Genomic DNA, 53,208 nt, shown 5'->3' on the forward strand with positions numbered 1-53,208 from the left:
CCTGCTGTATTTTTTCCGGCCGTCTCGCATGGGCAGCATCAACAAGGGCCCTGTTCCATTTCTGCTCATGGATTGGGAAATGTTGCGCCAACACAGATTCCAGCGTTGTTCCTGCGACTGTGGCCATATCAATCTCCAATTGATTGCTGTTGTCAAAATAAGTATTGCAAGCACAAGATCGAGACAGCGCGACGCGCTGCCCCCGACTTTGCTGCTATTAGTGACAAACGCCAGAAATCAGTTTCGCAGGTGTTTACCCTAGCACTTGCTGCCGGGCACATGCGAAAGCCGGCCAGCGGGGCTGGCTAGAACTCGATATCGCCGCGCCCCATCTCGCGCCACTCGCCAGGCGCCAGCCCTTCGAGGCGCAGATTCGCCATGCTTTGGCGCACCAGCCGCAGCGTGGGGTGGCCAATGGCCGCGGTCATCTTGCGCACCTGGCGGTTCTTGCCTTCGACGATGCGCACTTGCAGCCACACATCCTGCACCGACTTGCGCAGCCGCACGGGCGGCTCGCGCGGCGGCACTTCGGGCTGGGGATCGAGCAGAACGGCCTCGCAGGGCTTGGTCTGGTAGTCCTCGATGCGCAGTCCCGTGCGCAGGCGTTGCAATGACTCCTCGGTCGGCACCCGCTCGACCAGCACCCAGTAGGTCTTGGGTTTTTCGCTCTTGGGATTGAGCAGGCGCTCGATCAGCGGGCCGTCGTCCGTGAGCAGCAGCAGGCCTTCCGAGTCCTTGTCCAGCCGGCCTGCGGGGTAGACGCCCTTGGGCAGGCCGAACTCGGCCAGCGAGCGCGCGCCGTCCTCGGGCGTGAATTGGGACAGGACGCCATAGGGCTTGTGGAACAGGAAATAACGGGGCATCGCGGGCAACAGGCAAAACGGTGACGGAGCGCTGATTTTCCCGCATGCGCCGGGCAGCGCTGCAGGCTGCCGGCCAAAGCCCCTCGCCCGCTCAGCCTGCGCTCGGTCCGACGGCCAGCGCCTGCGCCACGACATCGCGCGTGAGCGTGGGCACAAAGCTTTCGATGAAATGGTAGGCATAGCCGCGCAGCCAGGCCCCGCGGCGCAGACCCAGGCGCGTGAGGTTGACTTCGAACAAATGGCCGGCGTCGAGCAGACGCAGATGGCGGTCGCGCTCGGCGTCGACCGCGATCGACGCCACGATGCCCACGCCCATGCCCAGTTCCACATAGGTCTTGATCACATCGGCATCCATGGCCGACAGCACCACGTCGGGCGTCAGGCCTTCGCGCGCGAAGGCTTCGTCGATGTGGGCCCGGCCGGTGAAGCCCACTTCGTAGGTGATGATGGGGTACTGCACCAGTTGCTCCAGCGTCAGCGGTCCTGGGACGTCGAGCAGCGGATGGCCTGGCGGCACGACGATGCTGTGTGTCCAGCGGTAGCAAGGCAAGGTGACCAGCGCGTCATGGCCCGACAGGGCTTCGGTGGCCACGCCGATGTCGGCCTCGCCGCTGAGCAGCATCTGCGCCACCTGCTGGGGCGAGCCCTGGTGCAAATGCAGCACGACCTCGGGAAAGCGGTGGCGAAAATCGCGCACCACCTGGGGCAGCGCATAGCGGGCCTGCGAATGCGTGGCGGCGATCGCCAGCCGCCCCTGCTCGCTGGCACTGAAGTCCTGGCCGGCGCGGCGCAGGTTGTCGGCCTCGAACAGCAGTTTTTCCACGATGGGCATCAGGCTCGCACCCGGCGGCGTCAGGCCGGTGAGGCGTTTGCCCAGGCGCACAAAAATCTGCACGCCCAGCTCGTCTTCCAATTCGCGGATCTGGCGGCTCACGCCGGGCTGCGAGGTGTAGAGCACCTGCGCGACCTCGGTGAGGTTGAAACTCCGGCGCACGGTTTCGCGCACCGAGCGCAACTGCTGAAAATTCATGTGACTGACTCTGCTTCCAAAAATTCGAGCTGATTGCCCGCCGGGTCCTTGAGGTAGAACCGCGAAAATCCGGTCAGGCCCTGGTTTTCCACCAGCGGCCACTGCGCGGCCTGCAGGCGCTGGCGCAGCGCGGGCAGGTCCTGCACTTCGAATGCCAGGTGGGACGCGCTGGGCAGGGACTGCCACTGCGCCACCGCCACCAGATCGATGCGCTGACCGCCGGCCGCAAACCGCAGCCTGGCGCCTGGCTGGGCGCGGTCTGGCGGCAACTCGCCCAGGCCCAGCAGATCACCGTAGAAATGCTGCATGGCCTGCGCGCTGCCGGCGCGAAACGCCAGTTGCAAGTGGTGAACGCCGCTGATGCTCATGCGCCGCCCTGTGCAGACGTGTTGCAGCTGTGGGCCCGCGCCGGGGCGATGCCGCGCAGCGCGATGCGGCGCACCCGTTTGCGCGCGCGCACCGGCGCAATCAGGTTCCAGCTGGCCGCCGTCGTGGCGATCAGCTGCAACGCGGGCCAAGCCGGGCCGGGCCGGGCGATGCCACAGGCTGCGGACTGCAGGCAGGTCTTCATGGGGGTTCTCCTTGCGGCGCCGGACCTTGCCGGCCCCTGCTTACTTGCGGGTATAGATCTGGTCAAAGCTGCCGCCGTCGGCAAAGTGCGCCTTGTCCGCCTTGGCCCAGCCGCCAAATGCCTGGTCGATGGTCACCAGCGCCAGCTTGGGGAAGGTGCTGGCGAACTGGGCCTTGGCCTTTTCCGAAGTCGGGCGGTAGAAGTTGCGACCGGCAATCTCCTGGCCTTCGTCCGAATACAGGTACTTGAGGTATTCCTCGGCCACGGCGCGTGTGCCGCGCTTGTCGACCACCTTGTCGACCACGGCCACCGAGGGCTCGGCCAGGATGGAAAGCGAAGGCACGACGATGTCGAACTTGTCGCGGCCGAACTCCTTGAGCGCCAGGAATGCTTCGTTCTCCCAGGCCAGCAGGACATCGCCCACGCCGCGCTGCACGAACGTGATGGTCGAGCCGCGCGCGCCGGTGTCGAGCACGGGCACGTTCTGGTAGAGCTTGCCGACGAATTCCTTGGCTTGGGGCTCGCCGCCGTACTTGCGCTTGGCAAACTCCCAGGCCGCGAGGTAGTTCCAGCGCGCGCCGCCCGAGGTCTTGGGGTTGGGGGTGATCACCTGCACGCCGGGCTTGATCAAGTCATCCCAGTCCTTGATGGCCTTGGGGTTGCCTTTCTTCACCAGGAACACGATGGTCGAGCTGTAGGGCGCGGAGTTGTGCGGCAGGCGTTTTTGCCAATCAGCGTTCACCTGACCGCCGTTCTTGACCACGGCGTCGATGTCGCCGGCCAGCGCCAGCGTGGCCACATCGGCGTCGATGCCGTCGATGATGGAGCGCGCCTGCTTGCCCGAGCCGCCATGCGATTGCTTGACCGACACCACCTGCCCGGTCTTGGCTTTCCAGTGCTTGGCGAAGGCCTGGTTGTACTCGGCGTACAGCTCGCGCGTGGGGTCGTAGGAGACATTCAGCAGCGTCAAGGACTGGGCCATGGCCGGAGCCGCCGTGAGTGCAAGGCTGGAGGTCAGCGCAAGAAGTACTGGAAACTTGATAAAGTGACGGCGAATTGTCATTTGGGCCTTGATGAAGGTTGCAATCAGCGGTTCTTCGCTGCTGTTTGCATTCTGAAACCAGCCCATCAAAACTTAAACCAATAAGATTTCAGTTCGTTATATCCAAAACATCTGAAGTCAGCACAAGGACCTCTCCCCATGGCACGTACCGTTCACTGCATCAAGCTCGACAAAGACGCTGAAGGCCTGGACTTTCCTCCCTATCCCGGCGAGCTGGGCAAGCGCATCTGGGAAAGCGTCAGCAAGGAAGCCTGGGCTGGCTGGCTCAAGCACCAGACCATGCTGGTCAATGAAAACCGCCTGAACCTGGCCGACGCCCGCGCGCGCCAGTACCTGGCACGCCAGATGGAAAACCATTTCTTCGGCGGCGGTGCCGACGCCGCTGCCGGCTACGTGCCTCCTACCGAGTAAGAAGCTCAGCCCCCGCATTGACGGGGGCACCGGGAGGACGGGATAATCCCATCTTTCTGCGGGAGAGCAAGGCGCCAGGCGCTTTCACCGAAGGCGCAAACTCCCATAATCGCTCAGGTACCCGGAACCGCAGAAATCATTCGCCAACTGGAGAGAAGTCGAGGTTTCGCTCGACTCACCGAAGGGGCAAGCGCTGACCCAGCGCCCAAACTCTCAGGTAAAAAGGACAGCGGGAGAGGCGTGCCAGCACCGTCAGGGACGGACTGGCTTCTACACAAAGTTGTCCTCCGTGTCTTCTCCCCTTCCCGCGCTCCAGCCCCTGGCCACTCCCATCGACACCATGTTGGTGATCTACCTCGTGGCGATCACCGCCGAAGCCATGTCCGGCGCCCTGGCCGCCGGCCGGCGCAACATGGACATCTTCGGCGTCGCCGTGATTGCCTTTGTCACTGCCCTGGGCGGCGGCACCATCCGCGACATGGTGCTGGGCCATTTCCCCATAGGCTGGACCCAGCACCCCGAATACGTCTACCTGGTCATTTCCGCCGGCCTGCTGACCACGCTGATCGCGCGCCATCTGCTGCGCCTCAAGCAGCTGTTCCTGCTGCTGGACGCCATGGGCCTGATCGCGTTCTCGCTGATCGGCTGCAACGTCGCGCTGCAGCTGAACTACCCGCTGGTCGTGGTCATCATTTCCGGCATGCTCACCGGCATCAGCGGCGGTATCCTGCGCGACGTACTGTGCAACCAGGTCCCGGTGGTGTTCCGGCGCGAGCTCTATGCCAGCGTGTCGCTGGCGGTGTGCGTGCTGTTCCTGGTGTTGCGGGCCTTCGAAGTCAACACCGGCATCAGCACCGCCATCTGCTTTGCCGGCGGCCTGGCGATGCGCATGATGGCCATCCACTTCAAATGGCGCCTGCCCACGTTCTCCTACCAGCAGCGCTGGGAGTGAGGCCTTTTCCTGATTTCCATGTCCGAAACCATTGACTGGCTGCCCGACGGCACGCCTTACAGCCCCCGCTTCTCGGACCGCTACCACAGCGAAAACGGCGGCCTGGACCAGGCCCGCCAGGTGTTTCTCGCCGGCTGCGGCCTGCCTGCGGCCTGGGCCCACCAGCCCCAGTGGCGCATCCTGGAAACCGGCTTCGGCTTCGGGCTGAATTTTCTCGTCACCTGGGCCGCGTGGAAAGCCGACCCCGCCCGCCCCGAGCGCCTGCATTTCGTCTCCGTCGAAGCCTATCCGGTCAGCAGCGACGACATGCGCCGCGCCGCGCCCCGCGATCCGGCGCTGCGCCCGCTGGCCGAGCATCTGGCCGACCAGTTCTGGGGCCTGCTGCCCGGCGTGCACCGCCTGTCGTTCGAAGGCGGGCGGGTGCTGCTGACGCTGTACATAGGCGACGCCCGCGCCCAGCTGCGCCAGCAGTTGCCGACCGTGGACTCGGTCTACCTCGACGGCTTCAGCCCCAAGTGCAACCCCGAACTGTGGGATGCCTACACCTTGCAGGCCGTGGCGCGCTGTTGCCGCCGCGGCACGCGCCTGGCCAGCTGGACCATTGCCCGGGCCGTGCGCGACGCCCTGAGCCAACACGGCTTCGAGGTGCAAAAAATGCCGGGCGTGCCGCCCAAGCGCGACAACCTCCAGGCCTGCTTCGCGCCGCGCTGGGAGCCGCGCCGCGCCAGCGACGCCTGGGCCCGGCCCATGGCGCTGCCGCCCATCGACCAGCGCCACTGCATCGTGATCGGCGGCGGGCTGGCCGGAGCCTCCGTGGCCTACCAGCTCGCGCAGCGCGGCTGGCAGGTGCGGGTGCTGGACCAGGCCGAAGCGCCCGCCGCCGGCGCCTCGGGCCTGCCGGCAGGCCTGCTCGCCCCCCATGTCTCGCCCGATGACAGCCTGCTGTCGCGCCTGTCGCGCAGCGGCGTGCGCACCGGCTTGCAACATGCCCAGGCCCTGCTGGTGCCGGGCCGCGACTGGCAGCACTGCGGCGTGCTCGAACACCGCGTGGAAAGCAGCGACGGCCAGATCGGCCTGCCGCGCGACTGGCAGCTCGAAGGCAAGCCCGCCACGGAAGACGCGCGCCCCCACCCCGGCCGCGACTGGAGCCGCCCGGCCGACGCCGCGCAGCGCGCCCTCGCGGGCCTGCACGCCGACCAGCCCGCTTGCTGGCATGCCCAGGCCGGCTGGATACGGCCGGCCCAGCTGGTGCGTGCCCTGCTGGCCCAGCCAGGCATCCATTGGCAAGGCCGCAGCACCGTCGCCCAGTTGCGCCAGTGCGCAAGCGACGCAGCGCCCGCCTGGCAAGCCCTCGACGCCCAAGGCCAGGTGCTGGCCCAGGCGCCGCTGGTGGTGGTGGCCACGGGCTATGGCAGCGACCAGTTGCTGCCCGCCAGCTGGCCTTTGCAGCGCATGCGCGGCCAGGTCTCCTGGGGCACCGAGACCGACGACCTCGCCCAGGCCCTGCCGCCCTTTCCTGTCAACGGCAAGGGCAGCCTGGTGCCGCATATTCCCCTCGACAACAGCCGCTCAGGGGGCACTTCTTCCACCGGCTGGTTCATGGGCTCGACTTTCGAGCGCGACATCGACCAACTGCCACCGTCTCCCGCCGACCAGACCGCGGCCCATGCGGCCAACTGGCAACGGCTGCAAGCCCTGCTGCCCGATCATGCGAAGGCGCTCGCGCCGGCGTTCACCGGCCCGCAGACACCCCAACTGTGGGCCGGCGTGCGCCTGGCTTCGTTGGACCGCCTGCCCGTGGTCGGCCCGGTCGACCCCGTAGGCCAGCCCGGTCTCTGGGTCAGCACGGCCATGGGCGCGCGCGGCATCACCCTGGCCCTGCTGTGCGGCGAACTGCTGGCAGCGCAGTTGCACGACGAGCCTCTGCCCCTGGACGCCAAGCTGGCCAAGGCCTTGTCGACCCAGCGCCTGCCATCGCCCTCGCCGGCGTAAGGGCCGAACTGCGCCTCGCGCGCACCTCAATCGGTCGCCAGGCCGCGCCAGCCTTGGTGCATATGCTTATTCGCATAAAGGAAGCACAAAACAATAGTTTGTTTCCCTTGTGCCGCCCCCTACAGTCGGGCCCATGCAAGTTCTGAGCACACGCCCCCACAGCCGTCCCCCGGCTTTGGGCGCGCGCTCGTACTTACCGCATTCGGCCGGCCCGTCAGAGGCTGGGCTCCACCGGTTTTCCCACTGAACCGCCATGTACCAATACACCCCCTTTGACCAGGAATTCGTGAAGCTGCGCGCCGATCAGTTCCGTGACCAACTCGAACGCTGGCAAGCCGGCAAGCTGCCGGAAGACGACTTCCGCCCGCTGCGCCTGCAAAACGGCTGGTATGTACAGCGCTACGCGCCCATGCTGCGCGTGGCCGTGCCCTACGGCGAAATCGCCAGCCGCCAGATCCGTGTGCTGGCGCGCATTGCGCGCGAATACGACGAGCCCGAAGCAGCCGTATTCCAGGCCGCCATGGAAGGCCAGGGCCTGCTGGGCACGACTTTCCTGCCCAAGAACTGCGCCCACTTCACCACGCGCACCAATGTGCAGTTCAACTGGATTCCGCTGTCCAAGGCCGCCGATGTGATGGACCTGCTGGCCAGCGTGGACATGCACGGCATCCAGACCAGCGGCAACTGCATCCGCAACACCACCACCGACGCGCTGGCCGGCGTGGCCATCGATGAAATCATCGACCCTCGCCCCTACGCCGAAATCCTGCGCCAGTGGACCACGCTGCACCCCGAGTTCGCTTTCCTGCCGCGCAAGTTCAAGATCGCCATCAGCGGCGCCGAGGAAGACCGCGCCGCCACGGGCTGGCACGACGTGGGCCTGCACCTGGTGAAGAACGAGGCCGGCGAGATCGGCTTCAAGGTCTTTGTCGGCGGCGGCATGGGCCGCACGCCGGTCATCGCCACGCAGATCCGTGCGTTCCTGCCCTGGAACCAGATCATGAATTACATCGAGGCCATCGTGCGCGTGTACAACGAGCACGGCCGCCGCGACAACAAGTACAAGGCCCGGATCAAGATCCTGGTCAAGTCCGAAGGACAGCAGTACATCGACGACGTGGAAGAAGAGTACCGCCAGATCGTGGAAATCGACGGCGGCCCGCACACCATTCCCCAGGCCGAGCTCGACCGCGTCAAGGCCTGCTTTGCCGACCCGCAGCTGCCCGACCTGCCCCAGCTCACGCCGGCCCAGATCGAACAGACCCTGCTGAGCCATGCCGCCGCCCACCCCGCGTTCTCGCGCTGGCTGTCGCGCAATGTCCATGCCCACCGCAACCCCCAGCTGCGCGCCGTGACGCTGTCGTTCAAGCGCCTGGGCCAGGCCCCTGGCGATGCCACGGCCGACCAGCTCGACGCGCTGGCCGAACTGGTCGACCGCTTCTCCTCGGGCGAAGCCCGCGTGACCCATGAGCAGAACGTGCTGCTGCCCTGGGTGCCGGTGAGCGAACTGTTCGCCCTGTGGGAGCAGGCCAAGGCCCTGGGCCTGACCAGCGCCAACGTGCAACTGCTGACCGACATGATTGCCTGCCCCGGCGGCGACTTCTGCGCCCTGGCCAATGCACGCTCGCTGCCTATCGCCGAAGCCATCACCCAGCGCTACCAGGATCTGGACGAGCTCGACGACATCGGCCCCATCGACCTGCACATCAGCGGCTGCATCAACAGCTGCGGCCACCACCACAGCGGCCACATCGGCATTCTGGGCGTCGACAAGGACGGCAAGGAGTGGTATCAGGTCACGCTGGGCGGCTCCGACGGCGCCCACCTGTCGGGCGCACCTGTCGCCGGCAAGGCCATCGGTCCCTCGTTCTCGGCGGCCGAAGTGCCCGACGTGATCGAGGCCGTGCTGGCCACCTACCGCGACCAGCGCACGCCCGGCGAGCGCTTTCAGGACACCGTGCGCCGCCTGGGCCTGGACCTGTTCAAGGAAGCCGGCAAGGCCGCGCGCCACCCCGCGCCCATCGAAGTCGAAGCCGAAGCCACGGCCTGAGCCCCGCCACCCTATCCGCTTGAGACCATGAAAATCCTAGCCTCCCACGAACACCTCGCCCCGACCGAGGGCGATGCCAGCCAGGTGGCGCTGGCCAACGATGGCGATGCCATGGCGCTGCCGCTTGAGGGCGTGACGCGCATCGACCTGCACTTTCCCCAGTTCACCGATGGCCGCGCTTTCAGCCAGGCCTACCTGCTGCGCCGCCGGCGCGGCTTCACCGGCGAGCTGCGCGCCACGGGCGACGTGCTGATCGACCAACTGGTGCTGATGCAGCGCACCGGCTTCAGCGCCGCCGTGCTGCGCGCCGATGTCGATGCTTCGGCCGCCCAGCGCCAGTTCGAGCGCTTTGCGCGCTACTACCAGGGCGATGCGGTGCAGACCGCGCCCATTTTTGCACCACAGGAGGCGTGATGAGCAGCGCCACCAGCTCCCTGCTGCCTACCGCGGGCCCCGCCCATGGCCGCCAGGCCGTCAGCCTGAATGCGCGGGCCAGCAGCGACTTTGCCGCAAAACAGGCGCACAGCGAGCGGCTGCTGATCCAGGCCGCGGCCCATGCGGGCGCCGTGACCCAGGCGTCCAGCCTGGGCGCCGAGGATGTGGTGATCACCCATTTGATCAACGCCCTGGCGCTGGACATTCCGGTCTTCGTGCTCGAAACCGGCGCCCTGCATACCGAGACCCTGGCCTTGCTGGAACGCACCGAAGCCTCTTCGCGTGCGCCCGTGCAGGTCTACCGTCCGCAGCACGAGCAGGTGATCCAGTTTGTGCGCCGTGAAGGCCAGGACGCGATGTACCGCAGCCTGGCGCTGCGCAAGGAATGCTGCGCCATCCGCAAGATGGAGCCGCTGGCACGGGCCCTGGCCGGCAAGAGCGGCTGGATCACCGGCCTGCGCCGCGAGCAGTCCAACGCCCGCGCCGACGTGCCGGCCATCGACACCAGCGAAGTCGCCACCAAGGGGCTGACCAAGTTCAATCCCCTGGCCGACTGGACCTGGGGTGACGTCTGGCACTACATTGCCAGTAACGACGTGGACTACAACCCCTTGCATGACCAGTTCTACCCCTCGGTGGGCTGTGCGCCCTGCACCCGTGCCATCAGCCTGGGCGAAGACTTTCGCGCCGGCCGCTGGTGGTGGGAAGACGAGACGGCCAAAGAATGCGGCCTGCACGTCAAAGCCGCCTGAACTCCGCATCCGCCCCAAGACATAGCCCCAAGGTTTTGCATGAACGCCCGTACCGAACCCCAAGTGCTGAGCCAGCTCAGCAACCACCATCTGGATGCGCTGGAAGAAGAGACCATCTTCATCCTGCGCGAAGTGGCCGCCACTTTCGAGCGCCCGACCCTGCTGTTTTCCGGCGGCAAGGATTCGCTGGTGATGCTGCGCTGCGCCGAAAAGGCCTTCGGCGCGGGCCGCCTGCCCTTCCCGCTGCTGATGATCGATACCGGCCACAACTTCGTTGAAGTCACCGACTTCCGCGACCTGCGTGCCCGGGAGCTGGGCGCCGAGCTGATCGTGCGCAATGTCGAGGACTCCATGGCCCGCGGTACGGTGCGCCTGGCCCACCCCGGCGAATCGCGCAACGTCCACCAGTCGGTGACGCTGCTCGAGGCCATCGAGGAATTCCGCTTCGACGCGCTGATCGGCGGCGCGCGCCGCGACGAGGAAAAGGCCCGCGCCAAGGAGCGCATCTTCTCGCACCGCGACAACTTCGGCCAATGGCAGCCCAAGGCCCAGCGCCCCGAGCTGTGGACGCTGTTCAACACCCGCATCGCACCGGGCGAGCACTTCCGCGTGTTCCCCATCAGCAACTGGACCGAACTCGACGTCTGGCAATACATAGAACGCGAGCAGATCGCGCTGCCGTCGATCTACTACACCCACGAACGTGAAGTGGTCGAGCGCCGCGGCCTGCTGGTGCCCGTGACCGAGCTGACGCCGGCGCGCGAGGGCGAGGAAATCGTGCTGCGCGACGTGCGTTTTCGCACCGTGGGCGACATCACCTGCACCTGCCCCGTCGAAAGCACGGCCGCCAGCGCCGCCGATATCGTGATCGAAACCCTGGCCGCCGACGTCAGCGAACGCGGCGCCACGCGCATGGACGACAAGACCAGCGACGCCTCCATGGAAAAGCGCAAGAAGGAAGGTTACTTCTAATGAACAGCATTGCATCCCCCTCCCTGGCCACACTGCAGGACACCCAGTCGGCGCTGCGCTTCATCACCTGCGGCAGCGTGGATGACGGCAAGAGCACGCTGATCGGCCGCCTGCTGGTCGACAGCAAATCGGTGCTGCAAGACCAGCTCGCCGGCGTGCAGCGCAGCGGCGAGACCGATCTGGCCCTGCTAACCGACGGCCTGTCGGCCGAGCGCGAACAAGGCATCACCATCGACGTGGCCTACCGCTACTTCGCCACGCCGGCGCGCAAGTTCATCATCGGCGACGCACCCGGCCACGAGCAGTACACGCGCAACATGGTCACCGCGGCCAGCAGCGCCGACGCCGCCGTGGTGCTGGTCGATGCAACCAAGCTCGACTGGCGCTCGCCCGATCTGGCCCTGCTGCCCCAGACCCGCCGCCACAGCCTGCTGGTGCATATGCTGCGCGTGCCTTCGCTGGTGTTCGCCGTCAACAAGCTCGACGCGGTGGAGAATCCCACCCTCGCGTTTGAACACATCCGCGCCGCGCTGGAAACCTTTGCCCAGGCCGCGGGCATCAGCGTCGCGGCCACGGTGCCGGTCTCGGCCCTCAAGGGCTGGAACGTGGTCACGGCCGAAACCGGCTGGTGCGGCTACACCGGCCCCAGCCTGCTGCAATGGCTCGAAGGCCTGCCCGGCACGCCCGCCGACAGCCACCTGTCCATGGCCTTTCCCGTGCAATGGGTGGAAAAATTCTCGTCCTCGGCCGATACCAGCCAGGGCCGGCGCGTGTTCTGGGGCCGACTGGGCGCAGGCCAACTGAGCGTGGGCCAGACCGTGCAGGTCTTCCCCAGCGGCCAGAGCGCCGTCATCGCCCAGGTGCTGGACCATGCACGCCGCCCTGCCGATGTGGCGGCCGGGCACAGCGCCGGCGTGGTGCTGGACCGCGAAGTCGATGTTTCGCGCGGCGACTGGATTTTGGCGGCCGACGTGCCCCAGGCCGTGGCCGACGATGATTTCGACGCCCCGCCAGCGACGCCCGTGGCCCGCCGTGAACTCACCGCCACCGTCGCCTGGATGGACGACGAGCCCCTGGTGCCCGGGCGCCTGTACTGGGCGCTGCACGGCCACCGCTGGGTCAAGGCCAAGGTGCGCCGCGTGGTACACCACCTCGACATCCACACGCTGGCCGAAGAGCCTGCGGCCCAGCTGCAGGCCAATGCCATCGGCGTGGTCGAGCTGGTGCTGCAGGAAGCCCTGCCGCTGCGCGCTTTCAGCGAGGCCCGCATCCAGGGCGCGCTGATCCTGGTCGATACGGCCAGCCACAAGACCGCTGCGGCAGCGCTGGCGCACTGAATTCAAGGCGCAGCGTCGGGTGATACCCCGACGCTGCGCTTTCCTCATTGCACACTGCGCCCACGAATCGCCCCAGTGAAATAAAATCAGTCAGTACAGACCCTATAACTCCAAAGATCCCTCATGACTCACGTCGTTTCCGAAAACTGCATCCAGTGCAAATACACCGACTGCGTGGACGTATGCCCCGTGGACTGCTTCCGCGAAGGCCCGAACATGCTGGTCATCGACCCGGACGAATGCATTGACTGTGCCGTCTGCATTCCCGAGTGCCCGGCCAATGCGATTTTTGCCGAAGAAGACGTGCCGCCCGATCAGCTCGCCTTCATCAAGCTCAATGCCGAACTGGCCCTGGCCCAGGGTTGGAAAAGCATCACCAAGCGCAAGAACCCGTTGCCCGACGCTGATGACTTCAACGGCAAGCCCGGCAAGATCGCTGCCCTGCAGCGCTGAGTCCCTGACTGCCTGACCACCGCCCGATGACCGACAGCGCCGCGACCGCCACCCCATCCATTGACACCGATGCCGTGGTGATAGGCGCCGGTCCTGCCGGCCTGTTCCAGGCGTTTCAGCTGGGCCTGCAAGGCCTGAACGCCCACTTGGTCGACGCCCTGCCCCATGCAGGCGGCCAATGCGCCCAGCTGTACGGCGACAAGCCCATTTACGACGTACCGGGCATTCCGGTCTGCACCGGCCGCGAACTCGTCGACCTGCTGCTGCGCCAGCTCGCGCCCATACCGGTGCAGTGGCACCTGGGCAGCCAGGTCCAGGCGCTTGAATCCCTGGCCGACGGCCGCTTTCTGCTGACCACGTCCGCAGGGGTTCAACTGCGCACGCGCAGCGTGTTCATCGCGGCCGGCGTAGGCGCCTTTGTGCCGCGCACGCTCAAGATCGACGGATTGCAAGCCCATCTGGGCCGCCAGCTGCATTACCACCCGGCCGATGTCGCCGTGGCCCCGAACGAACACATCGTCATCCACGGTGGTGACGAAGATGCGGTCGCCGCCGCCCTGCGCTGCGCCCAGGAACATCCCACGGCCCGCATCACTTTGCTGCATCGCCGTGACGTCTTCCAGGCCGCACCCGAGCTGCTGGCACAACTGCAGGCACTGCGCGCCACCGGCCGCATCGCCGTGGTCGCGGCCCAGATCAACGCCATCGAAGAGCAGGACGGCCAGCTCGCAGCCCTGCTGCTCACGGATCCGCAAGGTGCGCCCCAGCGCCTGGCGCTGGACCAGCTCTGGGTCTACCTGGGCATTTCCCCGCGCCTGGGGCCCATCGCCGACTGGGGCCTGGCCATGGAGCGCAAGCAGTTGCAGGTCGATGCCGCCACCTTTTCGACCAACCTGCCCGGCATCTACGCCGTTGGCGACATCAATACCTATGCCGGCAAGCGCCGCCTGATCCTCTGCGCTTTCCACGAAGCCACGCTGGCCGCCTTTGCCGCGGCCGAGTGGCTCAGCGGCGACAAGGTGGCACTGCAATACACCACCACCAGCGCCCGGCTGCATGCCATCCTCGGCGTGGAGCACCCTGGCGACAGTGACTGAGACCCAACGGGCCTCTCGCCCGGGGTCAGGGCTGAGCGCGCTTGTGCTCCACCCAGATCAATGCGGAAGTGTCAAACCCCAGCGCATGGGCCTGGTTCTTCAATTGCGTCTGAATCTCCGCATCCAGGCGGGGCTCGCGCGCAAGAATCCATAGATAGCTGCGATCCGGTCCGGCCACCATGGCCCAACGGTATGCGGGATCCAGGGCGATGACGTGGTAGCCGCCATAGAACGGCCCGAAGAACGACACCTTGAGCGAGGCCACGTCCGGGTCTCCCAGGAATTTGGCGCGCCCCTGGGCCGTCTGCCAGCGGCCCTTGGCCGCATCGAAACCGCTGTTGATCACCCGCACGCTCGCATCGGGCTGGATCTCGTAGCGTGCCGTGACATCGCTCAGACCACGCTCGAAACGATGATCCAGGCGGGCGATCTCATACCAGCGCCCCTGATAGCGTTGCACATCGAAGCTGCCCACCGCCTGCAGCCCCTCGGGCACGCCGGTGGCGCAGCCCGAAAGACTCCAGCCCAGGCAGGCAATGCCCAGCCAGCGGAGCCACGCTGGCATCGCATTTTCCATTGCCGTATCCATTTTCATATCTATTTCCTTGGTTCAAAGTGCGCGATCGAAGCCTCTTCCCGGCGCGCTGCTGGCGGCAATGCCCATCAGCGCTGGCGATGGTTCCTGGGCTCCGAAGACAGTAATTTGCGCAGACCCCGCATGACGGCGCCCAGCAGCGGCAGCTTCGAATACAGCTCTTCGGCCGGATCCCAGTAGTCGCGATGCAGCTCCACCCCGCCCTGGGCGGAGAAATGCAGGTGGGATGCGCCGCGTATGCGCAGGACTGCGGCGCCGGCGCGGCGCCGAAAGCTGAACTCCCAGGTCAGAAAGGCATCATCGCCTTGGCACACCTGGGTGGCGACGACGAAGCGCGGCGCATCCAGCGTGTCGAACATGTGCCTGAAGATGTGCTCGATCGCAGGCCGGCCGCAGACCTCGTTGAAGGGGTCCTTGAATCGCGCGTGCTCGCTGTACAGCGCCATCAGCGCCGGCAGGGTTTCCACGCGCAGCCCTTCGTAGGCCGCAACCACGGCGGCGACCCGCGCGTCCGTACAGTTGTCTGGATGCGTCATCGTGCCCCCGTGGCGCGGCGCACCGCAGCAAAATACCAGGCATCGGGCAAGCACCGCAGCAGGCGCATCCAGCGGGTGAAGCGGCGCGGAAAGTTCATCTCGAACCGGCCCTGGCGCCACCCCTCGAGCATGCATTGCGCGGCCTGCTCCGCCGAGATCAGTGCGGGCATGGCGAACAGGTTGTCCGCGGTCAGCGGTGTATCCACAAAACCCGGGTTGATCACCGAAACGCCCAATCCGCGGGAGTGCAGGTCCAGATACAGGTTTTCCGCCAGATTGTTCAGCGCGGCCTTGGTCGGTCCATAGGCCAGAGACAACGGCAAGCCGCGGTAGCCAGCCACGCTGCCCACCAGACTGATGTGGCCGCTTCCCGCGAGCAGCAGCATGGGCAGCAAGGCATCGAGCAGATACAGCGCGCCGCAGTAGTTCACGGCAAGGTGGCGCTGCATTTCGGCCAGGTCGAAGACGGTCGCGCTTTGCGCGCGATAGTGGCCCGCGCAGTACAGCGCCAGCGCAAGCTGGTGACCGGCATGGTCTTGTACCTGCAGTGCCGCGTCCCGCACGGCGTTGGCGTCGCTCACATCCAGCGGCAACGCCAGACAGCCCGCGTGGTCTTTCACGAAATCATCCAACGCGCTCGCGTTGCGCGCCGACACGATGACGCGCGCACCCTGGCTGTGCAGTGCCGCGGCAGTGGCGCGGCCAATGCCCGAGGAGGCGCCTATGACCCAGACCCAACGGCCTGACCAGTCCTGCAGCGGTGGATTGAGGGGGCGTCCGAACAGCGGCATGGCATTCACTCCTGGGACGTTTTGCTCATGACCAAGGTCACTTCACCCAGGTGCAGGCCGAATTTGCGCATCGTGCTGCGGTTGAGCAAGGTGCGCGCGTCCATGCGGTACATCCAGTCATCGAGCGCGACGTTCCACACGCTGCCGTCGACCAGCAAGGCCAGCGTGTACTTCCAGTGGAATGCATTCCCCGCCGCCTCGCCCAGGGCCTCGCCGACGACATCGTCCGCCGTGCCCACATATCGCCCGCCCCCCAGATGCCGCAGGCGCCAGACCCGGCGCTGCGTCGTGCCATCGCTGTAGAGAAAATGCTCATCCAGCGTGCCGTTGTCACCCTCCCAGCGGCCCGTCATCTGCACCGTGAAGCGCTTGACCACCCGGCCGGAACGATCGGTGAAGATGCCATGCGCGGTCAGCGGACCGTTGAAGTACTCGCGCAAATCCATGGTCGGTTGCTGTTGTGCGTAATCCTGCACGTTGGGGCCGGCACATCCCGCCAGTAGTCCCGCCAGGGCAAGACCCAGGCTGGAGCGGAGAAGCCATGAGGAGCGTACGGCGAAGAGGTGGGATAGCGTCATGTCTTTTTTCTCCAGGTGGGATTGCGCCGCTCTGCCTGCCACAGCGCCAGGGCGGCGCAGAGCTTCAGAAGACACGGCAGTCCTGCATAGGTCCAGGCCAGCACGCTGAGGGCCGACGCATCGGTGCTTGCGCTGCGGTAGCCGGCCCATGACAGCAAAGGCAAGGCCAGGCCGCCGGCAAGGGCCAGGTTCAGCTTGCTCGCGCAAGTCCACCAGCCCAGATACCGACCTTCGTCCCGGCCGCCCGCGCCCGCCTGGTGGATGACGCCGGTCAAGAGTGCGCCTGGCAGGGCCAGATCGGCGCCCAGTGTCAGTCCGCTGGCAACGCAGATGATGAAAAACGCCGGCCCATCGCCGGCATCCAGCCAGGGCGTGGCAACAAATGCCAGCACGGCAAGCCCCATGCTGGCGCGCCAGCTCGGAGCCAGGCCCCAACGGGAGACGGCATGGACCCACAAGGGCAGACCCAGCGCCGCGGCGCCGAAATAGCCCAGCAGAAACCAGGGCTGCAAATGCACCGCCTGCAGCCGGTCGGCGACAAAGAACGGCAGCAAGGTGGCCGGTATGGCGCTGGCAATGCCGTTGAGCACAAAAACAAGCATCAGCCAGCGAAAGCCGGCATTCGACCAGGGTGCGCCCTGGGACGGCCGTGCGTCCCCCTGCGCGGCCAGGGCCTCGCCCGGCCTGCGCAGCCGGTGCAGGCTCCAGAGCCCGAGCGCGAGACCCAAGGCCAGCAGGGCGCTGGTCGCGTCCTTTCCCAGCCACAGCGCAAGCCCGCTTGCCAGCAAGACGCCGGTCAATGTGGCCGCCTCGCGCCAGGCCGTCACACTGGCCCTCCAGCGCGGCGCACCGCCCCAGCGCGTGCCCCATGTCTGGTGCAATATGCTGACCCAGCTATAGGCCAGCGTGGTCAGCAGCAGCACGCCCGCCAGCCATGCAAGCATCGCTGTCTGGCTGCCGGCCGGGGGATGCCACAGCAAGGCAAAACCGGCCGCCAGCACGGCACAGCCCAGGGCCGCCGCCCGCCATGGCCTGCCCCCGCCCTGCAGGAACAGACGATCCGCCAGGCGGCCCAGCGCAGGATCGATCAATGCGTCCAGCGCGCGCGTCGCCAGCAAGACCCCGCCCAGTGCCGCCAGCGGCGCTTGGGCCGCGCTGGCGTAATAGTGCGGCAAGCTCACATAAAGCGGCAGCGAAACAAAGGCCAGCGGAGCGGCCAATGCGCCATAGGCCAGCCCCGTGCGCCAATGCAGACTGGCTGTCTGTGGAACGCGGGCCGGGGTGCTCATGCTGCGTCCTGTGTACTCAGGCCGCAAGGCCCAGCAGCGATTTGCGCAGCGCTGGCGCGGAGGACTCCGGCGCCAGCCAGATGCCGAAGAAAAGGCGCGCGTACTCAGCGTCCTGGATGGACGCGGTCAGGCGGCCATTGTGGAAAAACCGCACTTCGCCCTGGCCGTCACTCCAGCCCAGCAACCGGTCCTGCGCAACCACATCGGGAAAGGCGCGGGTCATCAGCTCCAGCCATTGCCGCGCTTGCTCCTCGCTGAAAGCGCCTATGCGCCGCATCTCGGCAATGGAACGCTCCGCGATGGCCGAGCCGTCGAGCTTGCGCTCATACCTCAGCTCCAGCGCGATCGGCTGCCGGGCATAGCGCTCAGCCCGAAAATCCGCGCCCGTCCACAGGCAGGCCTCGTAGACCTGCAGGCCGAAAAAGCGCAGTACGGCGCAACCTATCCTCTGGGCCTGCGGCAGCAGGGCTTGCAGTTCGGAAGGCAGGGAGGGAGCAGACAGACTGGTGTGGGGCATGGCGAACAAGGGAATGGCAAGAAGGCTGCTGGCGTGCCGCAAGATCTGGCGCCTTGTGGCATGGATCCTCATGGCAGCGGCTTTCTCAGGGTGAATTGGATGACATCGGTATTGCCGGTATCGAACGCTGCCTCGCAGTACGCCAGATAAAAGCCCCAGATGCGCGCAAAACGCTCATCAAAGCCCAGGTGCTCCAGCGCCTCGTGTTGCTGCGCAAAGGCATGGCGCCAACGCCTGAGGGTTTCGGCATAGTCGGGGCCGAACGCCAGACGCTGCTCGATCACGAAGCCCGCGCGCCGGGCTTCGGCCTCGAAGGCCGCGCAGCTGGGCAGCATGCCGCCGGGAAAGATGTATTGCTGGATGAAATCCGTGGACGCCTGGTAACGCTGGAACAGGTCGTCGCGGATGGTGATGGTCTGTATGCAGGCATAGCCTCCGGGTCGCAGACAGGTCTGCAGCATCTGGAAATAACCCGCCCAGTACGCCTGCCCCACGGCTTCGAACATCTCGATGGACACAATGGCATCGAAAGGTGCAGCCGCATGCTGCCGGCTCAGGTCGCGGTAGTCCTGGTAGTTCAGTTGCGCCTGGTCGCTCAGTCCCGCGGCCTGGATTCTTTGCTGCCCCCACTGCAGCTGCTCCCTGGACAGCGTGACCGCGGTGACCTGGGCCTGGAATTCGCTGGCAGCGACTTCGGCCAGCCCACCCCAGCCACAGCCGACTTCCAGCAGGCGCGCGCCCGGAGTGACGCGCGCCTCGCGCAGCGCACGCCGTATCTTGGCCTGCTGGGCCGCCTGCAGGTCCGCGTCCTGGTGATTCCCATCCTCGAACCAGGCGGCGCTGTAGTTCATGCTCGGGTCCAGCCAGAGCTTGTAGAAATCGTTGCCCAGGTCGTAGTGGGCGTGGATGTTCTTGGCGCTGCCGGCGCGCGTATTGCGCCGCATCAGATGGCGCAGGCGGTAGGCCAGCCGTCCCCACCAATGGCCGTAGACCAGGGACTCGATGTGCGTGCGGTTGGCGATGCACAGGCGCAGCAAGGCCGGCAGATCGGGGCTGTCCCAGTCGCCGTCAATATAGCTCTCGGCCAGCCCGATGTCACCGGACTTTTGTACGCGCTCGAACATCCTGGGATGGCGTACGTGCAGCGTGGCCCTGGGCATGTCGCCTTGCGCCGTGGCGTTGGGGTGCGAGGGCAGATGCAGCAATCGGTTGCCAGGCAAATGCAGTTCCAGCTGACCCAATGGCAGCCGTTCCAGCAAACGCAGCACGCGGCTGCTCCCGGACGTTGTCTGCGGCGCGGCAGCCGCAGCCTGTAATGGCACTGTGGTGGTGTTCATCGGGATATGAAGTGCTCAGGGGCAGCTGGTTTGGTGAAGAAAGGCAAGCGCTTGCCCCACAGTCGCAGGGCTTGCCAGTGAATGCGCGCAATGACTCCGAACGTCATCAAGGGCATGCCGAAGAATGCGCGGCGCATGCTGGCATGACTGAGCGCGCACAGCGCCCCGCCGACGCTGGTTTGCAGCAAAGGGCCCTCGGCGTCGTGCAGATCGACCCGGACCAGCGTCCGGGCTGGCGGGCCTGACCGCTCGAAGCGGAAGCGATAGTGGCCTTCGACCCCGCAGAAGGGCGAGACGTGAAAGACTTTGCGCGCCATCTGCTCTTGCCCCCAATCCAGTTGAGGGCCGTCCAGCAGATAGGCATGGCGTTCGCCAAAGGTGTTGTTGACTTCGACCAATACCGCGGCCAGTGAACCATCGGCCCGGTGGGCGTACCAGAAGCTGACCGGCTTGAAGGCATAGCCCAGGACCCGTGGAAAGGTGTGCAGCCAGACTTCGCCATCGGCATCCGCAATGCCTTCGCTTTGCAGCATGGCATCGAACCAGGCCAGAGCATCTTCATGGCCTTCACCGTGGTCTGCGTCGTAAAAACTGATCAGCCCGCGGCGGTTGCGGTGCAGCACCGCGCTGGGCTGGCGGCGCAGACTGCGCAGCGGCAGCAGCAGAAAATAGCTGGGATAGACAAACGCATGCTCGACCGGCCGCAAGCGCCGGTGCCAGACATGGCCCATGCCGATCAGCGGCTGGGAATCAAGGCAGTTCATGCCACGCCCTTTTGCAACAGCACCGGTGCATGGAGCAAGGCCTCATGCACCCCTGCCGCGGCCTCCAGACCCGAACGTAAACCGTCCTCATGGAAACCATAGCCCATCCAGGCGCCGCAGAACCATGTGCGCTGCTGGCCTTGCAGGGTATGCATTGCCGCCTGCGCCTCCATCGCCGCCAGATCAAACACGGGATGGGCGTACTCGATGCGGCGATGGACTTTGCTTTCATCGATGGCACGCACGGGATTGAGCGAAACGATCACCGGCTGCTGCCATGGCAAGGGCTGCAGGCGATTGATCCAGTAGTGCAGGCAGACCCGGTCGCTTGGCGCATGTGCCTCGGCGCCTGCGGCCCGCTCATGGTTCCACGCCGCCCACGCCGAAGTCCGTTGCGGCAGGACATGGGTATCGGTGTGCAGGACCGCGAGATTGGGTTGGTAACGGATGGCACCGAGCAGCGCGGTTTCTTGCGGCGTGGCGTCCGCGCCCAGCAATGCCAGCGCCTGGTCGCTGTGGCAGGCCATCACGACCGCATCGAAGACCTCGCTGCCATGGGCCGTCTGCAGCAGCACGCCATGCTCCAGGCGGCGCACGCCCAGCACCGGCGCATGCAGGCGGGCTTCATGATCGGGGCTGTCTTGCAGACGCGTGAGCATGCGCCGCACATATTGGCGGGAGCCCCCGCGCACCGTGTACCACTGCGGCCGTTGGGTGATCTGCAGCAGTCCATGGTTATGGCAAAAGCGCAGCAAGGTGGCGAGCGGGAAGCGCAGCATCTGGTCCGTGGGACAGGACCAGATGCTGCCAATCATGGGCAGCAGATAGTCCTCGCGGAAAGCCGTGCCGAAACGGTGGGCATCCAGAAAATCCGCAACGCAGCCCTGCAATTGCTCTGGCGCCGGACGCTGGGACAGCGCGGTCGCAAGCCGGTTGAAGCGCATGATGTCCGCCAGCATCCGCCAAAAGCGCGGACGCAGCAGATTGCGCCTCTGGGCAAACACCGTGCTCAGGGAGGTGCCGCTCCATTCCAGGCCCTGGCGGCCCTGCGGATCGGTGCATTGCACCGACAGCGACATCTCCGCAGCCGAAGTCTCCACGCCCAGTTGGGCCAGCAACGCCGTGAGCAGGGGGTATGTCTGGTGGTTGAAAACCAGAAAGCCCGTGTCCACCCCATGGCTCACGCCCTCAAGACTGAGGTCTACCGTGTGTGCATGGCCACCAAAGTGCGCCCCCGCCTCGAACAGCGTGACCCGCCGTCCGGCTTGCGGCTCGGCCAGTTGCCAAGCAGCCGACAGGCCTGCGATTCCTGATCCGATAACAGCGACGCTGTGCATGGAGCATTTCCTTGTGGACTTGAGAGATCATTATGTGAACTCGACAGTTCACAATATACCTCACGAGTCCTAAATTTGCACTGCCGCGTATTTAATTTTTGCTTTGGATTTAAAATGGCAGCCTATGGAAACCCGAGCATCGATCAAAGCGCAAATTCAGCGCCTGCGTGAAGAGGCCATCGTGGCCGCCGTCAACCGTTTGTTGGCGAGCAAAGGCTATGACGCCATGACCGTGGATGAGGTCGCGGCGGAAGCAGGCATGGCCAAGGCCAGCCTGTACAAACTGTTCTCCTCCAAGGAAGAACTGGCGGGCGCGGCCATGGTCGGCGTGCTGGACCGTGCGCTGGCATTTGTCGGCGACCTGCGCCAACAGGAAACGGCAGCGGCGCTCAACGGCGCACCGGTGCCCGCCATCGCTCAGCTGCAGGCAGTGATCCGCTGGGCCATGCAGACCCAGCTGGATGGCGAAATGCCCACCCTGCCAGCGCAGAACTCCAGCCTCAGCACCTCGCTGCAATCCAACGACGAATACATGGACAGGCTCATCGCCTTGAGCAACCGTCTGAGCATCTGGATCGCGCAGGCCCAGACAGGCGGCCAGATCCATCCCGGCTTTCCGCCGGAACTGGTGCTCTACACCTTGTTCGCCCGGGCTTGCGACCCGGTCGTGGCCTTGCTCAAGGAATCAGGTGCATACACCCACGAACAGATTCTTGACTGGGTCACACAGACCACGTTCTGCGGACTGGGCACGCTGAGCTCAAATCCATGAGCCCTTCCTCAACCGGCAGCTAGACCCTGGCGACTTCCACCCGGTTGCGCCCCGCATTCTTGGCCGCATACAAAGCCTGGTCCGACTGGCGCAGGGTGTACTCGTAGTCGGGGTGGCCGCTGTGCATGGCCAGCCCCATGCTCACCGTGACATGCATGCGGGCATTGTCGGGCAAGCGGAAAGCCTCCTGCTCCACCAGCACCCGCAAGCGCTCGGCGAATGCCAGGGCACGGGACTCGTCGATATCGACGAGCAGCAGCAGGAATTCCTCGCCCCCGAGACGGAACGTATAGTCTCCGCCGCGGCAGGCATTCGACAGGATGTCGGCCAGTTGCTTGAGCACCATGTCGCCGCCTTCGTGCCCATGGCGGTCATTGATCCGCTTGAAGTGGTCGACGTCCAGCGACAGCACGGCGAAATCCGCCTTGCGCTCGCGGCTGTAATGGATTTCCTTGCGCAGCACCACGGGCAGGAACTTGCGATTGAGCAGCCGCGTCAGCACATCCCGCCCCGCATCGAGTTCACGGTTTTGCTCGAACAAGGCGTCCAGGTGAAACGCAATCGCCTGGCTGTGCTCGCGCATGGCACGCCATTGCTGCAAGCGGCCATGCGCATCGATGACCTGATCGAGCGAAGGCAGCAGGCTGTCGTCGATCAAGTCCATGGTGTCCAGAATCAACGTGGTCTCGATGGCACCGCGAAACGTGTACGCGCCCTTGTGGCGAAACCACAGACCGAACTCCGAAGCGCCGATGCGCGGCAACTGCAGTGCCTCCAGCCCCATGGCGCGGTCGAACATCAGCTGATTCTCCCAGGCCAGTACGGCCGCGCGCTGGCGTTCGCGCTCGGCGCTCATATCCTGCGCCACGGCGTGCAGGCGGTAGGCCTCCTGGGCGCGTGCGCTGCGATCGTGCGAGCTGGAATAGGCCTGGCTCATGATGGCCATGGCGATATCTATCACCGCCATCCCATAGCTGGCGGCCTGCAACTGCAAGGCCAGGTCGGCGCCCAGCAGCTCGGCCAGCAAGGCACACAGGCCGCGCTTGAGACTGCTGGCACCGCGCAGCACCAGATGCACCGGCACATCGATGCGTGCATGCACTTCACCGATCTTGACTTGCCGGGCCACGCGCTGCGCCAGCTGCTCCTGACCGCCATCGCTGAACACTTCGGCCACCCACTGGCACATGGACTGGTGCAACCCCATGCGGACCTGCTCGTGGCTCAGCATCACTGAGGCCGCGGCGTCGCGCAGCATCTCTTCATAAAAATGGGAGGCCAGACCCCGCTGATGTACAAGGGCCAGTTGCTGCACACATTCCCGTACGGGCAGCGCAACACTGTATTGCAGGCTGCGCCATTCGCTGGCGAGTTGCTCAAGAGAAATTTGGGACATGAAAAACCGACGATCCGAACCATGCGCGCCGCCAGACCTTGCGTCTGTGGGCCAGTGAAAGAAAAACAAGCCCGCCTATCTTATCGGCTGCACAGGCAAGAATGGCGCCCGGCAAGGTCCTGCGCGAAAGCCAGTGCCCTCTTTCTACGCCGCCAGGCGCGACATGACCCTCAACTTTCCCCACAGGCTGCCGATATCAGGCTTATTTGCCACGCCAGACTGGGCCCTATGCACTCCATTACCACTTCAGCGGAAGCCGCTGCGCCTGTCAGCCCACGCAGCTTCACTTTTGAAATGCCCTTGTTTCGCCCCGGTGTGGAAGTCACGGAAAACGGACGCACCGAGACCGTCAGCCATGTGATCCTGCGCCGACGGGAAATGATGGTTTATCTGGTGGGCCGCGAAGAGCCCGTGCGTCCGGACCGCCTGCGCCTGCAGCCGTCGCAGTTCACCACCGCGCGCCGCCCCGAAGGCCTGAGCTGGTTCTTCTAGGAACCGGTCCAGCCTGTTGACCGATACGGCCGGCCTTCGCCGGCCGCGCGGCGTGGTCAGTCGCGCTCGGCCATGGCTTCGCCCAGGCGCACGGCGCTGCCGGCCTGCCACAGCGCATTGAAGTGCAGCGGCCCCTTGGGAAACAGCAGCACCACGGTCGAGCCCAACAGGAAGCGGCCCATTTCATCGCCCTGGCGCAGGCTGGGCGCGTCCTGGCCGTAGCGCCAGCGGCGGATCTCGGCGCTGCGCGGTGGGTTGACCTGGCCGTGCCACACGGTGGCCATGCTGCCGACGATGGTCGCGCCCACCAGCACCATCACGAACGGACCTGCGGCGGAATCGAACACGCACACCACCCGTTCATTGCGCGCAAACAGCCCGGGCACGCCGCGGGCCGTCACCGGGTTGACCGAAAACAGGTCGCCGGGCACGTAGACCATCTCGCGCAGCCGCCCATCGCAAGGCATGTGGATGCGGTGGTAGTCACGCGGGCTGAGATAAATCGTGGCGAAGTGGCCATTCTCGAATTCGGCCGCCAGGGCCGCATCACCGCCGACCAGCGCACGGGTCGAGTAATGGTGGCCCTTGGCCTGAAAGATCTGGTCGCCGGCGATGGGGCCAAGCTGGCTCACGGCGCCGTCCACGGGACAATCCAGCGCGGCCTGGGCCTGCGGGCGCGCGCCTGCGCGCAGACTGCGCGTGAAGAAAGCATTGAAAGTGTCGTAGCCCGCGGGATCGGGGTTGGCGGCCTCGGCCATGTTGACGCCGTAGCGGGCGATGAAACGCTCAATCACCCAGGTCGTCAGCCTGCCCCCCCGCAGATGGGCCAGTCGGCCCATCACAGCTGTCAACGCCTGCTTGGGCAGTAAATATTGGGGGAGCACGGCAAGGCGATCAGACACAGTGTTTTTTTCCAGGTGATTCTAGGCAAGCAGCGCATTCTATGGCCTCACATCCCTGCTTTGCACCACACGCTAACCCGCGCATGCCACTCGGCGCAGGCAAAGACAGGGCCTTTGTTATCCTGCAGCCTTCCCCCCCCATCCGCCGCCTTGCCCGTGTCTGCCCCTCAGCCCCCTGCTCCACCCTCCCGACACCTGACCGCCTTGCGCCACTGGCTGCTGGGCCTGTGGCCCCAGTCCGTCGGCATCGATGGCAAGGAAGCCCTGCGCATGACGCTGGGCGTGGTGCTGGGCCTGCTGGTCACGGGCTTTCTGAGCCGCTGGTGGGCCGGCAGCGGCAACGCCTCCTGGATGATTGCGTCACTGAGCGCCAGCGCCGTGCTGGTGTTTGGCATGCCGGCCAGCCCGCTGGCCCAGCCCTGGCCGGTGCTCGGCGGCACCGTGGTCGCGGCGCTGGTCTCCACCCTGTGCAGCCTGTTGGTGCCCGATCTGGTCTGGGCCGCTGCGCTGGCGGTGGGTGGCGCCCTCGCCGGCATGCTGCTGCTGCGCTGCTTTCACCCGCCAGGCGTTGGCATGGCGGCTTTCGTGGTGCTGGAGCACAGCAACGGCCTGGAACTGATCGTCTTTCCGGTGCTGTTCAACATCCTGGTGCTGCTGGCCTGCGCCATGGTCTACAACAACGCGACCGGCAAGCCCTATCCCCAGCGCAGCCGTGCCCAGCGCAACGCCACGGGCGGGCATTTCCAGAAGTCCGACCTGGACGCGGCGCTGGAAAACTACAACCAGGTGCTGGACATCAGCCGCTCCGACCTCGAAGGCCTGCTGCACCTCGCGGGCCGTGCCGCCTTCCAGCGCACGCTGGGCGAGCTGCGTTGCGCCGACATCATGTCCACCCCTGCGCTGGCCGTCGAAGCCGATGTCCCGCTCAAGGATGCCTGGGCGCTGATGCGGCAAAAAAACATCAAGGCCTTGCCCGTCGTGGACGGCCAGCACCAGGTGATAGGCATGCTGTCCCTGTCGGACTTCATGCGCACCACCGCCCTTGAATCGCCTGAAGGCTGGGGCCAGCGCCTGCGCCAACTGGTGTCGACGCGTGCAAAAAAACCACAAACCGTCAGCGATCTGATGAGTGCCAGCGCGCAAACGGCCTTCTCCAGCCAGCACGTGATGGATTTAATTCCGCTGTTCTCTTCAGGGGGGCACCACCATTTGCCCATCGTGGATGCCGAGCTGCGCCTGGCTGGCGTCATCACGCAGACCGATCTGGTGCGCGCTCTGGCGGCCGCGATCACACCTTCCTAATACACGCCCTGGCACTTGCCGCGCCCTAGGGTTACAATCTGGGGGATTGCGTACAGCGCCTCGCCTGTACAAAGAATGCCGTTCACCGGCCTTCTGTCCGTTCTGCGCCTGGAGCGCAGCGGCTTCCACCGCCTGCCATGCACAGTACTTCAGTGGCCTCTACGGGTCGGTGCTGAGCTGTTGTTTCTCCCCTGAACAGGCGCAGCGACCCAGATTTATATGAGAGATTGAAAATGGCCAAAGAAGAATTGATTGAAATGCAAGGCTCCGTCACGGAAGTCTTGCCCGACTCGCGTTTCCGCGTAACCCTGGAAAACGGTCACCAGCTGATCGCCTATACCGGCGGCAAGATGCGCAAGCACCACATCCGTATCCTGGCAGGCGACAAGGTTTCGCTGGAAATGTCCCCCTACGATCTGACCAAGGGTCGCATCACGTTCCGCCACCTGGCTGGACGCGGCCCAGGCCCGTCGCCCCGCTAAGCGACGCGACGAGTAGCTATTCTTTTTGAATTATTTTTGAATTTTCAAAAAAGTCCATCTGATTAGCCATTAGAATTCTTTTTGTCGGAGCGTAGCGCAGCCTGGTAGCGCATCTGCTTTGGGAGCAGAGGGTCGCGAGTTCGAATCCCGCCGCTCCGACCATTGATTCAAAGACTTAGCTCGAAAGAGCTAAGTCCTTATCAACCCAGTTTGAGAAATTTGTCGGAGCGTAGCGCAGCCTGGTAGCGCATCTGCTTTGGGAGCAGAGGGTCGCGAGTTCGAATCCCGCCGCTCCGACCATTGGTTGAAGGCCTTAGTTCGCAAGAGCTAAGGCCTTTTGTCCTTATAGGCTCGAAATGCCTGCGGCAACAACAAAGCACCTAGGGTGCTTTTTTTACGCCTGCTGCATGCCGCCCTGCTCTGCCGTGTCGCCGCCATCAGCGGCAGCAACCGCCTTTTTCAGGAATGCAGGCGCGTACTTGACCATGGGCGGATGTCAACACCATGCAGCACGCACCCGGCATCACGCCATTTTCGACATCATGCCGGCATGATTTCCGCCCTGCTTGTCTGCCTCGTCGTCAGCATCAGCGACGGAGACACCCTGACCGTGCGCTGCGACTGGCCCGACCTGCAGCGCCAGATACGCATCCACGCCATCGATGCACCCGAGCGCAACCAGCCTTTCGGGCAGCAAGCGCGGCAAAGCCTGGACCGACTGTGCTGGCAGGCGCAAGCCAGAATCCAGCCGCTGGACATCGACCAGTTCGGACGCACCGTAGCCCAGGTCGAATGCCATGGCCGCGACGCGGCCGCGTACCAGGTGCGCCGCGGCATGGCCTGGGCCTCGACCCGCTATGCCCAGGGCCGCGCCGACCTGGCAGGGCTGGAAGCCAGGGCCCGGGCTGCACGCAAAGGCCTGTGGGCCGACACCGACCCCTCACCTCCCTGGCAATGGCGGCGGCGGCACGGCCCGTAGCCGTGCGGCCAATAAAAAAGCCCCGACACTTTCGTATCGGGGCTTGATATGGTTGCGAGAGCAGGATTTGAACCTGCGACCTTTGGGTTATGAGCCCAACGAGCTACCAGACTGCTCCACCTCGCGGTAATTTGGATCGCGCTGGAAGGCAGATCACTCATCCCTTCCAACAAGACTGATAGTACCACAGCTGAATGGATCAACAGTCTGTCAATTCATTCAGTAGACAAAAAAACTGCAAAAAACGATAGCGACACCCCAAAGGCCCGGCGGCAAACCCATTAATAACAGGCTTCGAACTCCTGCTCGGTACCGTGCTCCATGTCCTTGAGCAGCAAAACCCCTGCGCGCTTGGTGAACCTGAAACGCTTCTTGACCAATTGATCGATCGCAAAGCACTCACTTCTCACATCCATGCTGCCATTGACCGCCAGCACCAGATGGGTCGCGCGGCACGCCATGGCATCGAGACTGTTTTCATCCTGGGGATTCAGGAAACCGTACCGGAACTGCGTAGGCTGCACCACAAGGTAGACCGGTAAGGCCTGGTCTGCGCCATTTTGGCGCAGGCAGGACGTGGAGGAGCGCGTAGCCAGGTAGCTGCCGACGAATTCATCGGGAATCCGGTAATCGGCCGCCCACGCCACATGGCCGCCCAAAGCCAGCGCGAGCAGACCGGCGATGATGTGTTTGCCCATACCACTCTCTAGTCAAATTATCAATGAGACTATGTTAATAGTTTTAGGCTATTAAATCAAGCGTGGATGTAGGCACGACAGCGCCCCGCTAGAGGGAAGCCCTGTCCCCCGAGGCAATCAGGCGAATGGCGGCTATCGCTGCCTCGCGCGTCGGCCAGGTTTCGCCATTGAGCAGCACGTTGTGCTCGTCGACCACGAAGCTGGAGAAATACCAGACACCATTCGACTGGCACAGCGTTGCGCTGTAGCTGCTGCCATCGTGTTCGCCGAACACGTTTTCCTCTGGAAGATCGGACATGGGAGGCCTCCTTGGCCCTTCATATTACCCACAGCCGCGGAGAATTCGCAACCCAGGCACTCAGCCCGGCTCTCTCCCTCATCGACAGCGGCAGCGTTGGCTCCAGGCCACAGTCACCAGGGGGGCGAGCGTTTCTTTGGCAGGCTGCCGCTGCAAAGACAATGACGTTGGCACATGTATTGCTATAGTTGTTTTACTAACCTTTTATTACAGGAGCCCCCCCATGAAGAAGTCCTTGCTCGCCCTGGTTGCTGCCCTTGCATGCGCCGGCGCTGCACAAGCCCAAAGCACAGTGCAAATCACCGGTCTGATGGATGTCTATGCAGGCTCCATGCGCATGGCTGGCGACGCCCATCGCACCACCACCGTGGGTTCGGGCGGCATGACCACTTCCTGGATGGGCTTTACTGGCAAGGAAGACCTGGGCAACGGCCTCACCGCCGAATTCCTGCTGACCTCGTTCCTGCGCGCTGACGTGGGCAACTACGGCCGCTTCAACGGCGACCCAACGTTCTCCCGCGATGCCAACGTCGCCCTGTCGGGTGGTTTCGGCACGCTGCGCCTGGGCCGCTCCATGGCCCCCAACTTCCTGCCCACCATCCTGGCCAACCCCTTTGGCGATTCCTTCACCGTCTCGCCGCTGGTGCTGCACGCCAACATCTCCACCGCCGCCTGGGGCTTTGGCAACCTGACCACGCCTTCCGACACCGGCTGGAGCAACCAGGTGACCTACACCACGCCCAGCTTCGGCGGACTCAAGGCCAACCTGCACTACCAGTTTGGCGAGCAGGCAGGTGCATCGAACAAGGCCAACGCCGGCCTGAACGTGATGTACTTCGGCGGTCCGTTGACGCTGCTGGGCTTCTATGAGCGCGCCAAGATCAACAACCCCGTGGTCCTTTCCCCCATGGACACCAAGACCGACTGGATGCTGGGCGGCACCTACGACTTCAACGTCGTCAAGGCCTACGCCACCTACGGCCAGGCCAAAGTGGATACGACCAACTTCAAGGGCAGCACCCTCTCCCTGGGCCTGGACCTGCCCGTGCTGAACAAGGCCGGCACAGTGAAAGCAGCCATGGCGCGCACCAAGGTGGAAGGCACGCTCAACGCCACGCGCACCACGGCCAGCCTGGGCTATGACCACTTCCTGTCCAAGCGCACCGACCTGTACGCCGTGGCCATGCATGACAAGATCACCGACGTGAAGTCGGGCACCAGCCTGGTGCTGGGCATGCGCCACCGTTTCTAAACCCGTGCCACACGCATGCAGCCTGGCAGGCTGCGTGCCCCCCCTCTAGCGAAGCCTTGATGGCTTCGCTTTTTTCGTTCCGGCCCGTGCAGCATGACGCACTGCAACATGACGCGCATTTGTCCGACAGCACATAAGGCCCAGACGCGCTGCAATGGATGGTATGCACCCATGGCAAGACGGCCTGAACGGTGCATCCGTTTGCCCCCTCGCCTTTTCAGGAGGCCTTATGCATGCTGGCACCTCCATTGCTCGCCATCCCCTGATGGCCTTCGCAATCACCATCGCCCTGGCCTTGGCTTCCACGGCCTTGATGCTCTGGATGGACAACGCGGTACAGGCCGCGGACAGCTTTCGGCTGTTCGATCTGTTTGCACTGCTGGACAACTGAAGCCCACCCGCTAGGGCTCAGGGCGTAGCGCCCGCCTGCCCTTGCAGCACACGCACGCGCCGCTCCAGCGCCTGCGCCAGCACCTCATTCCCCGCCGTACGCGCCTGCTGCACGCGCAGCAGCAGCCAGGCCAGCAAAGGGCGGCGCCAGCCTTGCGCCGCCGCCGTGTCCACGGCTTCGGCCAGCAAGGCGTCGGCCGGGCCGCGCGCGCGCAAGACCACCGCCGCGGCCACCAGACGCGACAGCGGCGCCTGCACCAACTTGACTGCAGCCAGCGCAGCGCTGGCATCGCCCTGCGCCGACTGCAGCGCTCGCGCCACCGGCTGCTGGGCGGCTGGCAACAGAGCGATGTCCTGCGCTGACAAGGGCTGGGCCTGGAGATAGCGCGCGTAGGCCTGCTCTGGCGGATCCGCATCCTCGGCCACGGCCGTGAACTCCGCGCAGCCATTCCACTCCAGACTGGCCACTTCGACCGCGCACCGCATCAGCGCCAGCCTTGCCAGCAGCTGCGGGCTGGCCGTGCGCTCGACTTCGCCGCGGGCCTTGCCCCATTCCAGGGCCTGCACCCGCTGATCGCCACGCAGATAGGCCTGGGTGGCCCTGTCGGCCGCAGACTCGGCATTCAGCGCCCAGTCGGGGGCCGGTGGCTGGTTGCCGCAGGCCGCAAGCACCAAGGCGCAGCAGCACAGCGCGGCCCGCGCCATCGACCGTCCGGGGGCAAGACGTGAAAGGCTTGAGGTCATGGCAGTTGGAGCTCCGGCTGGTGCGCAAACGGCCACTTGCGCTGGATGTCGCTGAGCACGCCTTCGATGCGGCGCAAATTGCTTTCCACTTCGGCGCGCAGCGCGCCCAGGTCCGTCGTCGCTTCGCGCGCATTGGCGCCCACGGCCTGGGCTTCGGCCAGCACCGCATCGACTTTTTGCAGACTTTGGCGCGTGTCCGCGAGCAGACCGTTGAGCTGCACCACGGTGGCGCGCACGGCGGGCATCACGCCGTCGGCGTCGAACACCTGGCGGTCAGCGCGCGTCACCAGCTGTTCCATGCGCGCCATCAGCGCCTGGGCTCGTTCCAGCGTGGCCACGACCTTGCGCGCGTCAGCCTCATTGCCCATCACCACGCCCAGGGCGCCACCCGGGCCTTGCAGCCGCGCAGTCAGCGATTGCACCTGGCCCAGCGCACCGCCCAAGGCCGAGTCCTGTGCCGTCATGGCGCTCAGATTGCTCAGCAGCTCCTTGGCCGAGGACATGATCTGTGGAATCTCGGCCGTGGAATCCCCGCGCAGCACCGGCCGCACTGCCCCGTCGGCCAGCGCCGGGTCCGTCAGAATGCCGCTATAGGCCTTGATGGTCGTGCCGCCAACCAGGCCGCGCACCAGCGTGAACACGCTGGTCTCGCGCAGCCAGTGCGCATCCTTGCGCGGCACGTCGACCACGATGCGCACATTGCCGTCTTCGGACAACTCAATGCGCCGCACGCGGCCTATGGGAAAGCCCGAGAAAGTCATGTCCATGCCAACCACGACGCCTTCCGAGTCGTCGGCCGTGAGCACCAGCTCCTGCGTGGCCTCGAAAGCACCGCGGGCATACAACAGGTACAGCGCCGAGCCCAGCAGCAGCGCCAAGGTGAACAGCAGCAGCGCCGCGGCCTTGACCCGCAAATGGGCCACGGGCCGCAACTCTTCGGGCGCCACAGGCGCGGGGTCAGGTGTTTTTGTGTCCATGAAGGTTCCGGGTCTCAATAATAGTTGCCCATCAGCGACAGGATTTCGATCACCAGCAGCACGACAAACATGCGTGCCAATCCGCCCAACTCGCGCCCTTGCTGGCGCAGCCGCGGCAGCGGCGCATACCAGCCCGAAGCCATGGGAATCAAGGCCACGGCCAGGCTGAAAAAACAGGTCTTGAGTATGAACACCAAAGTCACGCCCGGCTTGAATACCTGGCCGAACAGCCGTGTATAGACCGGCAGACCCGCCAGACTGAAGCCATAGACGCTCAGATAGGCCGTGATCAACGCCACCACGCAGCTCAGCGCCGCCAGGGTCAGACAGGCAAACAGCCCGCCCACGGCGCGCGGCATCAGCTCGGTGCGCACCGGGTCGACGCCCCGCTGCTGCAAGGCCGAGATATGTCCGCGCACACGCAATTGCGCCAGTTGGGTGCCGCTGGGAATGGTGCAGCGCATGGCCACGAACAGACAGGCCGTGAGCGGAATCAGCTCCAGCACCAGCACCCGCACCACCATCTCCAGCGCATAGCGCGACAGGCCGTAGCTCAGCGCGGTGACCACCACGATGTGCGTGATCACCGCACACAGCAGCGCCGCCAGCGCCGTGAAGCCCAGCAGCACCGGTCCGGTCTGCACGTACATCTGGTAGGCCATGCGCCCGCGCACCGTGCCGCGATAGCTGGAGGGCGACAGCAGCAGCACCAGCACCACCGCGCCCAGATAAATGCTGCGCCACCAGGCCAGGGCCGTCTCGCAGGCACCGTCCCAGAAGCGGGCGGCAAGACTGACAGTGGCATGGCTCCAATTCATGCGGCCATGATAGCGGGCCGGGCGCCGCGCCCCGGATGTGCCGCGCCCCCGCCTGTGCAAAGACCGAAAAAAAGCGCCCTAAGGCGCTTTTCAATCAGGCTCAACGCGGCCGCAGCTGACGCCACAGCAGGCCCAGCAGCGCCAGCGCCATCAGCACAAAGGCCACGAACGACCAATTGGCGATGGAGCCACCCAGAAAGGTCCAGTCGATGGCCGTGCAGTCGCCCGAGCCACGGAAGATCATGGGAATGGCACGGCTCAAGGGGTAGTTCTCAACCATGCCGTAGAAGTCACGGCCACAGGTAGCGAACTCGGGCGGATACCACTGCAGCCAGCTTTGGCGAGCGGCCACGAAAGCGCCAAAACCCGCGCTCAGCAGCGCCAGCAGGCCCCAGCCTAGCCACCAGCCACGGCCCTGCCGCAGGCTCGCCAGACCGGTGAACACCGCCACGGCGATCAAGGCATAGCGCTGCACGATGCACATCGGGCAGGGCTCTAGCCCCACGCCATACTGCAGATACATGCCAAACGCCAGCATGGCCACGCAAGCCGCGCTGATCAGCGCCAGCACGCGGCGCGGCGCCGTTTCCATCCAGTTCAACCACATCATCTCTTGTCCTTGAAAGGCCGCAGACCACGGCCCTCGAAGTCCGTCAAATGCCTGCAGCCTGGTCGATAAACACCTTGGCTCTACGCGGCGTCACCACCAGCGTCTCACCCTCGCGCAAACCCATTTCCTTGAATTGTTGCGCAGGAATCTGCGCTTCGATCAAAGTATCTTCACCCCCAGGGGCTGATGATTGGTTTTCATCGGCGGGAATTAGTTCCAGCCGCGCAATAGGTCCGACCACAATCGCCCGGCTCAGCTGGGCCACGATGCCGCGCGGGCGGCCCTGGGCGTCGATGTTCTGCCCCGGAGAATAGCGCTCCACGTCCAGGTCGTGCGGGCGCACATAGGCAAAAGCCTTGGCGTCCTTGGCCTGGGCGGCCTCGGGCGCATCGAGCTCGATGCCGCTCATGTGCACCAGGCCGTCGTTGGCCCGGCCATGGAACAGGTTCACATCGCCCAGGAAGCCATAGACAAAGGGGCTGGCGGGATTGTCCCAGACGTCCTGGGGCGAGCCGCTTTGCTCGATCTTGCCCTGGTTGATGACCACCACCCGGTCGGCGACTTCCAGCGCCTCTTCCTGGTCATGGGTCACGAAGATCGACGTCACGTGCAGCTCGTCATGCAGGCGGCGCAACCAGCGGCGCAGCTCCTTGCGCACCTTGGCATCGAGGGCACCGAAAGGCTCGTCCAGCAGCAGCACCTTGGGCTCGACCGCCAGGGCCCGGGCCAGGGCAATGCGCTGGCGTTGGCCGCCCGAAAGCTGGGAAGGATGGCGATCGGCCAGCCAGTCGAGCTGCACCAGCTTGAGCAGATCCATCACCTTGGTGCGGATCTGGGCTTCGCTGGGCCGCTGATTGCGCGGCTTGACGCGCAGGCCGAAAGCCACGTTCTCGAACACCGTCATGTGGCGGAACAGCGCATAGTGCTGGAACACAAAGCCCACGTTGCGCTCGCGCACATGCACGTCGGTCGTGTCTTCGCCGCTGAAATGGATGCTGCCCACATCGGGCGTTTCCAGCCCGGCAATGATGCGCAGCAGCGTGGTCTTGCCGCAGCCCGAGGGGCCGAGCAAGGCGATCAGCTCGCCCGAGCCAATGTCCAGGCTGACGTCGCGCAGCGCCTGGAAACTGCCGAACTGCTTGCTGACGTTGCGGATTTCGATACTCATAGTGCTTCTTCTTTCAGGCGATCTGGGGTGTCGGCCGCTCGGGTGGCAGGCTGGCCGCGGCGGCCTGCTCGCGCTCGGCGCGCCACTCGGCGATCGACTTGACCACCAGGGTCACCAGCGCCAGCAGGGCCAGCAACGAGGCGGCGGCAAAGGCCGCGACCGACTGGTATTCGTTGTAGAGAATTTCCACGTGCAGCGGAATGGTGTTCGTCTGGCCGCGGATATGACCCGAGACCACCGACACCGCGCCGAATTCGCCCATGGCCCGCGCATTGCACAGGATCACGCCATACAGCAGACCCCACTTGATGTTGGGCAGCGTGACCTTGTAGAAGGTCTGCCAGCCGGTCGCGCCGAGCACGATGGCCGCCTGCTCCTCATCGCTGCCCTGGGCCTGCATCAGCGGGATCAGTTCGCGGGCGATGAAGGGAAAGGTCACGAAGATGGTCGCCAGCACGATGCCGGGCACGGCAAAGATGACCTTGATGTCATGCGCCTGCAACCAGGAACCCATCCAGCCGTGCGAGCCGAACATCAGCACGTAGGTCAGGCCGGCCACCACGGGCGAGACGGAAAACGGCAGGTCCACCAGCGTGGTCAGAAAGGCCTTGCCGCGGAACTCGTACTTGGCAATGCACCAGGCTGCCGCCACGCCGAACACCAGGTTCAGCGGCACGGCAATCGCGGCCGTCAGCAAGGTGAGCTTGATGGCCGACCAGGCGTCGGGCTCGCGCAAACCGTCGAGGTAGGCACCAAAGCCCTTGCGCAGCGCCTCGGTGAACACCGCCAGCAGCGGCAGCACCAGGAACAGCAGCAGGAACACCATGGCAATGCCGATCAGCGTCCAGCGCACCCAAGGGGCTTCGGTGGTGCCGGCCTTGGCGCGGCGCGTGTTGCGGGAAGAAGAAACGGCGCTCATGCGGGGGCTCCTGCGTGGCGGCGTTGCCAGGCTTGCAGCGCGTTGATGATCAGCAGCAGCACAAAGGATATGACCAGCATCACCACCGCGACTGCCGTGGCGCCTGCATAGTCATATTGCTCCAGCTTGCCGATGATGATCAGCGGCGTGATTTCGGAAATCATGGGCATGTTGCCGGCGATGAAGATCACCGAGCCGTACTCGCCCACGGCCCGGGCGAACGCCATGGCAAAGCCCGTGAGCAGGGCCGGCGTGATGCTGGGCAGGATCACCTTGGTGAAGATCTGCAGGCGCGTCGCGCCCAGGCTGGTCGCGGCTTCTTCCAGCTCCTTTTCCGCGTCTTCGAGCACCGGCTGCACCGTGCGCACCACAAACGGCAGGCCGATGAAGATCAACGCGATCACGATGCCTGCGGGCTTGAACGCCAGCTGAATGCCCAGCGGCTCCAGATACTGGCCTATCCAGCCATTGCCGGCGAGCAGTGCCGTGAGCGAAATACCGGCCACGGCCGTGGGCAGCGCAAACGGCAGGTCCACCAGCGCGTCGACGATTTTCTTGCCCGGAAACTTGTAGCGCACCAGCACCCAGGCGATCAGCAGGCCGAACACCAGATTGACCAGGGCCGCGATCAGCGAGGCGCCGAACGTCAGCCGGTACGAGGCCATGACGCGCGGTGCGCTGACGGCCTCCCAGAACGCCGGCCAGGTCATGGTGAAGGTCTTGAAGACCAGCGCCGACAGCGGGATCAGCACGATGATGCTGAGATAGAACAGCGTGTAGCCCAGCGTCAGGCCGAAGCCGGGCAGCACACGCTTGGAGCCGCGGCCGCGCCCTGGAGCCGGCGCGGTGAGGGAAGCAGAAGAGGCAGAAACCATGGTGCGGACGCGAACTCCGGCTTACTTGCCAGGGGTGTAGAGCTTGTCGAACTGACCGCCGTCGTTGAAATGCACTTTCTGTGCATCCGACAGCGAACCGAAGTACTTGGCCACGGTGAACTGCTTGATTGGCTTGAAGACATCGGCATGCTTTTTCAGCACGGCTTCGGAGCGCGGGCGCAGCGCATGCTGGGCCGCGATTTCCTGGGCTTCATCCGAGTACAGGTAGTTCAGGTAGTCGTTGGCCAGCGTGGCCGTGCCCTTCTTGGCCACGGTGCGCTCGACCACGGCCACGGGGTTCTCGGCAATGATGGACGAGGATGGATACACGGCCTGGACCTTGCCCTTGCCGAACTCGCGGTCGATGGAGATCACTTCCGACTCGAAGGTGATCAGCACGTCGCCGATGTTGCGCTGCAGGAAAATCGCCGTGGCATCGCGCCCGCCCTTGCCCAGCACGGGCACGTTCTTGTAGAGCTTGCTGACAAAGGCTTCGGCCTGGGCGTCGGTGCCGCCCTTCTCGCGTACCGCGCCCCAGGCGGCCAGATAGGCGTAGCGGCCGTTGCCGCCGGTCTTGGGGTTGACCACGATGACCTGCACGCCGGGCTTGATCAAATCATCCCAGTCCTTGATGTTCTTGGGATTGCCGTTGCGCACCAGGAACAGCATGGTCGACGTCGTGGGCGACGCATCGTTGGGGAACTTCTTGCTCCAGTCCTTGGCCACCACACCCTTGCTGGCCAGGAACTCGATGTCCGTGGTGGTGTTCATGGTCACCACATCGGCCTCCAGGCCGTCGTTGACGGCGCGCGCCTGGGCGCTGGAGCCGGCGTGCGACTGGTCGATCTTCACGTCCTTGCCCGTGGTTTTCTTGTAATGCGCGGCAAAAGCGACGTTGTAGTCCTTGTAGAACTCACGCGCCACGTCGTAAGAGACATTGAGCAGCTGGTTCTGGGCCAGTGCCGCACCGCTGGCGGCCAAGGCAAGGCTGGCCAAAAGGGTCTTGAGTGTCAAAGATTTCATGGTTGCAAGGCCTGGAACGTGAAAGATGCTTGATTGTCTGAAGCTCGCCTTCAAACTCAAACGAATATATTCTTGTTAATTAATCCTCCTGGGGCATATAGAACCCAGGAGCGGCGGCCTCATGCCCATGCGGGCTGAACACTTTCCACAGGCGAAGACCATTCCAGCCCCGCGGTCAGCGACTGCAGCAGCGCCAGGCCCAGCGGCCAGGCGCCATGGCCCGATTCCACATTCACATGGCCGGCGTTCTGCAGCCGCACCAGCTCGCTGCCCCAGGCGCGCGCATACGCTCCCGCCAGGCGTATGGGACAGAACGGGTCATTGCTGCTGGCCACCAGCACGCTGCGAAACGGCAGTGGCGCGCAAGGCGCGGGCGCGAAATCACTGAGCTGGGCGCGGCGCTCGGGATCGGCCGGTGCCACCAGCAGCGCTCCGACCACGCGTGCCGCGGCCTGCGCTCCCATATGGGTGGTGGCGATACAACCCAGACTGTGGGCCACGATCACCACGGGCTCCGGACGCGCCAGCACGGTCTCTTCCAGGCGCCGGACCCAGGCCTCGCGCCGGGGGGTGAGCCAGTCGTCCTGCACCACCCGCTCGGCGCCCGGCAACTGCTCGGCCCACAGGCTTTGCCAATGACCGGGGCCGGAGTCGCGCCAGCCGGGCACGATCAGAATACGGGGGGATGTATGCATGCCAGTTCTCCTTGAACCGCCATTCTCCGCAGCATGGTCCCAAATCCCAACGAACCATTGGTTGTTATCTTATGGCGGTCAAATCCGCGCAAGCCCTTCAAGCGACCAGGCTGCGACCCGGCATGGTCTCCGCGAGAAAATCGAGAAAGCTGCGCACCGCCGGCGACAGCCCCCGGCGCGAGGGAAAGACGGCGTGCACCACGCCCTGCGGCGGCGACCAGTCGGGCATCAGGTGCACCAGCCGACCTTCATTGCACTCGTCGTGGCACATATAGTCAGGCAGCCAGCCCATGCCCGTGCCGGCCAGCACGGCGAACTTCAGCGTCAGCAGGTCATCCGCCACATAGCGCGGCTGGTGCTGCAGCGTGTACTCCTGGCCCTGGGGCCCGATCAGCAGCAGGCTGGAGCGACCATCCACAGCCGACATGGCCAGGCTGTCGAGCTTCTCCAGATCCTGCAGGCGACTGGGCGTGCCCTGGCGCCGCAGCAGGTCGGGGCTGGCCACCAGCACCTGGCGTGACATGTCCAGGCGCTTGACCACCATGCTGCCGCTGTCATCGAGCGAAGCGCGCACACGCAGCGCCACATCAATGCTTTCCTCCACCAGGTTCACCGCCCGGTTCGTGACCTGCATGTCGACGCGCACCAGCGGATAGCGCCGCAGATAGGCCGGCATCAGCTCGCCGAGCACGGTCTGGGCCAGCGTCACCGGGCAGCTCACGCGAATGGTGCCGCGCGGCTCGGCCTGCACCTGGGCCACGGCATCGGCCGCGGCCTGGGCCGCATCGCGCATCACCTGGCAATGGCGCAGATAGGCTTCGCCCACCTCGGTCAAGGACAGCTTGCGGGTGGTGCGCTGCAGCAAGCGCACGCCCAGGCGGGCTTCGAGCTCCGACACCCGGCGCGACAACCGCGACTTGGGGATGCCCAGTGCCCGACCCGCCGCCGCAAAACCACCGCGCTCCACCACTTCGGCGAAATACAGCATGTCGTTGAGATCGTTCATTCACATCCTTTTAATTGTCCCACTGGCAGGACAATCTATCGCATAAAAGCCTGCTTATCAAACATTCATTTCAAATCCATACTCTATACCACGGTCTCAACAAGACCACCACTTTTCACATTTCAGGAGCCACACCATGCAATTGCTGCACATCGATTCCGCCATCACCGGCGACATGTCCGTTTCCCGCGATCTGACCGCACGTACCGTGCAGGCCTGGGTCCAGGCCCATCCCGGCCTCAGCGTCGACTACCTGGATCTGGCACAGGACGCTCCCAGCCACCTGTCCGCCGTGTCCATGGGCTTTCGCACCGGCCAGAATGCCGCGACCGAAGCTGAACGGGCGGAGAACGCCGTTTCCGAAAAGCTGGTGAGCCAGTTCCTGGCCGCGGACGTGGTCGTGATCGGCACGCCCTTCTACAACTTCAGCATTCCCAGCCAGCTCAAGGCCTGGATTGACCGCATCGCCCAACCCGGCCGCACGTTCCGCTACACCGCAGCCGGCCCAGAAGGTCTGGCCAAGGGCAAGACCGTGATCGTGGTGTCCACCCGCGGCGGCGTGTACTCCACGTCCGAAGGCGGCCGTGCCATGGAACACCAGGAAAGCCTGCTGCAAACCGTGCTGGGCTTCCTGGGCGTGACCGATGTGCGCTTTGTGCGTGCCGAAGGCGTTGCCATGGGCCCCGAGTCCAAGGCTGCCGCACTGGAACAGGCCCAGCAAGCCATCCAGAGCCAGCTGACGCTGACCGCCTAAGCGGTCCCGGCGGCGCCACCGGGCGCCAACCAAGGCGGCCCCTGTCCTCAGCGACAGGGGCCGCTTTGCCATGCAAGAGTGCCCTACTCGGCCATTGGCGCCGTCCATGCCGCCGGGGGGCAATTTTTGATAGGCTTGGGTCAATTTGTAAGATTTGTCTTACAATTTACCGCGTAATCTCACGCCCTTGCCTTCTGATTGATCTCGTCCCCATGTCTCCAGCACCGCAGCGCTTTCGCAAAACCACCGATGAATCATTCGTCATTACGGCGGTCGTCGGCGGCCTGGTGGCCTTCATTGTCCTGGGCTATCTGCTGAATACCCACCTGGAAGCCCGGGCTACGCGCGAAATGAACAGCGCCAAGACCGAGGCTTACCAGCAATACCTGCGCAACACGCCGGCCCAAGCGCCCCAGCCTCTGCCCGAAGCCATGGCCGAGCGCTTGAAGGTTCGCGACCAATTGCTGGCCCACCCCAGCGTCAAACCCGGCCCGGGTTTCGCCGCACCCGGCGTGCAAAGCACCGGCAAGATCATCATCGATGCCCTCGACCAGGCGCAGGGCCGCTCCCCCGCCCTGTAATGGCTCCAGGCCAAGCGAACCGCTTGCGCCCTCTCCCACACAATTAACCACGGAACCATTGGTGTTTACGCCATAACGTGAAATTTTGTGACGGCTCTATGGCATTCTTCGGCCATTGACGCTTGCAGTCGGCCGCCACGCCCGGCCACTGCACCCTCCCCTCGTTGAGACCAACCACTGCGCGTGCCCGCGCCAGACTTGGCCGCGCATGTCCGCAGCCAGGCCGGCGCCAGCATTCGCACGAACCAAGATTTTTCGCATGACATTGCACCACCTGCGCTGGGTTGCCGGCCTGCCCGTACTGGTCAGCAGCATGTATGGCGTAGCCATCGCCGCGCCCGCCGCCGACGCCACACTGCCCGCCATCACCGTGCACAGCACGCTGGGCGGCACTTCGCTGGAGCAGACGCCGGCCTCCGTGACGGTCATCGACGCCGAGCAGGCGCGTGATCGCCAGATGCAGGTGAACCTGTCGGAAATGCTGTCGGGCGTGCCCGGTCTGCAGATCAACAACCGCCAGAACTACGCCCAAGACCTGCAACTGTCCATCCGTGGCTATGGCGCGCGCTCCACCTTCGGCCTGCGCGGCGTGCGGCTGTATGTGGACGGCATTCCCGCCACCATGCCCGACGGCCAGGGCGCGCTGTCGCACATCGACATCAGCAGCCTCGAGCGCATCGAAGTGCTGCGCGGCCCTTATTCCGCGCTCTACGGCAACTCGGCCGGCGGCGTGGTCAGCATGTACACCGAAACCCCGGAAGGCCCACCCAGCGTCGAAGGCGGCTACTCCGTGGGCAGCAACGGGCAAAAGCGCCTGTCGGCCAAGGCCAGCGGCCAGACCGCCCAGGGCCTGAGCTATGTGCTGAGCACCAGCCGCTTCCTGACCGACGGCTATCGCGACCACAGCGCCGCCGACCGCAACCTGGCCAATGCCAAGCTGTCCACCGCCATCGGTGACGACGCGCGCCTGACCATCGTCGCCAACACCATGAAGACGGATGCCCAGGACGCCCAAGGCCTGACCTGGCAGCAGTGGCAGGACAACCCGCGCCAGGCGTCCTCCGTGGCCGAAAGATTCAACACCCGCAAGTCGCTGGAGCAGACCCAGGTCGGCGCGACCTATGAGCGCCGCCTCAGCGGCACGCACAGCGTCTCCTTGACCGCCTATGCCGGCCATCGCTCCATGGAGCAGTACCAATCGCTGCCCATCGCCACGCAAAAACCGGCAGGCCAGCCGGGCGGCGTGATCGACATGGCGCGCGACTACGCCGGCCTCGATGCCCGCTGGACCGGCAATTTCAGCAATGCCCCGGTACCGGTGACCGTCACGGCCGGCCTGGCGTTCGACACCATGAAGGAAGACCGCCAGGGCTACGAAAACTTCATCGGCAGCCAGCTCGGCGTCAAGGGAGCGCTGCGCCGCGACGAAGACAATACCGTCACCAGCATCGACCCCTATGTACAGGCCAACTGGCAGCTCGCCCCCAACTGGAGCCTGGGCACGGGCCTGCGCTACAGCCATGTGAAGTTCGAGTCCAACGACCGCTACATCCGCCCAGGCAACCCCGATGACTCGGGCCAGGTCTCGCACAGCAAGGCCTTGCCCATGGTCTCGCTGTCCCACCAGCTCACGCCGGAGCAGACCGTCTACGCCAGCCTGGGCCGGGGCTTCGAGACCCCGACCTTTACCGAACTGTCGTACCGCCCGGGCAGCATCGGCGGCCTGAACCTGCAGTTGCAGCCCAGCGCCAGCACGCAATACGAAGTCGGCTACCGCCAGCGCCTGACCGGTGCCGTCAAGGGCCTGTGGAGCGCGGCCGTGTTCCATTCGCGCACCAGCGACGAGATCGTCAGTGACAAGAACGACAACGGTCGCACCACCTACCGCAACGCCGGCGACACCCGCCGCCAGGGCCTGGAGCTGCAGGCCGACCTGCACCTGTCGCCCCAGTGGCAGCTGCAAGCCGCCTACACCTACCTCGATGCCACGTTCCGCCAGGCTTCGGGCAATGCCGCCGCCGGCAACATGCTGCCGGGCCTGTCCAAGCAGCACCTGGCACTGGGCCTGGACTACCGCGTCACGCCTGAATGGCGTGTGGGCGTGTCGGCCGAGCACGCCAGCAAGGTCTATGTGAACGACGCCAACAGCGGCGCCGCACCCGCCTACACCGTGGCTTCGGCCAGCGTGGGCTACCGCAAGGTGATGGGCCCCTGGACGCTGCGCGCCTTTGCGCGCGTGGACAACCTGTTCGACCGCAAGTACGTGGGCTCGGTCATCGTCAACGACGGCAACAGCCGCTTTTACGAAAGCGCGCCCGGCCGCCAGTGGATGACGGGCGTGAGCGCCGGCTACCAGTTCTGAGCGACACCGCCAGAGCACAAAAAAACCGGTCGCTGGCCGGTTTTTTTGCGTCCACTGTCCGAGCTGCTACGCAGATCTCACCACGCAGCCGCCAGCGCCGGCGGCCCGGGGTGTGAGGGGAAATGCGGCAGCACCTCTTCGGCCAGCTCCTGTATGACTTCCGCGGCCGGGCGCTCGGAGAATTGAATCCCCAGCGCGGCATGGTTGACACCCGCCTGCTGCCATTCCTCCAGCAAGGCCATCAGGCCTTTGCGGCCCGTGCGCAGCACAAAGCCACCGCGCAGCGGGGTGCGCGGGTGGTCGGGATCCTCGACCAGGTCCAGCCATTCATTCGTCATGTGCGGCCGGAAGCCGCCGTCGGGGATCAGCGCACGCCAGGCGCGTATCTTTTGCGCCAGCCGCTGCGGCCCCAGGCGGTTGTGCGTGGCTTCGGGATAAGTCAGCCAGCCATCGGCATGCGCCGCAACCCACTCCAGCGGCTGACCGGACGAGCCGGTGACGATCAGCGGAATCGGGCCCGTGGCGGGCTTGGGCAACAGCGCCGCATCGTCGATGCGGCCCAGTGGCGAATCGATCGCCGGACTGTCCGCCCGCAGAAGCTGGCGAAAGTAGGCCACCGCCTGTGCAAACCGCTCGCCGCGCGCACCATGCTCCAGACCATACGCAGGAAACTCGCTGGGACGGTCGCCGGATGCAATGCCCAGCACCAGACGCCCGCCCGACAGCTGATCGATGGTGGCCGACGCCTTGGCCAGGTCGATGGGATGGCGCAAGGAAAAAATGGCGCTGCCCGTGGCGAGTGCCACCGACTTTGTCCGCGCTGCGAGAAACGCCAGGTAGCTGAAGGGATCGAACACTTGGCCCGCATCCCCGAACGAGGGCGCGAACAAGGGCACATCGCGCACCCAGACGGCGGCAAAGCCGCGGCGGTCGATGTCCGCGACCAGATCCGCCTGCCCGGCCAGCACGCGCATGTCGCCTGCGTAAAAGCGCAGCGGCAAGAAGATGCCCAGGGTCAGTCGCTCAGGGGCGAACATGCGTCTATAGCCCGGATGCGCGGAAAAGGCCGGAAACGATGCACCGGAGGGGGTCTGGAGAAGGCTCATGGCTGTGCTGTGTCGTGTGGAGTTCATGCGCCGGTAGCCGGTGCGGGCAGGGTCACGCCCAGGCGTACGGCAGGCCTGGCCGCCACGCGCTCATGCCAGGCGCTCAGATGCGGGTACTGGCTGAAATCGAAGTCGACGATGCGCGCGATGTGGGTCCAACCGAAGTGGGCGATGTCGGCAATGGAATACGCATCCCCGGCCAGAAAGTGGTGGCGGGACAGATGCTGGTCCAGCGTGGCGAATGCCTCGTTGGTCAACCGGCGGTAACGCTCCATGGCCTCGGCATTCCTGGTGCGGGAGAAAATCTCGAAATGCACGCGCTGGCCCATGAGCGGCCCCACGCTCGCCGCGTGAAACAGCAGCCACTGCATGGCCTGCCATCGGGCCCGCGGCTCAGTCGGCAGCAGGTTACCGGTCTTCTCGGCCAGGTAGAGCAGGATGGCGGCGGACTCGAACAAGGTGATATCGCTGTCCTCGTCCACCAGCACGGGAATGCGCCCATGCGGATGCAGGCGCAAGAAATCGGGCTGTCTGTGCTCACCCGCATCGAGGCGGACATGGTGCAAGGTATACGGCAAGCCCAGCTCTTCCAGGGCAATGGTGATCTTGAAGCCGTTGGGCGAGCTGTCGGTATAGAGATGAATCATGGCTCCCACTATGAATATAGATTAACTAAACTAACGCATTGCCTCTAAAGAATACGTATGATAGTTTTGGGAGTTTCCTAAGGGAAACGATCATTTCTTCTCTAACAATATAGAAAAACTAAACACAATGACCACCTCGCTCCCACTGCTGGCCTTGCGCACTTTCGTGGAAGTCGGACAGCGCGGCAGCATCAAGGCCGCCGCCGAGGCGCTGAGCGTCACCTCCGGCGCGGTCAGCCAGCAGATCCGCCTGCTGGAGGACCGGATCGGCGTGGCGCTTTTCACCCGGGAGCGCCAAGGTCTACGGCTCACCGAGGCCGGGGCCAATGTCCATCCCGCGCTGCTACAGGCTTTCGAGCAGATCGAGAAAGTCCAGCAGACCCTGGAGCAGATCAAGTCCCGCCAGACCCTGACCGTGAGCACGGTCGCCACTTTCGCCGCATCGTGGTTGGTGCCGCGCCTGGGCCGGTTCAACCAGCGTTACCCGCACATCGAAGTGCGGGTCGAGGCGACTTCGGCCGTGGTCGACATGCGCCGGGACCGGGTCGACATCGCCTTGCGGCATGGGCTGGGTGTCTATCCGGGCCTGCATGCCACCCGCCTGATGGCCCCCGTGCTGGTACCTGTGGCTTGCCCCGGCCTGCTGGCCGCTGATGCGGCGCTCAAGGAGCCTGCGGATTGCCTCGATTACCCGCTGCTGCACGATAGCGACCGGGCAGACTGGCGGCTGTGGCTCGCCGCGCATGGGGTCGCACAGGACCCCCGCGCCGAGCGCGGAACGGCATTCGAGGATGACTTCCTGCTGATCCGCGCCGCGGAAGCCGGCCAGGGGCTGGCACTGGTGCCGCTGGAATATGCACGCGAGGAAATCGTGGCGGGCCGGCTGGTACAGGTGCTGGACAAGCCCTGGCCGGCACGCTTTGCCTACTATCTGGTCACGCAACCGGGCGCCTTGCAACGGCCGCAAGTCAAGGCGTTCGCGGACTGGATCCTCGAGGAAGCGCAAGGCGAGGCAGCCGGCCCGGCACTGGCTTGCACATGAAAAAACCGGCCAGTGGCCGGTTTTCTGGCGAGCGCTACGCGATCTCAGGCGTGGCGCTTGACCCAGTCCACATAGCGGGTCAGCCAGGCCTGTACAAAAGCCTTGCTGCCCTCCCCTATGGAGCCATCGGCGGCAAACAGGCCTTCCTTGGCCTGGATGAACATTTCCGGCTGGCCCATCAGCGGCACATCAAGGTAGGCCATGACGTTGCGCAGATGCTGCTGCGCCAGCGCCGTGCCCACCGCCCCCACCGACACGCCCAGCACCGCGCCCGGCTTGCCCGCCCAGACGCTTTTGCCGTAAGGGCGCGAGCCTTGGTCGATGGCATTCTTCAGCACGCCGGGGATGGAGCGGTTGTACTCGGGCGTCACAAACAGCAGCGCCTGGGTGCCCGCGATCTGCGCGCGGAAGTTCTTCACCACCTCCACCTCGTTGCCATCGGCATCCTGGTTGTACAGCGGCAGGTTGTCGATGGCGATTTCCTTGAATTCAAAGCCTTCGGGCGCCATGCGCTCGATCGCCTTCGCCAACTTCCGGTTGAAGGAATCCTTGCGCAAGCTGCCGACGATGACAGCGACTGTGTACTGGCTCATGAAAGCTCCTGGAGTCAAAAATGAAAAAAGGCGTCCCATTATGAGAAGCCCTGAGTGAGGTCGCCAGTGGGCAGCGTCCTACACAGACGCCAGCCTGCTGGCGTACACCGCTTATTGCATGTACGAAGGCTTGGCGTAGCCCTGGAACTTGCTGTTCACCACGGCCTTGTATTCGCTGGAGCGGTAGGCCGCTTCCAGGTCCTTGACCCAGGGGGCATCCTTGTCCACGCGCTTGATGGCCACCACGTTCAGGTAATGGTCGGGAGTTTTTTCCAACGCCACCGCTTCCGTCAGCTTGAGGCCCGAGGAAATCGCGAAATTGCCATTGATGATGGCGTACTCGGTGTCACCCAGCGAGCGCGGCAGTTGCGCGGCTTCGAGCGGAATGAACTTGAGCTTGCGGGGGTTCTCCACCAGGTCTTTTTCCGAAGCCCGCAGCGGGTCGATGCCGGGCTTGATCTTCACCAGCTGGTTCTGCTCCAGCAGCACCAGGGCACGCGCCAGATTGCTGGGGTCGTTGGGCAAGGTCACGCGGTCGCCGGGCTTGGCTTCGGCCAGGGTCTTGCGCGAAGTCGAGTACACGCCCAGGGGGGCGATCGGGCCTTGCACCAGTTCCACCAGATCAAGCTTCTGATCGGCCGCGAATTTCTGCAGGTAAACGCGGTGCTGGAAGAAGTTGGCGTTCAGCGATCCCTGGGCCAGCGCCAGATTGGGCTGCACGTAATCATTGAACTCCACCAGCTTGACCTTGTAGCCCTTTTTTTCCAGGATGGGCACGATGCCCAGCTTGAGCTGGTCGATATTCGAGCCGGCCGTGCCGCCGATCACCAGTTCCTTCTTGGTCTGGGCCTGAACGGGAGCCGCGAGGCCCACCAGGGTCACAGCGGCCACGGCAGCAGCCAGCAAGGAGCGACGTACAACAAAATTCTTCATCACAAACCTCTTCAAAAGGAAAACAAAGCCGCCGCGCGGCAAGAAATGAATGCCCGGCACTGACCGGGCCGGGGCCATCAACCGCGCTTGTCCAGGCGCCGCGCAACGGTGCTGCCAACAAACTGCAGGATTTGCACCATCACCACCAGCACGGTGACGGTGAGCACCATCACATCGGTCTGGAAGCGGTAGTAACCATAGCGAATGGCCAGGTCGCCGATGCCACCGCCGCCGACCACGCCGGCAATCGCCGAGTACGAAAGAAAGCTCACGGCCAGCACCGTCAGCGCCAGCACCAGGCCGGAACGCGCTTCCAGCACCAGCACGCGCCAGACGATTTGCAGCTCGGAAGCACCCATGGCATGGGCCGCCTCGATCACGCCGCGCGGCACTTCGCGCAGGCATTGGTCCACCAGACGGGCGAGATAGGGAATCGCCGCAAACGACAGCGGCACGGCCGCAGCCAGCGGCCCTATCGACGTGCCGGCCACCACCCGCGTAAACGGCACCAGCGCCACCAGCAAGATGATGAAGGGGAAGGAGCGGACCGTGTTCACGATCCAGTTGAGCGTGATGAAGGCCCACTTGTTTTCCAGCGACTGGCCGGGGCCGAGCAGGAACAGCAGCACGCCCAGCGGGCCGCCGATGACGATGGCGGCCGTGAGGCCGATGCCCAGCATCAGGGCCGTCTGGCCTATGGCCAGCCACAGCTCGGGAAGAATGGCGGCAATGTTCTCAGACATGGTGCAGTTCCTGGACTGCCACGGCAGCATTCAATGGGGGGACAGCGGGGGAAGAGGATTGGGCGTCCGGGCGGGCATCCCAGCGGGCTTCGCGCGCCCTGCGCTCGCGCAGGGCCTCGATTTCCTGGCCCAGCACGGTGGTGCGCGCCGCGCTCGGCCCGGTCAGCGAAAACTGCTCGGCAATGCGGCCGCCTTCCACGATGGCCACTTCGCTGCACAGCACTTCCACCACCGACAGCTCATGCGTCACAATGACGATGGTCACACCGGTCTTTTGCTGGATATCGCGCAGCGTCTCCAGCAGTGAACGCGTGGTTTCGCTGTCGAGCGCCGACGTCGGCTCATCGCACAGCAGCACCTGAGGGCGCGGCGCCAGCGCGCGGGCAATCGCCACGCGCTGCTTTTGCCCACCCGACAGCTGCGCCGGGTAGCTGGCGATCTTGTCGGTCAGGCCCACCAGTGCCAGGCATTCGCGCACCCGTGCATCGATCCGGGCCCGCGACGCGCCGCCGTGGATCTTCAAGGGAAAGGCGACGTTGTCGAACACGCTGGCGTTCTGCAGCAGGTTGAACTGCTGAAAAATCATGCCGATGTTTTGCCGCGCTTCGCGCAGCTCGCGCCGCCCCAGGCCCGTCAGCTCGCGGCCGGCGACGATGACGGAGCCCGCGTCGGGACGCTCGAGCAGATTGATCAGCCGCAGCAGCGTCGATTTGCCCGCACCGCTTTTGCCGATCAGGCCAAAAATCTCTCCCTGACGCACATCCAGAGAGACCGATTTGACGGCTTCAAACACGCCGCCGTCGGCAGTGACGAATTTCTTCTGCACATCACGCAAGCGGATGAGCGGCGAGGTTGAAATCGGGTCTGCGGTGCTGTGGCTCATGCAATCGTATTTTTTAACTGAATCTTCGAAGGTCCCGTACCGGCATCTCAGCGGTTGAGATCCCTGGGGCATTGCGTGGCAACTGCGGGGAGCTGCCGTTGCAGCGCACATTTCGCCCGCATGGAACGTGACTGGAGTGTGCCGCCATCCCCGCCATTTACCAACGAAATTAAAAGCGCATGCTTATGCATTTTTGCTACTAAGGATGCCGGCTGCAATGCCTTTCAACCCTAAGACTTTTGCCCATAAAAAAGCCAGTGCGGCGCAAGGCGGCACTGGCGGATGGAAGCGCCCCGGCAACTGCCGACGCTTCTTGGAGAGCTATGCGGTGCTTAGAACGCAGGCACCACCGAACCCTTGAACTGGGTCTCGATGAACTGGCGGATCTCGGGCGACTGGTAGACCTTGATCAGCTTGGCGACCCAAGGCTTGCTCTTGTCGGCCTCGCGCACCACCAGAATGTTCACATAGGGGTTCTTGGCGCTTTCCTGCACGATGGAGTCGGTCTTGGGGTTGAGCCCGGCCGAGATCGCGAAGTTGGTGTTGATGGCCGAAGCATCGAGGTCATCGAGCGAGCGCGGCAGCTGGGCAGCGTCCAGCTCGACAAACTTCAGCTTCTTGGGGTTGGACACCACGTCCAGCGGCGTGGCCTTGAGGCCCGCGCCTTCCTTGAGCTTGATCAGGCCCTGGGCCTGCAACAGCAACAGCACGCGGCCGCCGTTGGTCGGATCGTTGGGAATGCCGAACTTGGCGCCCTGGGGCAGGTCGGCAAGCGCCTTGAACTTCTTGGAGTACAGGCCGATGGGGAAGTTGACCGTGTCAGCCACGCGCACCAGCTTGTAGCCGCGGTCCTTGACCTGGGCGTCCAGGTAGGGGCCGTGCTGGTAGCTGTTGGCGTCGAGGTCACCCGCCGCCAGAGCGGCGTTGGGCTGGACGTAATCGCCAAACTCGACCACCTGGATCTTCAGACCCTGCTTTTCGGCAACGAGCTTCACCTGCTCGAAAATCTGGGCGTGGGGGCCGGCGGTGACGCCGATCTTGATCGATGTCTTGTCCTGTGCCAGGGCCGAAAGGGGCGCAGCCAGGGCCAGGCCCAGGGCCAAAGTGGTTTGCAGAAGATGGCGCTTGTTCACGGTATGCCTTCACTCAAAAATGCAGAATGCGTGCACTGTACGCGCAAATTCCACTGAGTATTAGGAATAATAAATTGATTATTTATTCCGAGTAAGCATAAGAAGATCAGGCCACCTGCGGCATCTCAATCCTCGCCGGGCGCCGGCCAGGCGTCGCGTGCCGCATCGCCGCCCGACTGGCTGGAAAGCACCTGGCGCTGCTTGTGTTCCACATGGTAGGCCGTGAGCACCTGATGGGCGATGGCGTCCAACGCGGGATGCACCACGCCTTGCTTGTCGGTCCAGACCTTGGGTGTGATCGGGCCGGCAATGGCAATCGCATCGCCTTCGCGCAAAGCCTCCAGAGCCGCACAGGGCGCGGCGTCAAAGGCGATGACGTTGACAAACAGGTTTTCACCATCGCCGCACACGGCGCGCATGCGTGCGACCATGAAGGGCTTGCCCGTCTTGCTGGTCCGCTGCTCAGGTGTGCCATAGAGGCGCCCTGCTATCAATCCATCCATCACGGTCAATCCTTTGTTGTTGCATGAAACTAGCGTATTGTGACCTCAGCCCTGAAGGGTCGCCCTGCAACCACAGGGCGACCCTTCAGGGCGCGGACGGCGCAGCACAGGATTCGGCCGTGAAAAATGCCGTGTTACAGGCAGGTCATCGGCCACATCCATCGTTGGCGGCAAAGTCCATGGAATAAAACGGCCCGTCCGAGCGTCTACCAAAGGTCCACTTCAAGGAGTACCTCCATGATCCGCATCGCTTCCTCCGCTGTTCTTGCTTCAGTTCTGCTTGCCGCCTGCAGCATGACCCCCCCCACCCAGAAGGCCCCCTCGCCTGCCACGAGCCTGAATGGCGTGCTAGTCGGTCCCAGCCAGATGACGCTTTACGTCTTCGACAAGGATACCGCCGGCTCCGGCAAGAGCGTCTGCAATGGCGGCTGCGCCACCAACTGGCCGCCGTTGATGGCGCCGGCGAGCGCGGTCCCCATCGGCGGCTGGAGCGTGGTGATCCGTGATGACGGCAGCCGACAATGGGCGTACCAGGGGCGTCCGCTCTACTACTGGATCAAGGACACCAAGCCCGGTGACAAGACCGGCGACGGCTTCCTCAACAATTCCTGGCACGCCGCCAAGCCCTGAGGCAGGCCCCTCGACCCCTGTCTCGTAGCGCAAGAAGGACGACCTGCCCGCTGCAGGTCGGCCCTTCCACCGCATTGGGCCGTCAACCACGGCCATTGCATCCTCCACGCGCCCCATCTCGGCGCAATTTCCTTGGATCAGCGGAATCGGTTGGGTGACTTCCAAGGAAGCTCGCCCTGCGAGACCGTGCCTTGGCGCCGCCTGATCGAGCGCGCGCACGGACCAGGCGAAACCTACGCCCCCTGAGCGGCTGCCCCCCATGGGCAGGCCCTCGCTCCGATAGAAATCAAGACGCTCCCGCGGCATGGCCGACCCCCATCGGCATGCGAGATGGCATCGTCCCGGCCTCCGCCAGGTCCCGGCGCTAGGGGCCGCGCAGTCACCGCCCCGCTCCACGCGCATTCCAGACCACCGGAATGCAGCCCCGGCGCGCGCGCCCCCTCCCCCATCAGCGCCGAGCACTGTCAACGAATTGTCATCGATGGCCCACAGAATTGAGGCATTGCTTGTACTTGTGGATATTTTTGCAAATCACGAAAACACAAGAATGCACTGACTGGCGAGAGACAGCCGTCGCCATTCACCACCGCGCGCCGAGCCGCTGGGCGCCGACAGCGCTTTCACCCCTCGATTCCAAAGCCGGGCGCATGCGCGTCTGGGATTTCCGTTGCCTGACCCACTCATCATGAACCAACCTAGACCTCGATTCGCCCGGGTCGCGCTCAGCGCGAGCCTTCTCGTCCTCTTGGCCGCCTGCGGCGGAGGCTCAGACCCATCGCCCGCCGAGCCGGCCAAGCCAGACCCTGTCGTGCCGGGTACCGCGCGCAGCAAGGCTCTGCTGATCGGGATCGACGGCGTGCAATACGCCGCGCTGCAACAGGCCGTGGCCGCCACGCGCATGCCGACGCTGCAAGGACTGGGCACGCTGCTGCCGGCCTATACCGGCGGCGTCAAGGGAGCAACGACGCAGCAGCAGGCCACCGACGGCCCCGGCTGGGCAACGCTGCTGACCGGCACCTGGGCCGACCGTCACCAGATCCGCTCGAACTACGCAGGCCAGGGCTTCAAGGCCGACAGCGTGTTCAAGCTGCTGAAGGGCGCGCAAGCCGGCGCACGCACCGCGGCCGTTTCGAGCTGGAGCGGCCTGCCGCAACTGCTGCGTGCCGACCGCAGTGCCGGCTACCTCGACCTGGCGAAGGACTGCGGCGGTGACGACACCTGCGTCACCAGCGAAACCTCCGCCGCCATTGCCGGTGGCAGCTACGACCTGATCGTCGCCGACTATCAGGGCCCGCAGCAGGTCGCCGACGTGGCCGGTGTCGGCACCGACTACCAGAACGCGCTGGCAGCACTCGATCGCCAGCTCGCGACGGTGAAGGCCGCGCTCGCGCAACGCCGCCAAGCCGCGCCGAACGAGGACTGGCTGGTCATCGTGACTTCCACGCACGGCCTGGGCGCCACCGGCGTGCCGGACGGCATTCCGGTGCCGTCGAACCTTGCTTCCTTCATTGTTCTGGACAAGACCGCCAACCTGGCCGTCGCCGCGGCCGCGAGCCTGCCGGCCGACATGACGCCGTGGTACGCCTACGCGGGTGCGGCCGATGTGGCGCCCACGCTGCTCGCCCACCTGGGCGCACTGCCCGCCATCGCCGGCTACCCGCTCGTCGGTGGTCCGCTGGTCGGCCCTGCCGCCGTACGCCAGGTACAGGTCGCCAACAACGCGAAGAAGAACGGACTCGTCCTGTCGTGGACCCTGCCCGCGACCGCGCCGCAGGCGA

At 64.9% G+C, this 53,208-nt stretch carries 60 protein-coding genes, 3 tRNA genes and 1 riboswitch (2 of these 64 running past the window's edge); of the genes, 25 read left to right on the forward strand and 38 right to left on the reverse strand.

The genetic code is table 11. From position 1 onward, the window contains the following. The 6 genes from N0K08_RS16310 to N0K08_RS16335 form a co-directional block, all read right to left on the reverse strand. Positions 1–127, reverse strand: the beginning of a protein-coding gene (locus N0K08_RS16310) for an ankyrin repeat domain-containing protein (RefSeq protein WP_261501446.1). The gene continues 896 nt to the left of window position 1, outside the view; the window shows 127 of its 1,023 coding nt (coding positions 1–127); its start codon is at positions 125–127; its stop codon lies beyond the left edge, outside the window. A gap of 178 nt (positions 128–305) precedes the next feature. Further along, a complete protein-coding gene (locus tag N0K08_RS16315; RefSeq protein WP_261501447.1) occupies positions 306–863 on the reverse strand; it encodes a pseudouridine synthase in 558 nt (185 codons plus the stop codon). 91 nt (positions 864–954) lie between these two features. Continuing rightward, complete coding sequence (locus tag N0K08_RS16320; RefSeq protein WP_261501448.1) at positions 955–1,893, reverse strand: CysB family HTH-type transcriptional regulator; 939 nt, start codon at positions 1,891–1,893, stop codon at positions 955–957. Then, entirely contained in the window at positions 1,890–2,261 is a 372-nt protein-coding gene (locus tag N0K08_RS16325; RefSeq protein ID WP_261501449.1) for a VOC family protein, read from the reverse strand. The genes N0K08_RS16320 and N0K08_RS16325 overlap by 4 nt, the downstream gene beginning before the upstream one ends. Then, positions 2,258–2,464, reverse strand: coding sequence for a hypothetical protein (locus N0K08_RS16330; RefSeq protein WP_261501450.1), 207 nt, complete (start codon positions 2,462–2,464; stop codon positions 2,258–2,260). The genes N0K08_RS16325 and N0K08_RS16330 overlap by 4 nt, the downstream gene beginning before the upstream one ends. Before the next feature lie 40 nt (positions 2,465–2,504). Continuing rightward, positions 2,505–3,527, reverse strand: coding sequence for a sulfate ABC transporter substrate-binding protein (locus tag N0K08_RS16335; RefSeq protein ID WP_261501451.1), 1,023 nt, complete (start codon positions 3,525–3,527; stop codon positions 2,505–2,507). Positions 3,528–3,665: 138 nt separating this feature from the next. On the opposite strand from N0K08_RS16335, the gene N0K08_RS16340 reads away from it, so the two are divergent. From N0K08_RS16340 to N0K08_RS16385, 10 genes are all read left to right on the forward strand, one after another. Next, positions 3,666–3,938, forward strand: a complete 273-nt coding sequence (locus tag N0K08_RS16340; RefSeq protein ID WP_261501452.1) for an oxidative damage protection protein — start codon at positions 3,666–3,668, stop codon at positions 3,936–3,938. 49 nt (positions 3,939–3,987) lie between these two features. Then, positions 3,988–4,078, forward strand: a riboswitch (glycine riboswitch). Positions 4,079–4,278: 200 nt separating this feature from the next. Continuing rightward, the gene (locus N0K08_RS16345) at positions 4,279–4,890 is read left to right on the forward strand and encodes a trimeric intracellular cation channel family protein (protein WP_261501547.1); all 612 of its coding nucleotides are present in this window, start codon (positions 4,279–4,281) and stop codon (positions 4,888–4,890) included. An 18-nt stretch (positions 4,891–4,908) separates the two neighbouring features. Beyond that, on the forward strand, positions 4,909–6,882 hold the full coding sequence (gene mnmC / locus N0K08_RS16350) for an FAD-dependent 5-carboxymethylaminomethyl-2-thiouridine(34) oxidoreductase MnmC (RefSeq protein WP_261501453.1): 1,974 nt from the start codon (positions 4,909–4,911) through the stop codon (positions 6,880–6,882). A 253-nt stretch (positions 6,883–7,135) separates the two neighbouring features. After that, complete coding sequence (locus N0K08_RS16355; RefSeq protein ID WP_261501454.1) at positions 7,136–8,932, forward strand: nitrite/sulfite reductase; 1,797 nt, start codon at positions 7,136–7,138, stop codon at positions 8,930–8,932. Between the two features lie 27 nt (positions 8,933–8,959). Next, positions 8,960–9,346, forward strand: coding sequence for a DUF934 domain-containing protein (locus N0K08_RS16360; RefSeq protein ID WP_261501455.1), 387 nt, complete (start codon positions 8,960–8,962; stop codon positions 9,344–9,346). Then, positions 9,346–10,119 (forward strand): phosphoadenylyl-sulfate reductase, encoded by a 774-nt coding sequence (locus N0K08_RS16365; RefSeq protein WP_261501456.1) that lies wholly within the window; start codon positions 9,346–9,348, stop codon positions 10,117–10,119. Before N0K08_RS16360 ends, N0K08_RS16365 begins: the two co-directional genes overlap by 1 nt. 39 nt (positions 10,120–10,158) lie before the next feature. Next, positions 10,159–11,091, forward strand: coding sequence for a sulfate adenylyltransferase subunit CysD (gene cysD / locus N0K08_RS16370; RefSeq protein WP_261501457.1), 933 nt, complete (start codon positions 10,159–10,161; stop codon positions 11,089–11,091). Then, complete coding sequence (locus N0K08_RS16375; protein WP_261501458.1) at positions 11,091–12,428, forward strand: sulfate adenylyltransferase subunit 1; 1,338 nt, start codon at positions 11,091–11,093, stop codon at positions 12,426–12,428. The genes cysD and N0K08_RS16375 overlap by 1 nt, the downstream gene beginning before the upstream one ends. A 123-nt stretch (positions 12,429–12,551) precedes the next feature. Beyond that, on the forward strand, positions 12,552–12,881 hold the full coding sequence (gene fdxA / locus N0K08_RS16380; protein WP_261501459.1) for a ferredoxin FdxA: 330 nt from the start codon (positions 12,552–12,554) through the stop codon (positions 12,879–12,881). Positions 12,882–12,907: 26 nt separating this feature from the next. Further along, on the forward strand, positions 12,908–13,978 hold the full coding sequence (locus tag N0K08_RS16385; protein WP_261501460.1) for an NAD(P)/FAD-dependent oxidoreductase: 1,071 nt from the start codon (positions 12,908–12,910) through the stop codon (positions 13,976–13,978). A 25-nt stretch (positions 13,979–14,003) separates the two neighbouring features. Here the strand turns inward: N0K08_RS16385 and N0K08_RS16390 are convergent, their stop codons facing one another. From N0K08_RS16390 to N0K08_RS16430, 9 genes are all read right to left on the reverse strand, one after another. Continuing rightward, positions 14,004–14,543 carry a lipocalin family protein gene (locus tag N0K08_RS16390; protein WP_261501461.1) on the reverse strand — a complete coding sequence of 180 codons (540 nt, stop codon included), beginning with the start codon at positions 14,541–14,543 and terminating at the stop codon, positions 14,004–14,006. 98 nt (positions 14,544–14,641) lie between these two features. Beyond that, on the reverse strand, positions 14,642–15,109 hold the full coding sequence (locus tag N0K08_RS16395) for a nuclear transport factor 2 family protein (RefSeq protein WP_261501462.1): 468 nt from the start codon (positions 15,107–15,109) through the stop codon (positions 14,642–14,644). Continuing rightward, positions 15,106–15,900, reverse strand: coding sequence for an SDR family NAD(P)-dependent oxidoreductase (locus N0K08_RS16400; RefSeq protein WP_261501463.1), 795 nt, complete (start codon positions 15,898–15,900; stop codon positions 15,106–15,108). The genes N0K08_RS16395 and N0K08_RS16400 overlap by 4 nt, the downstream gene beginning before the upstream one ends. A 5-nt stretch (positions 15,901–15,905) precedes the next feature. After that, the gene (locus tag N0K08_RS16405) at positions 15,906–16,478 is read right to left on the reverse strand and encodes a DUF3833 domain-containing protein (RefSeq protein WP_261501464.1); all 573 of its coding nucleotides are present in this window, start codon (positions 16,476–16,478) and stop codon (positions 15,906–15,908) included. Continuing rightward, positions 16,475–17,767, reverse strand: coding sequence for an MFS transporter (locus N0K08_RS16410; RefSeq protein ID WP_261501465.1), 1,293 nt, complete (start codon positions 17,765–17,767; stop codon positions 16,475–16,477). Before N0K08_RS16410 ends, N0K08_RS16405 begins: the two co-directional genes overlap by 4 nt. A 16-nt stretch (positions 17,768–17,783) precedes the next feature. Continuing rightward, complete coding sequence (locus N0K08_RS16415) at positions 17,784–18,284, reverse strand: chalcone isomerase family protein (RefSeq protein WP_261501466.1); 501 nt, start codon at positions 18,282–18,284, stop codon at positions 17,784–17,786. A 68-nt stretch (positions 18,285–18,352) separates the two neighbouring features. Then, positions 18,353–19,621 (reverse strand): SAM-dependent methyltransferase, encoded by a 1,269-nt coding sequence (locus tag N0K08_RS16420; protein WP_261501467.1) that lies wholly within the window; start codon positions 19,619–19,621, stop codon positions 18,353–18,355. Continuing rightward, entirely contained in the window at positions 19,618–20,385 is a 768-nt protein-coding gene (locus tag N0K08_RS16425; protein WP_261501468.1) for a DUF1365 domain-containing protein, read from the reverse strand. The genes N0K08_RS16420 and N0K08_RS16425 overlap by 4 nt, the downstream gene beginning before the upstream one ends. After that, positions 20,382–21,722 carry an NAD(P)/FAD-dependent oxidoreductase gene (locus N0K08_RS16430; RefSeq protein WP_261501469.1) on the reverse strand — a complete coding sequence of 447 codons (1,341 nt, stop codon included), beginning with the start codon at positions 21,720–21,722 and terminating at the stop codon, positions 20,382–20,384. The genes N0K08_RS16425 and N0K08_RS16430 overlap by 4 nt, the downstream gene beginning before the upstream one ends. A 124-nt stretch (positions 21,723–21,846) precedes the next feature. Here N0K08_RS16430 and N0K08_RS16435 point away from each other — a divergent pair, with 124 nt between their 5' ends. Beyond that, a complete protein-coding gene (locus N0K08_RS16435; protein ID WP_261501470.1) occupies positions 21,847–22,494 on the forward strand; it encodes a TetR/AcrR family transcriptional regulator in 648 nt (215 codons plus the stop codon). Between the two features lie 19 nt (positions 22,495–22,513). Here the strand turns inward: N0K08_RS16435 and N0K08_RS16440 are convergent, their stop codons facing one another. After that, on the reverse strand, positions 22,514–23,890 hold the full coding sequence (locus N0K08_RS16440; protein WP_261501471.1) for a GGDEF domain-containing protein: 1,377 nt from the start codon (positions 23,888–23,890) through the stop codon (positions 22,514–22,516). Positions 23,891–24,118: 228 nt separating this feature from the next. Here N0K08_RS16440 and N0K08_RS16445 point away from each other — a divergent pair, with 228 nt between their 5' ends. After that, complete coding sequence (locus N0K08_RS16445; protein WP_261501472.1) at positions 24,119–24,382, forward strand: hypothetical protein; 264 nt, start codon at positions 24,119–24,121, stop codon at positions 24,380–24,382. A gap of 56 nt (positions 24,383–24,438) precedes the next feature. Here N0K08_RS16445 and asd read toward each other — a convergent pair whose 3' ends face one another. Further along, a complete protein-coding gene (gene asd / locus N0K08_RS16450; protein WP_261501473.1) occupies positions 24,439–25,284 on the reverse strand; it encodes an archaetidylserine decarboxylase in 846 nt (281 codons plus the stop codon). A gap of 204 nt (positions 25,285–25,488) precedes the next feature. Here asd and N0K08_RS16455 point away from each other — a divergent pair, with 204 nt between their 5' ends. From N0K08_RS16455 to N0K08_RS16475, 5 genes are all read left to right on the forward strand, one after another. Continuing rightward, on the forward strand, positions 25,489–26,586 hold the full coding sequence (locus tag N0K08_RS16455; RefSeq protein WP_261501474.1) for an HPP family protein: 1,098 nt from the start codon (positions 25,489–25,491) through the stop codon (positions 26,584–26,586). A gap of 233 nt (positions 26,587–26,819) precedes the next feature. Beyond that, positions 26,820–27,068: a translation initiation factor IF-1 gene (infA, locus tag N0K08_RS16460; protein WP_159918070.1), complete on the forward strand. Its 249-nt coding sequence runs from the start codon at positions 26,820–26,822 to the stop codon at positions 27,066–27,068. Positions 27,069–27,153: 85 nt separating this feature from the next. Beyond that, positions 27,154–27,230: transfer RNA gene (locus N0K08_RS16465), tRNA-Pro, on the forward strand. A 61-nt stretch (positions 27,231–27,291) separates the two neighbouring features. Further along, a tRNA-Pro gene (locus N0K08_RS16470) sits at positions 27,292–27,368 on the forward strand. A gap of 250 nt (positions 27,369–27,618) precedes the next feature. Then, positions 27,619–28,047, forward strand: a complete 429-nt coding sequence (locus tag N0K08_RS16475; protein ID WP_261501475.1) for a thermonuclease family protein — start codon at positions 27,619–27,621, stop codon at positions 28,045–28,047. 49 nt (positions 28,048–28,096) lie between these two features. On the opposite strand, the gene N0K08_RS16480 is transcribed toward N0K08_RS16475, so the two are convergent. The 3 genes from N0K08_RS16480 to N0K08_RS16490 form a co-directional block, all read right to left on the reverse strand. Next, positions 28,097–28,173, reverse strand: a tRNA-Met gene (locus N0K08_RS16480). Between the two features lie 155 nt (positions 28,174–28,328). Continuing rightward, positions 28,329–28,745, reverse strand: coding sequence for a hypothetical protein (locus N0K08_RS16485; protein WP_261501476.1), 417 nt, complete (start codon positions 28,743–28,745; stop codon positions 28,329–28,331). A gap of 88 nt (positions 28,746–28,833) precedes the next feature. Beyond that, positions 28,834–29,043: a hypothetical protein gene (locus N0K08_RS16490; RefSeq protein WP_261501477.1), complete on the reverse strand. Its 210-nt coding sequence runs from the start codon at positions 29,041–29,043 to the stop codon at positions 28,834–28,836. 223 nt (positions 29,044–29,266) lie between these two features. On the opposite strand from N0K08_RS16490, the gene N0K08_RS16495 reads away from it, so the two are divergent. Then, entirely contained in the window at positions 29,267–30,295 is a 1,029-nt protein-coding gene (locus N0K08_RS16495) for a porin (protein WP_261501478.1), read from the forward strand. Positions 30,296–30,524: 229 nt separating this feature from the next. Then, on the forward strand, positions 30,525–30,686 hold the full coding sequence (locus N0K08_RS16500) for a hypothetical protein (RefSeq protein WP_261501479.1): 162 nt from the start codon (positions 30,525–30,527) through the stop codon (positions 30,684–30,686). A 17-nt stretch (positions 30,687–30,703) separates the two neighbouring features. On the opposite strand, the gene N0K08_RS16505 is transcribed toward N0K08_RS16500, so the two are convergent. The 10 genes from N0K08_RS16505 to N0K08_RS16550 form a co-directional block, all read right to left on the reverse strand. Next, complete coding sequence (locus tag N0K08_RS16505) at positions 30,704–31,429, reverse strand: hypothetical protein (RefSeq protein ID WP_261501480.1); 726 nt, start codon at positions 31,427–31,429, stop codon at positions 30,704–30,706. Further along, on the reverse strand, positions 31,426–32,406 hold the full coding sequence (locus N0K08_RS16510) for an MlaD family protein (protein ID WP_261501481.1): 981 nt from the start codon (positions 32,404–32,406) through the stop codon (positions 31,426–31,428). Before N0K08_RS16510 ends, N0K08_RS16505 begins: the two co-directional genes overlap by 4 nt. 14 nt (positions 32,407–32,420) lie before the next feature. Then, complete coding sequence (locus N0K08_RS16515; RefSeq protein WP_261501482.1) at positions 32,421–33,224, reverse strand: MlaE family ABC transporter permease; 804 nt, start codon at positions 33,222–33,224, stop codon at positions 32,421–32,423. Positions 33,225–33,324: 100 nt separating this feature from the next. Next, positions 33,325–33,831: a disulfide bond formation protein B gene (locus N0K08_RS16520; protein WP_261501548.1), complete on the reverse strand. Its 507-nt coding sequence runs from the start codon at positions 33,829–33,831 to the stop codon at positions 33,325–33,327. 46 nt (positions 33,832–33,877) lie between these two features. After that, positions 33,878–35,002 (reverse strand): sulfate/molybdate ABC transporter ATP-binding protein, encoded by a 1,125-nt coding sequence (locus N0K08_RS16525; protein ID WP_261501483.1) that lies wholly within the window; start codon positions 35,000–35,002, stop codon positions 33,878–33,880. Between the two features lie 13 nt (positions 35,003–35,015). After that, entirely contained in the window at positions 35,016–35,921 is a 906-nt protein-coding gene (cysW, locus tag N0K08_RS16530; protein ID WP_261501484.1) for a sulfate ABC transporter permease subunit CysW, read from the reverse strand. Beyond that, a complete protein-coding gene (gene cysT, locus N0K08_RS16535) occupies positions 35,918–36,796 on the reverse strand; it encodes a sulfate ABC transporter permease subunit CysT (RefSeq protein ID WP_261501485.1) in 879 nt (292 codons plus the stop codon). Before cysT ends, cysW begins: the two co-directional genes overlap by 4 nt. Before the next feature lie 21 nt (positions 36,797–36,817). Further along, positions 36,818–37,819: a sulfate ABC transporter substrate-binding protein gene (locus N0K08_RS16540; RefSeq protein ID WP_261501486.1), complete on the reverse strand. Its 1,002-nt coding sequence runs from the start codon at positions 37,817–37,819 to the stop codon at positions 36,818–36,820. A gap of 119 nt (positions 37,820–37,938) precedes the next feature. Then, complete coding sequence (locus N0K08_RS16545) at positions 37,939–38,514, reverse strand: RBBP9/YdeN family alpha/beta hydrolase (protein ID WP_261501487.1); 576 nt, start codon at positions 38,512–38,514, stop codon at positions 37,939–37,941. 97 nt (positions 38,515–38,611) lie between these two features. Next, positions 38,612–39,520, reverse strand: a complete 909-nt coding sequence (locus N0K08_RS16550; RefSeq protein WP_261501488.1) for a LysR family transcriptional regulator — start codon at positions 39,518–39,520, stop codon at positions 38,612–38,614. A 136-nt stretch (positions 39,521–39,656) separates the two neighbouring features. Between N0K08_RS16550 and N0K08_RS16555 the strand changes: the two genes are divergently transcribed. The 3 genes from N0K08_RS16555 to N0K08_RS16565 all read left to right on the forward strand — a co-directional run bounded on the left by N0K08_RS16555 (position 39,657) and on the right by N0K08_RS16565 (position 43,217). Next, positions 39,657–40,274, forward strand: a complete 618-nt coding sequence (locus N0K08_RS16555) for an FMN-dependent NADH-azoreductase (protein WP_261501489.1) — start codon at positions 39,657–39,659, stop codon at positions 40,272–40,274. A 212-nt stretch (positions 40,275–40,486) separates the two neighbouring features. Further along, entirely contained in the window at positions 40,487–40,855 is a 369-nt protein-coding gene (locus N0K08_RS16560) for a hypothetical protein (protein WP_261501490.1), read from the forward strand. A gap of 259 nt (positions 40,856–41,114) precedes the next feature. Continuing rightward, positions 41,115–43,217: a TonB-dependent receptor gene (locus N0K08_RS16565; protein WP_261501491.1), complete on the forward strand. Its 2,103-nt coding sequence runs from the start codon at positions 41,115–41,117 to the stop codon at positions 43,215–43,217. Between the two features lie 77 nt (positions 43,218–43,294). Here N0K08_RS16565 and N0K08_RS16570 read toward each other — a convergent pair whose 3' ends face one another. Both N0K08_RS16570 and N0K08_RS16575 read right to left on the reverse strand, forming a co-directional pair. Continuing rightward, a complete protein-coding gene (locus tag N0K08_RS16570) occupies positions 43,295–44,254 on the reverse strand; it encodes an LLM class oxidoreductase (protein ID WP_408642968.1) in 960 nt (319 codons plus the stop codon). Between the two features lie 92 nt (positions 44,255–44,346). Beyond that, complete coding sequence (locus N0K08_RS16575) at positions 44,347–44,970, reverse strand: glutathione S-transferase family protein (RefSeq protein ID WP_261501493.1); 624 nt, start codon at positions 44,968–44,970, stop codon at positions 44,347–44,349. Positions 44,971–45,097: 127 nt separating this feature from the next. Between N0K08_RS16575 and N0K08_RS16580 the strand changes: the two genes are divergently transcribed. Continuing rightward, positions 45,098–46,012 carry a LysR substrate-binding domain-containing protein gene (locus N0K08_RS16580; protein WP_261501494.1) on the forward strand — a complete coding sequence of 305 codons (915 nt, stop codon included), beginning with the start codon at positions 45,098–45,100 and terminating at the stop codon, positions 46,010–46,012. 44 nt (positions 46,013–46,056) lie between these two features. Here the strand turns inward: N0K08_RS16580 and N0K08_RS16585 are convergent, their stop codons facing one another. The 6 genes from N0K08_RS16585 to N0K08_RS16610 form a co-directional block, all read right to left on the reverse strand. Continuing rightward, the gene (locus tag N0K08_RS16585; RefSeq protein WP_261501495.1) at positions 46,057–46,605 is read right to left on the reverse strand and encodes an NADPH-dependent FMN reductase; all 549 of its coding nucleotides are present in this window, start codon (positions 46,603–46,605) and stop codon (positions 46,057–46,059) included. 111 nt (positions 46,606–46,716) lie between these two features. Continuing rightward, complete coding sequence (locus N0K08_RS16590) at positions 46,717–47,538, reverse strand: MetQ/NlpA family ABC transporter substrate-binding protein (RefSeq protein WP_261501496.1); 822 nt, start codon at positions 47,536–47,538, stop codon at positions 46,717–46,719. A 77-nt stretch (positions 47,539–47,615) separates the two neighbouring features. Next, the gene (locus N0K08_RS16595; RefSeq protein WP_261501497.1) at positions 47,616–48,281 is read right to left on the reverse strand and encodes a methionine ABC transporter permease; all 666 of its coding nucleotides are present in this window, start codon (positions 48,279–48,281) and stop codon (positions 47,616–47,618) included. Next, the gene (locus N0K08_RS16600; protein WP_261501498.1) at positions 48,274–49,164 is read right to left on the reverse strand and encodes a methionine ABC transporter ATP-binding protein; all 891 of its coding nucleotides are present in this window, start codon (positions 49,162–49,164) and stop codon (positions 48,274–48,276) included. Before N0K08_RS16600 ends, N0K08_RS16595 begins: the two co-directional genes overlap by 8 nt. A gap of 332 nt (positions 49,165–49,496) precedes the next feature. After that, positions 49,497–50,297: a MetQ/NlpA family ABC transporter substrate-binding protein gene (locus tag N0K08_RS16605; RefSeq protein ID WP_261501499.1), complete on the reverse strand. Its 801-nt coding sequence runs from the start codon at positions 50,295–50,297 to the stop codon at positions 49,497–49,499. Between the two features lie 125 nt (positions 50,298–50,422). Then, positions 50,423–50,800 (reverse strand): single-stranded DNA-binding protein, encoded by a 378-nt coding sequence (locus N0K08_RS16610; RefSeq protein ID WP_315968012.1) that lies wholly within the window; start codon positions 50,798–50,800, stop codon positions 50,423–50,425. 237 nt (positions 50,801–51,037) lie between these two features. On the opposite strand from N0K08_RS16610, the gene N0K08_RS16615 reads away from it, so the two are divergent. Continuing rightward, positions 51,038–51,430 carry a COG4315 family predicted lipoprotein gene (locus tag N0K08_RS16615; protein WP_261501501.1) on the forward strand — a complete coding sequence of 131 codons (393 nt, stop codon included), beginning with the start codon at positions 51,038–51,040 and terminating at the stop codon, positions 51,428–51,430. Between the two features lie 685 nt (positions 51,431–52,115). Beyond that, a protein-coding gene (locus N0K08_RS16620) for a LamG domain-containing protein (RefSeq protein WP_261501502.1) crosses the window boundary here: on the forward strand, positions 52,116–53,208 show its 5' portion. Its footprint extends 947 nt past the window's final position; the window shows 1,093 of its 2,040 coding nt (coding positions 1–1,093); its start codon is at positions 52,116–52,118; its stop codon lies beyond the right edge, outside the window.

It is taken from the genome of Acidovorax bellezanensis (assembly GCF_025421555.1).
Lineage (GTDB): Bacteria > Pseudomonadota > Gammaproteobacteria > Burkholderiales > Burkholderiaceae_C > Comamonas > Comamonas bellezanensis.

What these genes read in the sequence shown, in the direction of transcription:
- N0K08_RS16405 (WP_261501464.1), bottom strand. Translation starts at nt 16,478, where the DNA reads ATGACGCTATCCCACCTCTTCGCCGTACGCTCCTCATGGCTTCTCCGC.
- N0K08_RS16430 (WP_261501469.1), bottom strand. Translation starts at nt 21,722, where the DNA reads ATGCACAGCGTCGCTGTTATCGGATCAGGAATCGCAGGCCTGTCGGCT.
- N0K08_RS16475 (WP_261501475.1), top strand. Translation starts at nt 27,619, where the DNA reads ATGATTTCCGCCCTGCTTGTCTGCCTCGTCGTCAGCATCAGCGACGGA.
- N0K08_RS16335 (WP_261501451.1), bottom strand. Translation starts at nt 3,527, where the DNA reads ATGACAATTCGCCGTCACTTTATCAAGTTTCCAGTACTTCTTGCGCTG.
- N0K08_RS16550 (WP_261501488.1), bottom strand. Translation starts at nt 39,520, where the DNA reads ATGAACGATCTCAACGACATGCTGTATTTCGCCGAAGTGGTGGAGCGC.
- cysW (WP_261501484.1), bottom strand. Translation starts at nt 35,921, where the DNA reads ATGAGCGCCGTTTCTTCTTCCCGCAACACGCGCCGCGCCAAGGCCGGC.
- N0K08_RS16325 (WP_261501449.1), bottom strand. Translation starts at nt 2,261, where the DNA reads ATGAGCATCAGCGGCGTTCACCACTTGCAACTGGCGTTTCGCGCCGGC.
- N0K08_RS16415 (WP_261501466.1), bottom strand. Translation starts at nt 18,284, where the DNA reads ATGCCCCACACCAGTCTGTCTGCTCCCTCCCTGCCTTCCGAACTGCAA.
- N0K08_RS16560 (WP_261501490.1), top strand. Translation starts at nt 40,487, where the DNA reads ATGTCTCCAGCACCGCAGCGCTTTCGCAAAACCACCGATGAATCATTC.
- N0K08_RS16400 (WP_261501463.1), bottom strand. Translation starts at nt 15,900, where the DNA reads ATGCCGCTGTTCGGACGCCCCCTCAATCCACCGCTGCAGGACTGGTCA.
- N0K08_RS16385 (WP_261501460.1), top strand. Translation starts at nt 12,908, where the DNA reads ATGACCGACAGCGCCGCGACCGCCACCCCATCCATTGACACCGATGCC.
- N0K08_RS16490 (WP_261501477.1), bottom strand. Translation starts at nt 29,043, where the DNA reads ATGTCCGATCTTCCAGAGGAAAACGTGTTCGGCGAACACGATGGCAGC.
- N0K08_RS16610 (WP_315968012.1), bottom strand. Translation starts at nt 50,800, where the DNA reads ATGGATGGATTGATAGCAGGGCGCCTCTATGGCACACCTGAGCAGCGG.
- N0K08_RS16595 (WP_261501497.1), bottom strand. Translation starts at nt 48,281, where the DNA reads ATGTCTGAGAACATTGCCGCCATTCTTCCCGAGCTGTGGCTGGCCATA.
- N0K08_RS16555 (WP_261501489.1), top strand. Translation starts at nt 39,657, where the DNA reads ATGCAATTGCTGCACATCGATTCCGCCATCACCGGCGACATGTCCGTT.
- mnmC (WP_261501453.1), top strand. Translation starts at nt 4,909, where the DNA reads ATGTCCGAAACCATTGACTGGCTGCCCGACGGCACGCCTTACAGCCCC.
- N0K08_RS16365 (WP_261501456.1), top strand. Translation starts at nt 9,346, where the DNA reads ATGAGCAGCGCCACCAGCTCCCTGCTGCCTACCGCGGGCCCCGCCCAT.
- N0K08_RS16440 (WP_261501471.1), bottom strand. Translation starts at nt 23,890, where the DNA reads ATGTCCCAAATTTCTCTTGAGCAACTCGCCAGCGAATGGCGCAGCCTG.
- N0K08_RS16580 (WP_261501494.1), top strand. Translation starts at nt 45,098, where the DNA reads ATGACCACCTCGCTCCCACTGCTGGCCTTGCGCACTTTCGTGGAAGTC.
- cysD (WP_261501457.1), top strand. Translation starts at nt 10,159, where the DNA reads ATGAACGCCCGTACCGAACCCCAAGTGCTGAGCCAGCTCAGCAACCAC.
- N0K08_RS16425 (WP_261501468.1), bottom strand. Translation starts at nt 20,385, where the DNA reads ATGAACTGCCTTGATTCCCAGCCGCTGATCGGCATGGGCCATGTCTGG.
- N0K08_RS16575 (WP_261501493.1), bottom strand. Translation starts at nt 44,970, where the DNA reads ATGATTCATCTCTATACCGACAGCTCGCCCAACGGCTTCAAGATCACC.
- N0K08_RS16500 (WP_261501479.1), top strand. Translation starts at nt 30,525, where the DNA reads ATGCATGCTGGCACCTCCATTGCTCGCCATCCCCTGATGGCCTTCGCA.
- N0K08_RS16510 (WP_261501481.1), bottom strand. Translation starts at nt 32,406, where the DNA reads ATGGACACAAAAACACCTGACCCCGCGCCTGTGGCGCCCGAAGAGTTG.
- N0K08_RS16330 (WP_261501450.1), bottom strand. Translation starts at nt 2,464, where the DNA reads ATGAAGACCTGCCTGCAGTCCGCAGCCTGTGGCATCGCCCGGCCCGGC.
- N0K08_RS16485 (WP_261501476.1), bottom strand. Translation starts at nt 28,745, where the DNA reads ATGGGCAAACACATCATCGCCGGTCTGCTCGCGCTGGCTTTGGGCGGC.
- fdxA (WP_261501459.1), top strand. Translation starts at nt 12,552, where the DNA reads ATGACTCACGTCGTTTCCGAAAACTGCATCCAGTGCAAATACACCGAC.
- N0K08_RS16545 (WP_261501487.1), bottom strand. Translation starts at nt 38,514, where the DNA reads ATGCATACATCCCCCCGTATTCTGATCGTGCCCGGCTGGCGCGACTCC.
- N0K08_RS16570 (WP_408642968.1), bottom strand. Translation starts at nt 44,254, where the DNA reads ATGTTCGCCCCTGAGCGACTGACCCTGGGCATCTTCTTGCCGCTGCGC.
- N0K08_RS16390 (WP_261501461.1), bottom strand. Translation starts at nt 14,543, where the DNA reads ATGCCAGCGTGGCTCCGCTGGCTGGGCATTGCCTGCCTGGGCTGGAGT.
- N0K08_RS16340 (WP_261501452.1), top strand. Translation starts at nt 3,666, where the DNA reads ATGGCACGTACCGTTCACTGCATCAAGCTCGACAAAGACGCTGAAGGC.
- N0K08_RS16505 (WP_261501480.1), bottom strand. Translation starts at nt 31,429, where the DNA reads ATGACCTCAAGCCTTTCACGTCTTGCCCCCGGACGGTCGATGGCGCGG.
- N0K08_RS16360 (WP_261501455.1), top strand. Translation starts at nt 8,960, where the DNA reads ATGAAAATCCTAGCCTCCCACGAACACCTCGCCCCGACCGAGGGCGAT.
- N0K08_RS16600 (WP_261501498.1), bottom strand. Translation starts at nt 49,164, where the DNA reads ATGAGCCACAGCACCGCAGACCCGATTTCAACCTCGCCGCTCATCCGC.
- N0K08_RS16375 (WP_261501458.1), top strand. Translation starts at nt 11,091, where the DNA reads ATGAACAGCATTGCATCCCCCTCCCTGGCCACACTGCAGGACACCCAG.
- N0K08_RS16315 (WP_261501447.1), bottom strand. Translation starts at nt 863, where the DNA reads ATGCCCCGTTATTTCCTGTTCCACAAGCCCTATGGCGTCCTGTCCCAA.
- N0K08_RS16320 (WP_261501448.1), bottom strand. Translation starts at nt 1,893, where the DNA reads ATGAATTTTCAGCAGTTGCGCTCGGTGCGCGAAACCGTGCGCCGGAGT.
- N0K08_RS16445 (WP_261501472.1), top strand. Translation starts at nt 24,119, where the DNA reads ATGCACTCCATTACCACTTCAGCGGAAGCCGCTGCGCCTGTCAGCCCA.
- N0K08_RS16520 (WP_261501548.1), bottom strand. Translation starts at nt 33,831, where the DNA reads ATGTGGTTGAACTGGATGGAAACGGCGCCGCGCCGCGTGCTGGCGCTG.
- N0K08_RS16515 (WP_261501482.1), bottom strand. Translation starts at nt 33,224, where the DNA reads ATGAATTGGAGCCATGCCACTGTCAGTCTTGCCGCCCGCTTCTGGGAC.
- N0K08_RS16565 (WP_261501491.1), top strand. Translation starts at nt 41,115, where the DNA reads ATGACATTGCACCACCTGCGCTGGGTTGCCGGCCTGCCCGTACTGGTC.
- N0K08_RS16395 (WP_261501462.1), bottom strand. Translation starts at nt 15,109, where the DNA reads ATGACGCATCCAGACAACTGTACGGACGCGCGGGTCGCCGCCGTGGTT.
- N0K08_RS16615 (WP_261501501.1), top strand. Translation starts at nt 51,038, where the DNA reads ATGATCCGCATCGCTTCCTCCGCTGTTCTTGCTTCAGTTCTGCTTGCC.
- N0K08_RS16540 (WP_261501486.1), bottom strand. Translation starts at nt 37,819, where the DNA reads ATGAAATCTTTGACACTCAAGACCCTTTTGGCCAGCCTTGCCTTGGCC.
- N0K08_RS16495 (WP_261501478.1), top strand. Translation starts at nt 29,267, where the DNA reads ATGAAGAAGTCCTTGCTCGCCCTGGTTGCTGCCCTTGCATGCGCCGGC.
- N0K08_RS16420 (WP_261501467.1), bottom strand. Translation starts at nt 19,621, where the DNA reads ATGAACACCACCACAGTGCCATTACAGGCTGCGGCTGCCGCGCCGCAG.
- N0K08_RS16410 (WP_261501465.1), bottom strand. Translation starts at nt 17,767, where the DNA reads ATGAGCACCCCGGCCCGCGTTCCACAGACAGCCAGTCTGCATTGGCGC.
- N0K08_RS16435 (WP_261501470.1), top strand. Translation starts at nt 21,847, where the DNA reads ATGGAAACCCGAGCATCGATCAAAGCGCAAATTCAGCGCCTGCGTGAA.
- N0K08_RS16355 (WP_261501454.1), top strand. Translation starts at nt 7,136, where the DNA reads ATGTACCAATACACCCCCTTTGACCAGGAATTCGTGAAGCTGCGCGCC.
- N0K08_RS16585 (WP_261501495.1), bottom strand. Translation starts at nt 46,605, where the DNA reads ATGAGCCAGTACACAGTCGCTGTCATCGTCGGCAGCTTGCGCAAGGAT.
- cysT (WP_261501485.1), bottom strand. Translation starts at nt 36,796, where the DNA reads ATGGTTTCTGCCTCTTCTGCTTCCCTCACCGCGCCGGCTCCAGGGCGC.
- N0K08_RS16525 (WP_261501483.1), bottom strand. Translation starts at nt 35,002, where the DNA reads ATGAGTATCGAAATCCGCAACGTCAGCAAGCAGTTCGGCAGTTTCCAG.
- N0K08_RS16345 (WP_261501547.1), top strand. Translation starts at nt 4,279, where the DNA reads ATGTTGGTGATCTACCTCGTGGCGATCACCGCCGAAGCCATGTCCGGC.
- N0K08_RS16590 (WP_261501496.1), bottom strand. Translation starts at nt 47,538, where the DNA reads ATGAAGAATTTTGTTGTACGTCGCTCCTTGCTGGCTGCTGCCGTGGCC.
- infA (WP_159918070.1), top strand. Translation starts at nt 26,820, where the DNA reads ATGGCCAAAGAAGAATTGATTGAAATGCAAGGCTCCGTCACGGAAGTC.